Annotated in this window: 51 protein-coding genes and 3 pseudogenes (1 of these 54 running past the window's edge); 32 read left to right on the top strand and 22 right to left on the bottom strand. The window is 71.7% G+C overall.

Annotated features, from left to right (window positions below; translation table 11 throughout):
- The 3 genes from ABZ098_RS18390 to ABZ098_RS18380 form a co-directional block, all read right to left on the bottom strand.
- Positions 1–1,257 carry the 5' portion of a glycoside hydrolase N-terminal domain-containing protein gene (locus ABZ098_RS18390; RefSeq protein WP_356592234.1) on the bottom strand. 1,086 nt of this gene lie to the left of the window's left edge, so 1,257 of the gene's 2,343 nt are visible here — the first part of the coding sequence; it begins with the start codon at positions 1,255–1,257; the stop codon falls past the left edge of the window.
- 20 nt (positions 1,258–1,277) lie between these two features.
- Entirely contained in the window at positions 1,278–3,083 is a 1,806-nt protein-coding gene (locus tag ABZ098_RS18385) for a carbohydrate-binding protein (RefSeq protein WP_356592232.1), read from the bottom strand.
- A 161-nt stretch (positions 3,084–3,244) separates the two neighbouring features.
- Positions 3,245–4,423, bottom strand: a complete 1,179-nt coding sequence (locus ABZ098_RS18380) for an ROK family transcriptional regulator (protein WP_356592230.1) — start codon at positions 4,421–4,423, stop codon at positions 3,245–3,247.
- Positions 4,424–4,599: 176 nt separating this feature from the next.
- Here ABZ098_RS18380 and ABZ098_RS18375 point away from each other — a divergent pair, with 176 nt between their 5' ends.
- The 7 genes and pseudogenes from ABZ098_RS18375 to ABZ098_RS18345 all read left to right on the top strand — a co-directional run bounded on the left by ABZ098_RS18375 (position 4,600) and on the right by ABZ098_RS18345 (position 13,069).
- Positions 4,600–5,808, top strand: coding sequence for a serine hydrolase domain-containing protein (locus ABZ098_RS18375; RefSeq protein ID WP_356592228.1), 1,209 nt, complete (start codon positions 4,600–4,602; stop codon positions 5,806–5,808).
- Positions 5,809–5,876: 68 nt separating this feature from the next.
- On the top strand, positions 5,877–7,304 hold the full coding sequence (locus ABZ098_RS18370; RefSeq protein ID WP_356592226.1) for a CAP domain-containing protein: 1,428 nt from the start codon (positions 5,877–5,879) through the stop codon (positions 7,302–7,304).
- Positions 7,305–7,374: 70 nt separating this feature from the next.
- Positions 7,375–8,052, top strand: coding sequence for an AIM24 family protein (locus tag ABZ098_RS18365; RefSeq protein WP_356592224.1), 678 nt, complete (start codon positions 7,375–7,377; stop codon positions 8,050–8,052).
- A gap of 171 nt (positions 8,053–8,223) precedes the next feature.
- Positions 8,224–9,264 carry a tetratricopeptide repeat protein gene (locus ABZ098_RS18360; protein WP_356592222.1) on the top strand — a complete coding sequence of 347 codons (1,041 nt, stop codon included), beginning with the start codon at positions 8,224–8,226 and terminating at the stop codon, positions 9,262–9,264.
- Positions 9,261–10,234, top strand: a pseudogene (locus ABZ098_RS18355) (polyprenyl synthetase family protein). Before ABZ098_RS18360 ends, ABZ098_RS18355 begins: the two are co-directional and overlap by 4 nt.
- 73 nt (positions 10,235–10,307) lie before the next feature.
- Positions 10,308–11,276, top strand: coding sequence for a threonine/serine dehydratase (locus ABZ098_RS18350; protein WP_356592220.1), 969 nt, complete (start codon positions 10,308–10,310; stop codon positions 11,274–11,276).
- Positions 11,277–11,428: 152 nt separating this feature from the next.
- On the top strand, positions 11,429–13,069 hold the full coding sequence (locus ABZ098_RS18345) for a serine/threonine-protein kinase (protein ID WP_356592218.1): 1,641 nt from the start codon (positions 11,429–11,431) through the stop codon (positions 13,067–13,069).
- Here the strand turns inward: ABZ098_RS18345 and ABZ098_RS18340 are convergent.
- Positions 13,061–14,486, bottom strand: a pseudogene (locus ABZ098_RS18340) (serine hydrolase domain-containing protein). The gene ABZ098_RS18345 and the pseudogene ABZ098_RS18340 overlap by 9 nt on opposite strands.
- Positions 14,487–14,572: 86 nt before the next feature.
- On the opposite strand from ABZ098_RS18340, the gene ABZ098_RS18335 reads away from it, so the two are divergent.
- The 4 genes from ABZ098_RS18335 to ABZ098_RS18320 all read left to right on the top strand — a co-directional run bounded on the left by ABZ098_RS18335 (position 14,573) and on the right by ABZ098_RS18320 (position 17,983).
- Entirely contained in the window at positions 14,573–15,544 is a 972-nt protein-coding gene (locus tag ABZ098_RS18335) for an LLM class F420-dependent oxidoreductase (RefSeq protein WP_356592216.1), read from the top strand.
- Between the two features lie 94 nt (positions 15,545–15,638).
- Positions 15,639–16,694, top strand: coding sequence for a hypothetical protein (locus tag ABZ098_RS18330; RefSeq protein ID WP_356592214.1), 1,056 nt, complete (start codon positions 15,639–15,641; stop codon positions 16,692–16,694).
- Positions 16,695–16,755: 61 nt separating this feature from the next.
- Positions 16,756–17,193, top strand: coding sequence for an SsgA family sporulation/cell division regulator (locus tag ABZ098_RS18325; protein ID WP_356592212.1), 438 nt, complete (start codon positions 16,756–16,758; stop codon positions 17,191–17,193).
- A gap of 97 nt (positions 17,194–17,290) precedes the next feature.
- Complete coding sequence (locus tag ABZ098_RS18320; RefSeq protein ID WP_356592210.1) at positions 17,291–17,983, top strand: DUF2238 domain-containing protein; 693 nt, start codon at positions 17,291–17,293, stop codon at positions 17,981–17,983.
- Here ABZ098_RS18320 and ABZ098_RS18315 read toward each other — a convergent pair.
- Entirely contained in the window at positions 17,904–18,389 is a 486-nt protein-coding gene (locus ABZ098_RS18315; RefSeq protein WP_356592208.1) for a DUF6328 family protein, read from the bottom strand. The two genes, ABZ098_RS18320 and ABZ098_RS18315, sit on opposite strands and share 80 nt — an antisense overlap.
- An 83-nt stretch (positions 18,390–18,472) precedes the next feature.
- The gene (locus ABZ098_RS18310; protein ID WP_356592206.1) at positions 18,473–19,456 is read right to left on the bottom strand and encodes an aldo/keto reductase; all 984 of its coding nucleotides are present in this window, start codon (positions 19,454–19,456) and stop codon (positions 18,473–18,475) included.
- Positions 19,457–19,658: 202 nt separating this feature from the next.
- Here ABZ098_RS18310 and ABZ098_RS18305 point away from each other — a divergent pair, with 202 nt between their 5' ends.
- Entirely contained in the window at positions 19,659–21,305 is a 1,647-nt protein-coding gene (locus tag ABZ098_RS18305) for a cholesterol oxidase substrate-binding domain-containing protein (RefSeq protein ID WP_356592353.1), read from the top strand.
- On the opposite strand, the gene ABZ098_RS18300 is transcribed toward ABZ098_RS18305, so the two are convergent.
- The 3 genes from ABZ098_RS18300 to ABZ098_RS18290 form a co-directional block, all read right to left on the bottom strand.
- Complete coding sequence (locus ABZ098_RS18300; RefSeq protein WP_356592204.1) at positions 21,302–21,886, bottom strand: TetR family transcriptional regulator; 585 nt, start codon at positions 21,884–21,886, stop codon at positions 21,302–21,304. The genes ABZ098_RS18305 and ABZ098_RS18300 overlap by 4 nt on opposite strands.
- A 306-nt stretch (positions 21,887–22,192) precedes the next feature.
- Complete coding sequence (locus ABZ098_RS18295; RefSeq protein ID WP_356592202.1) at positions 22,193–23,671, bottom strand: MFS transporter; 1,479 nt, start codon at positions 23,669–23,671, stop codon at positions 22,193–22,195.
- 95 nt (positions 23,672–23,766) lie between these two features.
- Positions 23,767–24,984 (bottom strand): FAD-dependent monooxygenase, encoded by a 1,218-nt coding sequence (locus ABZ098_RS18290; RefSeq protein WP_356592200.1) that lies wholly within the window; start codon positions 24,982–24,984, stop codon positions 23,767–23,769.
- A 333-nt stretch (positions 24,985–25,317) separates the two neighbouring features.
- On the opposite strand from ABZ098_RS18290, the gene ABZ098_RS18285 reads away from it, so the two are divergent.
- The 3 genes from ABZ098_RS18285 to ABZ098_RS18275 all read left to right on the top strand — a co-directional run bounded on the left by ABZ098_RS18285 (position 25,318) and on the right by ABZ098_RS18275 (position 27,054).
- A complete protein-coding gene (locus tag ABZ098_RS18285) occupies positions 25,318–25,662 on the top strand; it encodes a tyrosinase cofactor (protein WP_356592198.1) in 345 nt (114 codons plus the stop codon).
- A gap of 32 nt (positions 25,663–25,694) precedes the next feature.
- Positions 25,695–26,519 carry a tyrosinase family protein gene (locus ABZ098_RS18280; RefSeq protein WP_356592196.1) on the top strand — a complete coding sequence of 275 codons (825 nt, stop codon included), beginning with the start codon at positions 25,695–25,697 and terminating at the stop codon, positions 26,517–26,519.
- A gap of 82 nt (positions 26,520–26,601) precedes the next feature.
- A complete protein-coding gene (locus ABZ098_RS18275; RefSeq protein ID WP_037718686.1) occupies positions 26,602–27,054 on the top strand; it encodes an SRPBCC family protein in 453 nt (150 codons plus the stop codon).
- Positions 27,055–27,070: 16 nt separating this feature from the next.
- On the opposite strand, the gene ABZ098_RS18270 is transcribed toward ABZ098_RS18275, so the two are convergent.
- Both ABZ098_RS18270 and ABZ098_RS18265 read right to left on the bottom strand, forming a co-directional pair.
- Entirely contained in the window at positions 27,071–27,772 is a 702-nt protein-coding gene (locus ABZ098_RS18270) for a ribonuclease H (protein ID WP_356592194.1), read from the bottom strand.
- A 153-nt stretch (positions 27,773–27,925) separates the two neighbouring features.
- On the bottom strand, positions 27,926–28,726 hold the full coding sequence (locus ABZ098_RS18265) for a VOC family protein (RefSeq protein ID WP_356592192.1): 801 nt from the start codon (positions 28,724–28,726) through the stop codon (positions 27,926–27,928).
- A gap of 82 nt (positions 28,727–28,808) precedes the next feature.
- On the opposite strand from ABZ098_RS18265, the pseudogene ABZ098_RS18260 reads away from it, so the two are divergent.
- The 5 genes and pseudogenes from ABZ098_RS18260 to ABZ098_RS18240 all read left to right on the top strand — a co-directional run.
- Positions 28,809–29,044: pseudogene (locus tag ABZ098_RS18260) on the top strand (hypothetical protein); the annotation flags it as partial.
- Positions 29,045–30,039: 995 nt separating this feature from the next.
- Positions 30,040–31,476: a family 2B encapsulin nanocompartment shell protein gene (locus ABZ098_RS18255; RefSeq protein ID WP_356592190.1), complete on the top strand. Its 1,437-nt coding sequence runs from the start codon at positions 30,040–30,042 to the stop codon at positions 31,474–31,476.
- Positions 31,473–32,522 carry a family 2 encapsulin nanocompartment cargo protein terpene cyclase gene (locus ABZ098_RS18250; protein WP_356592188.1) on the top strand — a complete coding sequence of 350 codons (1,050 nt, stop codon included), beginning with the start codon at positions 31,473–31,475 and terminating at the stop codon, positions 32,520–32,522. The genes ABZ098_RS18255 and ABZ098_RS18250 overlap by 4 nt, the downstream gene beginning before the upstream one ends.
- Positions 32,523–32,572: 50 nt before the next feature.
- Complete coding sequence (locus ABZ098_RS18245) at positions 32,573–33,451, top strand: geranyl diphosphate 2-C-methyltransferase (protein WP_356592186.1); 879 nt, start codon at positions 32,573–32,575, stop codon at positions 33,449–33,451.
- A 104-nt stretch (positions 33,452–33,555) separates the two neighbouring features.
- Positions 33,556–34,461, top strand: coding sequence for an SGNH/GDSL hydrolase family protein (locus ABZ098_RS18240; protein WP_356592185.1), 906 nt, complete (start codon positions 33,556–33,558; stop codon positions 34,459–34,461).
- A gap of 3 nt (positions 34,462–34,464) precedes the next feature.
- Here ABZ098_RS18240 and ABZ098_RS18235 read toward each other — a convergent pair whose 3' ends face one another.
- On the bottom strand, positions 34,465–34,947 hold the full coding sequence (locus ABZ098_RS18235) for a VOC family protein (protein WP_356592183.1): 483 nt from the start codon (positions 34,945–34,947) through the stop codon (positions 34,465–34,467).
- A 123-nt stretch (positions 34,948–35,070) separates the two neighbouring features.
- Here ABZ098_RS18235 and ABZ098_RS18230 point away from each other — a divergent pair, with 123 nt between their 5' ends.
- The 3 genes from ABZ098_RS18230 (at position 35,071) to ABZ098_RS18220 (ending at position 37,617) form a co-directional block, all read left to right on the top strand.
- Positions 35,071–36,267, top strand: coding sequence for an epoxide hydrolase family protein (locus ABZ098_RS18230; RefSeq protein WP_356592181.1), 1,197 nt, complete (start codon positions 35,071–35,073; stop codon positions 36,265–36,267).
- A gap of 122 nt (positions 36,268–36,389) precedes the next feature.
- Positions 36,390–37,013: an ATP-dependent Clp protease proteolytic subunit gene (locus ABZ098_RS18225; RefSeq protein ID WP_356592179.1), complete on the top strand. Its 624-nt coding sequence runs from the start codon at positions 36,390–36,392 to the stop codon at positions 37,011–37,013.
- 1 nt (position 37,014) lies between these two features.
- Positions 37,015–37,617: an ATP-dependent Clp protease proteolytic subunit gene (locus ABZ098_RS18220; protein WP_053849635.1), complete on the top strand. Its 603-nt coding sequence runs from the start codon at positions 37,015–37,017 to the stop codon at positions 37,615–37,617.
- 20 nt (positions 37,618–37,637) lie between these two features.
- Here ABZ098_RS18220 and ABZ098_RS18215 read toward each other — a convergent pair whose 3' ends face one another.
- Complete coding sequence (locus tag ABZ098_RS18215) at positions 37,638–38,063, bottom strand: helix-turn-helix transcriptional regulator (protein ID WP_356592177.1); 426 nt, start codon at positions 38,061–38,063, stop codon at positions 37,638–37,640.
- Positions 38,064–38,151: 88 nt separating this feature from the next.
- Between ABZ098_RS18215 and ABZ098_RS18210 the strand changes: the two genes are divergently transcribed.
- Positions 38,152–38,931: a class I SAM-dependent methyltransferase gene (locus tag ABZ098_RS18210; RefSeq protein WP_356592351.1), complete on the top strand. Its 780-nt coding sequence runs from the start codon at positions 38,152–38,154 to the stop codon at positions 38,929–38,931.
- Between the two features lie 218 nt (positions 38,932–39,149).
- Positions 39,150–40,046, top strand: coding sequence for an RNA polymerase sigma factor SigF (locus ABZ098_RS18205; RefSeq protein ID WP_356592175.1), 897 nt, complete (start codon positions 39,150–39,152; stop codon positions 40,044–40,046).
- Between the two features lie 103 nt (positions 40,047–40,149).
- On the opposite strand, the gene ABZ098_RS18200 is transcribed toward ABZ098_RS18205, so the two are convergent.
- Positions 40,150–40,608, bottom strand: coding sequence for an ATP-binding protein (locus ABZ098_RS18200; RefSeq protein WP_356592173.1), 459 nt, complete (start codon positions 40,606–40,608; stop codon positions 40,150–40,152).
- A gap of 87 nt (positions 40,609–40,695) precedes the next feature.
- On the bottom strand, positions 40,696–41,937 hold the full coding sequence (locus ABZ098_RS18195) for a DUF6777 domain-containing protein (protein ID WP_356592171.1): 1,242 nt from the start codon (positions 41,935–41,937) through the stop codon (positions 40,696–40,698).
- A gap of 169 nt (positions 41,938–42,106) precedes the next feature.
- On the opposite strand from ABZ098_RS18195, the gene ABZ098_RS18190 reads away from it, so the two are divergent.
- Positions 42,107–43,384, top strand: a complete 1,278-nt coding sequence (locus tag ABZ098_RS18190) for a streptophobe family protein (protein ID WP_356592169.1) — start codon at positions 42,107–42,109, stop codon at positions 43,382–43,384.
- Between the two features lie 59 nt (positions 43,385–43,443).
- On the opposite strand, the gene ABZ098_RS18185 is transcribed toward ABZ098_RS18190, so the two are convergent.
- The 4 genes from ABZ098_RS18185 to ABZ098_RS18170 form a co-directional block, all read right to left on the bottom strand.
- On the bottom strand, positions 43,444–44,421 hold the full coding sequence (locus ABZ098_RS18185; protein WP_356592167.1) for a serine/threonine-protein kinase: 978 nt from the start codon (positions 44,419–44,421) through the stop codon (positions 43,444–43,446).
- A complete protein-coding gene (locus tag ABZ098_RS18180) occupies positions 44,411–44,956 on the bottom strand; it encodes a hypothetical protein (RefSeq protein ID WP_356592165.1) in 546 nt (181 codons plus the stop codon). The genes ABZ098_RS18185 and ABZ098_RS18180 overlap by 11 nt, the downstream gene beginning before the upstream one ends.
- A gap of 7 nt (positions 44,957–44,963) precedes the next feature.
- Positions 44,964–47,297 carry an FHA domain-containing protein gene (locus ABZ098_RS18175; RefSeq protein WP_356592163.1) on the bottom strand — a complete coding sequence of 778 codons (2,334 nt, stop codon included), beginning with the start codon at positions 47,295–47,297 and terminating at the stop codon, positions 44,964–44,966.
- A gap of 520 nt (positions 47,298–47,817) precedes the next feature.
- The gene (locus ABZ098_RS18170; RefSeq protein ID WP_356592161.1) at positions 47,818–48,228 is read right to left on the bottom strand and encodes a hypothetical protein; all 411 of its coding nucleotides are present in this window, start codon (positions 48,226–48,228) and stop codon (positions 47,818–47,820) included.
- 331 nt (positions 48,229–48,559) lie between these two features.
- Here ABZ098_RS18170 and ABZ098_RS18165 point away from each other — a divergent pair, with 331 nt between their 5' ends.
- Together ABZ098_RS18165 and ABZ098_RS18160 are read left to right on the top strand one after the other, a co-directional pair.
- Positions 48,560–48,943, top strand: coding sequence for a nuclear transport factor 2 family protein (locus tag ABZ098_RS18165; protein ID WP_356592159.1), 384 nt, complete (start codon positions 48,560–48,562; stop codon positions 48,941–48,943).
- Between the two features lie 72 nt (positions 48,944–49,015).
- A complete protein-coding gene (locus ABZ098_RS18160; protein WP_356592157.1) occupies positions 49,016–49,300 on the top strand; it encodes a DUF1905 domain-containing protein in 285 nt (94 codons plus the stop codon).
- 100 nt (positions 49,301–49,400) lie between these two features.
- On the opposite strand, the gene mgrA is transcribed toward ABZ098_RS18160, so the two are convergent.
- A complete protein-coding gene (mgrA, locus tag ABZ098_RS18155) occupies positions 49,401–50,396 on the bottom strand; it encodes an L-glyceraldehyde 3-phosphate reductase (RefSeq protein WP_356592155.1) in 996 nt (331 codons plus the stop codon).
- 124 nt (positions 50,397–50,520) lie between these two features.
- Here mgrA and ABZ098_RS18150 point away from each other — a divergent pair, with 124 nt between their 5' ends.
- From ABZ098_RS18150 to ABZ098_RS18140, 3 genes are all read left to right on the top strand, one after another.
- Complete coding sequence (locus ABZ098_RS18150; RefSeq protein WP_356592153.1) at positions 50,521–51,438, top strand: LysR substrate-binding domain-containing protein; 918 nt, start codon at positions 50,521–50,523, stop codon at positions 51,436–51,438.
- A gap of 67 nt (positions 51,439–51,505) precedes the next feature.
- Entirely contained in the window at positions 51,506–53,005 is a 1,500-nt protein-coding gene (locus tag ABZ098_RS18145) for a carotenoid oxygenase family protein (RefSeq protein ID WP_356592151.1), read from the top strand.
- 132 nt (positions 53,006–53,137) lie between these two features.
- Positions 53,138–53,647 (top strand): DUF664 domain-containing protein, encoded by a 510-nt coding sequence (locus ABZ098_RS18140; RefSeq protein WP_356592149.1) that lies wholly within the window; start codon positions 53,138–53,140, stop codon positions 53,645–53,647.
- Here ABZ098_RS18140 and ABZ098_RS18135 read toward each other — a convergent pair.
- On the bottom strand, positions 53,635–54,708 hold the full coding sequence (locus ABZ098_RS18135) for an adenosine deaminase (protein ID WP_356592147.1): 1,074 nt from the start codon (positions 54,706–54,708) through the stop codon (positions 53,635–53,637). The genes ABZ098_RS18140 and ABZ098_RS18135 overlap by 13 nt on opposite strands.
- A 42-nt stretch (positions 54,709–54,750) precedes the next feature.
- A complete protein-coding gene (locus tag ABZ098_RS18130) occupies positions 54,751–55,143 on the bottom strand; it encodes a VOC family protein (RefSeq protein ID WP_356592145.1) in 393 nt (130 codons plus the stop codon).
- Positions 55,144–55,319: 176 nt separating this feature from the next.
- On the opposite strand from ABZ098_RS18130, the gene ABZ098_RS18125 reads away from it, so the two are divergent.
- Positions 55,320–56,027 (top strand): dienelactone hydrolase family protein, encoded by a 708-nt coding sequence (locus ABZ098_RS18125; RefSeq protein WP_356592143.1) that lies wholly within the window; start codon positions 55,320–55,322, stop codon positions 56,025–56,027.
- Positions 56,028–56,681 lie beyond the last annotated feature (654 nt).

Genomic DNA, 56,681 nt, shown 5'->3' with positions numbered 1-56,681 from the left:
GTTGCGGGGGTCGTCGAACAGTCTGCGGGTGAGGTCGGTCCAGGACGGGAGCTGGGCGACGCAGTAGTCCGTGAAGGCGTCGAAGCACGGGGACAGGCCGGCCCGGTCGGTCGCCCAGTAGTTCATCTGGATGTTGATGTCGGTGTGGTAGTCGCCCATCCAGTCGGGGTCGTTGCCGTCGAGCCACAGCCCCTGGAGGTTCAACGGCAGGCTGCCGCGTGAGGCCGCGATCGTCAGATAGCGGCCGAACTGGAGGTACTGGGCCTCCAGTTCGGGGTCGGGCGCCCTGTCCCTGGCGCGTGCGCGCAGGCGTTCCCAGGTGTCGAGGGAGCGCTGCTCGGCGGAGGAGGTGCCGAACGAGAGGTCCAGCTGTCCGAACAGGGCGTGGTGGTCGGCGGTGTGGGTGCGCAGCAGGGTGGTCGCCGAGTGCCGGGCGGCCGTACGGACCTTGGTGCGCGCCAGTTTCTGCGGGTCGAGGGAGGGGTCGCGGTAGTGGGCGGAGGCGTCGGGGGTGTAGTTGGTGCCGCCGCTCAGGACGACGGTGAGGTCCCGGCACCCGTTGAACGCGATGTGCGGGCCGTCGACGCCGACGCTGCCGCCGGAGCCGTACGCCGTGATCGCGGCCCCGTAGCGCAGCCCGTTGGGGAGGGTGGCCCCGAAGGAGACCGCGGGTTCCTCGCCGTGCGTGCCCTCCAGCGTGATCGTGCCGGTGTAGCGGCCTCCCCCGCTCTGGGTGAAGTGCAGGACGATGACGTCGTCGGGATGGCTGGCGAAGATCTCCCGTCGGTAGGTCACGCCGGAGCGGACGTACGACACCGTGTTCACGCCCCGGTCGAGGTCGAGGGTGCGGCGGTAGCCGGAGACGGCGGACAGGTCGTGGTCGGGGATGTCCACGGTGAGCCGGGCCAGCAGGGTGAAGGACCCGAAGTCCCCTCGCCCGTAGGGGAACTGGCCGTCGGCGTCGAGGGTGTCGTTGAGGCCGCCGGTCCACATCGTGGCGTCGGTGACGAGGAGGAGTTCACGGCCGGGGTCGTTGCTCACGAGGGCGCCGAGGCGACCGTTGCCGACGGGGAGGCCCTGCTCGATCATCGAGTGCTCGTCGGCGGGGGCCCGCCACCAGGGCCGGTGGCGGGGGTCGGATTCGAGGGCGGGTGGGTCCGCGGGCCTCTGGGGGACGGCGGTCGCCGTGAACGTGGGCAGGGCGGTGAGCGCGGCGGTCAGCGCGAGGACACCGCGTCTGGAGGGGGCGGGGGTCATGGCGGCTCCTGGTGGCTCGGTCAGGACTTCGGTACGTCGATCCGGTCGATGTCCGGCGCGTAGCCGGTGCCGCTGTCGAAGGTGATCGTGTTGGCGCCGGCCTTGAGCGTCACGGGCACGTAGACGCTGGCCACGGTTCCCCAGTCGCCGGTGGCGGGGAGCTTGTGGCGGGTGGCGCCGCCGCCGTTCGCGGAGATGTCCACCGAGCGGGCGTCACCGCTGATGTAGGAGATCTTGATCTGGTAGGTGCCGGCCTTGCCGACCATCACGTCGTTGAAGGTCAGCTTGCCGCCGAGGTACAAGTTGCCGACCTTCTTTCCGTTCGAGCAGGCGGAGCAGTCGGCGACGGAGGCGTTGCCGCCGAGGGTGTTGGCGGACGACTCGGCCTCGTAGCTGGTGAGGGCGACCGCGGTGCCGCGCGGGGTGACGGTGAACAGGCGGGAGCCGTGAGCGGGCAGGGCCTCGGTGATCTTGTTCTTGTGGGTGCCGAGGTTCTCGTGGTTCCACAGGTCGCGGACGGACGCCTTGCCGGTGAAGCCGAGGGTGGTCCAGTCGGCGGTGACGGCGGCGGGGGCGTCGGCGAGGTTGAACAGGGCGACGGTGTAGGTGCCGTCGGTGTTCTTCGCGGCCCAGACCTGCTGCGGGTCGGAGGGGGTGACCGGCTGGGCGGGTGGGTTGGGGCCCTGGTCGATGGCGATGACCTCGCGGTTGGTCAGCAGGGAGAGGCCGTAGGAGTCGAGGCGGGTGAGGTCGTCGCCGGTGTAGAGGGGGGACTTGGCGATGGCCCACAGGGTGGCGTAGCTCTGCCGTTCGGCCTTGGTGAGGCCGTCCATCTGTCCGTTGCCGACGTCGAGGGAGTCGAGGTCGTTCCAGCCACCGGGTCCGGCGTGCCGGGTCCAGGCCGCGGTGTCGTCCCAGCGGTCGTCGACGGAGTTCTCCCAGCTCACGAGGGTGTTGCAATAGCACTCGACGTCGGTGTCGATGCGCCAGCCCTGCGAGTACTTCTTCCAGTCGGCGGCGTGCCCGATGTCGAGGGACCAGGAGAGTTCGAGGTGGATCGGGCGGCCGGTGTCCGCTATCGCCTGGTGCCAGGCGGCCACGTCGGCAACGTTGTCGTACTGGTCGCCGCTCTTGCCGGAGCCGGGTCCGACACCGTCGAGCTTGAGGAAGTCGTAGCCCCAGTCGGCGATCAACTGGGCCTGGGACTCGATGTACTTGCTGGTGCACGGCTTGGAGAAGTCGAGCTTGTAGGCGCTGTCCCAGCCGTTGGTGGTGCGCAGGTCGTCGTAGACGATGTCGGCCGTGGTGCAGCCCTCGGCGTTCCAGACCGGTGTCTTCCCGTCGCCGTAGGCCCCCTTCTCCAGGCCGGCCGGGAGGTAGATGCCGGCCTTGAGGCCCTTGGCGTGGATGCGGTCGGCGACGGCCTTCATGCCGTGCGGGAAGCGGCCCGGGTCGGGCTTCTGGCGGCCGTACTGGTCGAACCCGGACTTCCAGGTCTTGTCCATCCACCAGCCGGCGTCGATGTTGACGTACTCGTAGCCGTACTTCTTCAGCTTGGCGGCCAGGGCGTCGGTCTGCTTGAGGACGTTGGCCTCGGTGAGGTAGCTGTAGTCGCCGTCCGGGTTGAGCCCGGGGTACTTGGAGGACTGCATGCTCCAACTGGACCAGCCCATGTAGGGCTTGGCGGCGAGAGCGGGGGCGTCGGCGGGCACGGGCGCCTCGGCGGTGGGGGCGTCGGCGGCGTGGGCCGTGGGGACGGCGGCGGCGGTGAGGGCGAGCACCAGCAGGGCTCTGGCGGGCAGGGCGAAGTACGAGGATGACCGCATGGGTCGTACCTCCAATGGGGGTGCGGAGTTCTTGTCTGCTCGGCGGGGTTGGGTTGTTGTCGGCTCGACGCGGGTTCTACCTGGCTCGGCGCCGGTTGTTGGCGACTGGACGCGGGTTCTACGCGGCTCGGCGCGAGTTGTTGGCGGCTGGACGTGGACTCTTATCGGCTCGTGTCCGGGCCGATGAAGGACTGGATGGCGGTGGCGGCGGCTCCGCGGGCCCACTCGTCGAACGGCAGCGGGTGGGTGCGGACGTCGCACTGGGCGGCGGAGCCGAAGGCGGCCGCCGCGAAGGCGTCACGGATCTGCTCGGCGAACAGGTCGTAGGCGGCCAGTCCCTCGCCGGAGATGATCACGCGTTCGGGGCCGAGGAGGTTGGCGACGGTGGCGATACCCCGGCCGATCGCCTCACCCGCGCGCGCGTACACGTCCCGGGCCCCGGGGACGCCTTCCCGGGCCAGGGCCAACGCGGCCGCCGCGTCGGGGAGTTCGGCGCCGGTGGCCTGGCGGACCTGGCGGACGATCGCGGCCTCCCCCGCGATCGCCTCCACGCAGCCGCGGTTGCCGCAGTGACAGAGCGGGCCGGAGGGATCGACGGTCACATGGCCGATCTCCCCGGCCACTCCGTGCGCCCCGGCGACCACCCGGCCGTGCACCACCAGGCCGCAGCCGATGCCGGCGCCCACGGTGACCACGGCGAAGTCGGACAGGCCCACCCCGGCGCCGAACCACTGCTCGGCGACCGTCAGGGCCCGTACGTCGTTGTCGACGGTGACCGGCAACCCCGTGGTCATGGCGGCGAGTTCGGCGAGCGGGACGTCACGCCACTCCAGGAACGGCGAGTAGCGAACCGTGCCCTCGCCCCGGTCGACGTCACCCGAGACCGCGATGCCGAGGCCCTGGACCGAGGCCGTGGCGTCGTCCGCCTCGGTGAGGAGCTGTTGGACGAGTTCCGCGACACCCGCGAGCACCGTCCTGGGGTCGCGGGCGGGCAGTGGCAGGTGCCGGGCGACGCGGATGCGGCAGCACAGGTCGGTGAGGACTCCGATGATCTCGTCGCCGGTGACCTTGACGCCGATGAACAGGGCCCGTGCGCCGTCGACCCGCACGAGGTTCGCGGGCCGGCCGAGCGCCGGGCGGGCCTCCTCGTCCACGCCTTCCACCAGGTAACCGGCCTCGATGAGGGGCCGGACCGCCTTGGTGACGGCGGCCGGGGACAGGCCCACCCGCCGGGCCACCTCCAGGCGCGGCAGGGGGCCCTGGGACAGGACGGTGGTGAACACCTGTGAGGCGGCGGGTGTGTTGGCGGGGAACGTCTCGACCGGAGGGGTGGGGCGCATGGCCGGGAACTTAGATTGATTCTTTTCCTTCGTCAATAAAAGAAGCAGGATCGGCTGTGCGTTCCTCAAGAGACTCCTGTGCCGACCGGGGCGGCCAATCATCACTTTTCGTGCTCTTCATGGCGATACTCTCCGCATTCGTACCGGAACTGACGAAGTGACAGGAGATCAGCCGGATGACATCAGCACGAGTGGTGGTCGGGGCGGTGGCCGGGGCGGTCCTGCTGCCCCTTCTCGCGGTCCCCGCCCACGCCGACTCGCCCACCGCGCCCGCGGTGGATCTCGCAGGTCTGCGCGGCGTGTTGCGTTCCGCGCAGGCGCAGGGCGCGCCGGGGTCCATGGCCCGGATCGACGACGGCGGCAGGGTGTACCGGGCGGCGGTCGGCGTCGCGGACCGCGGGAGCGAGCGGGCGATGAACGACGCCGACCGGTTCCGCATCGGCAGCGTGACCAAGACCTTCACCGCCGTCGTCCTGCTCCAACTGGTCGACGAGAAGAAGCTCCAGCTCGACGCGCCGGTCAACCGGTATCTGCCCGGACTGCTCCCCGACGACCGGATCACGGTGCGGCACGTCCTGGGCCACCGCAGCGGCCTGTACGACTACACGAACGACATGTTCGCCCAGACGGTCCCGGGGTTCGAGGCGGTCCGCAAGAAGGTCTTCACGCCCCAGGAACTGGTGAAGCGCTCGCTCGCCCGGCCGCGCACGAACGCGCCGGGCGCGGTGTACGCGTACTCGAACACCAACTTCGTCGTCGCCGGGATGCTCATCGAGAAGCTGACCGGGAACCCGGTGCGGACCGAGTACGAGAACCGGATCATCGGGCCGCTGGAGCTGCGCGACACGTTCTACGTGCACCCGGGCATGAAGATCCCCGGCCCGCACGTCCGCGGCTATCTCACCCCGGACCAGGCGGGCGCCCCGCTCGTCGACGCGACCGAGCAGACCGTGTCCTGGGCGCAGAGCGCGGGCGCGCTCATCTCCAGCACCCGGGACCTGACCACCTTCCTGTCCGCCCTGCTCGGCGGCCGGCTCACCTCGGCCGCGCAACTGGCCCAGATGGAGCGCTGGATGCCCTCGTCGGGCAGCGGCCAGGCGTACGGCCTCGGACTGCGCCGCCGCGATCTGTCCTGCGGGGTCTCGGTGTACGGCCACACCGGTGCCGTACAGGGCTTCTACACGTACGCGTTCGCCTCGAAGGACGGCATGCGCGCGCTCGCCGCGGTCGCCAACACGTCCAACAACGGCACGGTCCTCAACACGATGCTGCGCACCCTGGACTCCGCGTTCTGCGGCAAGGCGACCAAGGCGACCAAGCCTCCGCGCGGCAAGGCTCCGGTGGAGCGGCACGAGGACATGGCGCCGGCGCTCACGCTGGACTGAGCACGGGCCGGGAACCCCTGTGCCCCGGTGCGCGTTCTCCCGGCGAACGACGACATCAGGGCGGCACGATGAGCGAGTTGGTCCCCGGGGGCAATCTGCCCCTCCCCGCAGGGACCGTCACCGTGCGGGTGCCCGGCCCCTTCGACGTGTCCGCCCTGGTCACGGACGACGGCGGCAAGGTCCGGGGCGACGCGGACTTCGTGTTCTACAACCAGCCCTCCGCCCCCGGCGCCCGCCTGGCAGGCGACACGCTGACCGTCGATCCCCGGCGACTGCGCCCGGGCGCCACCAGGATCACGGTCGTCGTCAGCCCGGCCGACCCCGGCACTCCCCTGGCCCGACTGCCCGCCCCCGTCCTCCAGGTCACGGATGCGGGCGGGCGTCCGCTGGCCCGGTTCACGCCACCGCGGCCACGACAGGAGAGCGTGCTGCTGCTCGCGGAGATCTACCGGCGCGGCGACCGTTGGAAACTGCGGGCGCTCGGGCAGGGGTACGCGGACGGACTGGCGGGGCTGGCGCGGGACTTCGGGGTGGACGTCGTGGACGACACGCCGACGGCCGCGGCGCCACGCCCGTCGCTCACGGCACCGGGTCCCACGGCACCTCCCGCCGCCAGGACACTCACGGCACCGGGCGCCGCTCCTCTCCCGTTCCGGCCCCCACCGGCCCCCTCCGCGGCCACGTCCGCACCGACGCTCCCCTCGCCCGCCCCGTCCTCCGACGCGGCCGCCTTCCTCGCTCTCGTCAACGCGGCCCGTGGCACGGCTGGTTCACCCCCGGTCGCACTCGACCCCCGGCTCACCGAAGCCGCCCGCGCCCACGCCTCGGCCATGGCCTCCGCGGGCCGGCTCGGTGTCGAGGGCGCGGACGGCGTCTCCGTCTTCCAGCGGCTCACCGCCACCGGCTACGCGTACCTCACCGTCGGCGAACACCTCGTCTCCGGCCCCCGCAACCCCACCGAGCTCGTCGAGTACTGCCTGCGCGCCGAGCAGCCCCGGCGGACCCTGTACGAGCCGGCCTTCTCCCACGTCGGCCTGTCCCACGCCACCAAAGGCCGCTCCGGCGACACGTACTGGACGGCGCTGTGGGCCAGACCGCTCACGCCCGACGCCCTGGCCCGGGCCGCCCAGGAGGTCGTCGACCTCACCAACCGCGAACGCGCCCGGGCCGGTCTGCCGGCGCTCGCCGTCGATCCGCTCCTGGCCCGTGCCGCGCAGGCGTACAGCACCGACATGGCGGCCCGGGCCTTCTACTCCCACACCTCGCCGGAGGGCACCCAGCCCTGGGACCGGGCCGCCGCCGCGGGCTCGACCCGCCGCTCGATCGGGGAGAACATCGCGTGCGGCCAGCGCTCCCCCGCCGAGGTCGTCGAGGGCTGGATGAACAGCCCCGGTCACCGCGCCAACATCCTCAGGCCCGGCTTCACCCACATCGGAATCGGGTTCGCGGGCGGCGGCCCCGCGGGCACGTACTGGACCCAGCTCTTCGGGGCCTGAGTCGGGCCGCGGGGACGGGAGTCGGGCCGCGATCTTGGCGGAGGGGATCCCTCCGGGCCAGGATGCCCCCATGAAGGGTGACCTGTTTTCCAGTGAGCACATGGTGCAGCCGGCCACGGCGCCGGGCATGACGGTCGAGAACTCCAAGTGCATCAGGTACACGGTGCACGGCGAGATGCTCGCCCGCCAGGGGGCGATGGTCGCCTACCGCGGCAATCTCCAGTTCGAGCGCAAGGGGCAGGGCGTCGGCGGCATGCTCAAGCGGGCCGTCACCGGCGAGGGCCTGCCGCTGATGGCGGTGCGGGGCCAGGGCGAGGCCTGGTTCGCGCACGAGGCCCAGAACTGCTTCATCGTCGACGTCGAACCGGGCGACGAGTTCACGGTCAACGGCCGCAACGTCCTGTGCTTCGACGCCTCGCTGGCCTACCGGATCTCGACCGTCAAGGGCGCCGGCATCGCAGGCGGCGGTCTGTTCAACAGTGTCTTCACGGGGCACGGCAGGCTCGGTCTCGTCTGCGAGGGCAACCCGCTGGTGATCCCGGTCTCGCCGGAGTTCCCGGTGTACGTCGACACGGACGCGGTCGTCGGCTGGACCGCGGGCCTCAACACCTCGCTGCACCGTTCCCAGTCCATCGGGTCGATGCTGCGCGGCGGTTCCGGTGAGGCGGTGCAGCTCATGCTGCAGGGCTCCGGATACGTCGTCGTACGGCCGAGCGAGGTGACCCCGCAGAAGGCACAGCAGCACTGACGCGCCCCGCGGTGATCTACGCCTCACAGGCAACCCGTCCGGCTCCGTCCACGTCTTGACCGGCAACGGACGACGCCCCGGCCCACGGGCCGGGGCTCATTTTCAAGACACTATGCACGCCATGTATACACAGCATGTAGAGATCGGGTGTATACGGACGGAAAGGCATACATGTACGGCAAGGCATTCGCCCCGGAGTACCAGGGCGCCCTCACTGCCCTCTCCGTGAACTCCTCGCTCGAGGACGTACTGGCCGCCGGCACCGAGCAATTGCGAGCGGCCGAGCGGGCCGGACGGCACGGGGAGGCGGCACGCTCGGGACTCGCGGTGGCCGAGGCCCAGCGCAGGCTCGGCCGGGTCGCCGACGCCGACCGGACCTGGAAGGCGAGCTACCGGGCCGCCCGCCGGGCCGGGGACAGCGCGGGCATGGCCTGGGCCCTGTGGAGCGGCGGCACACTGGCCCGGCAGCGGGGTGGATTCGCCCTGGCCCGGCGGCTGTTGGGGCTCGCGGCCGAGCTGGGCGAGCGTGGCGGGGACGTCGTCGTGCGCGGCTACTCGCTGGCGGGTCTCGCCGAGACCGGCCGCATCCAGGGCGACTACGAGGCCGTCGGCCGGCTGCACGAGCAGTTGCTGGCCGAGGCCCGGCGGCGCGGCGAGGCACGGCACACGGTGTGGGCGCTGTCCGGCATCGCGCAGATGCACCGCAACACCGGTTCCTACGACACCGCGTTCGCCATGTTCGAGGAGGCGGCCCGGATCGCCGCCGACGCCGACGACCGGCGCGGCCACGCCTGGGCGTTGCGCGGACTCGCCGACCTCGCCTCCGTCCGCGACGGCGACACCGAGCGCGCCCTCGCCCTGCTGTCCGAGGCGGAGTCGACCTGCCGGGAGATGAACCTGTCCAGCGCGCTGGCCTACAACCACAAGATGCGCGGCAACGTCCTCTACCGCGCCGGGCGTTATCCGGAGGCTCGCGACCTGTACGGGCAGGCGCTCGCCGAGTTCCGCGCCATGAGCGAACCGCGCGGAGAGGCTCTCGCCCGGCTGGGGCTCGCCAAGGCACTGGCCCGGCTGGGCCGCGACCGGGCCGAGACGGCGGCCGAACTGGACGACCTGGCCCGCGTGTTGGAGCGGACCGGGCTGCGCCATGCGCGGGAGATGGTCACCCGGGCCCAGGAGGAGTTCGGCGTGCGGACGGAGGCCGCTCTGTGACGACGGTCGCCGTTCCAGAAGTCCTCACCCGTTGCCGCGAGTTGGTGCGCCCGGCACTCCAGGAGGCCGTCGGCCGACTCCACCCCTGGGTGGGCGAGATGGCCGCCTACGCCTTCGGCTGGTGCGAGGTGGGCGGCGCCCCGGCCGTGGCGTCCGGCGGCAAGGGGGTGCGGCAGGCGCTCGCCGTGCTGGGAGCCGAGGCGGCCGGCGCGCCCGGGCGGGCCGGGGTGCCCGCGGCGGTCGCGGTGGAGCTGGTGCACGTCTTCTCGCTGCTCCACGACGACATCATGGACGGCGACCCGTCCCGCCGCGGCCGCCCCACGGTGTGGAAGGCGTACGGCACCGGGCCGGCCGTTCTCGCGGGCGACGCCCTGTTCGCCCTCGCCGTCGAGACCCTGGCCGACGCGGGCCCGGCGCCGTGCGTCTGCTGTCCGCGGCCCTGTCCGACCTGGTGCGGGGGCAGGCGGACGACCTCCTGTTCGCGACCCGCCCCTGGACGGGACCGGAACGGGTACGGCCGCACGAGTACCGGGGCATGGCCGAGCACAAGACCGGCGCGCTGCTGGGCTGCGCGGCGGCCCTGGGCGCCCTGCTCGGCGGGGCGCCCCCGGACACGGTGGCCGCGCTGGATCGGGCGGGACGACATCTGGGGGTCGCGTTCCAGATCGTCGACGACGTCCTGGGCGTCTGGGGCGATCCGCTGGTCACGGGCAAGCCCGTGCACGGCGATCTGCGGGAGCGCAAGAAGACGTTCCCGGTGCTCGCCGCGCTCGACTCGGCGACTCCCGCGGCGGCGCGCCTGGCGCGGCTCCTGGAGTCGGACGGGGGGCCTGGGGAGATCGCGGCCCTGGTCGAGGAGTGCGGCGGCAGATCGGCCGCCCTCGCCGAGGCCCGCCGTCACCTCGCGTGCGCGGAGACGGCGTACGAGCTGCGGCCCTTGCTGGACTACCTCCTGCGGCGTGATCTCTGATACCGGGTTGACCCGCGCCGCGCACCGGGGACAGGGTTCGAGAAGAGCTCTCCCTTCCGGAAGGAACACCGCCTTGATCGGGATCACGGACATCGAGCGGCAGGCCGGGCTGATCGCCGGACACGTCGTACGCACCCCGACCCTGGCCAGTCCCGGTCTGTCCGCGCTGCTCGGTGCTCCCGTCACCGTCAAGCTCGAACTGCTCCAGCGCACCGGCTCGTTCAAGGCGCGCGGGGCGACGGCCAAGCTGCTGTCGCTGACCGAGGCGGAGCGGGCGGCCGGGGTCGTGGCGGTCAGCGGCGGCAACCACGGGATCGCCCTCGCCCACATGGCGGCGGCCCTCGACGTCAAGGCGACGGTGGTCATGCCGCGCTCGGCGCCCGCCCGGTCCGTGGAGATCGTCGAGGCGGCCGGGGCCTCGCTGCGGCTGACGGACGACATGGACGGTGCCTTCTCGCTCGTGAACCGGCTGCGGGACGAGGGGCTGACCCTGGTCCACCCCTTCGACGACCCGGTGGTGATCGCCGGTCAGGGGACGGTGGGCCTGGAGTTCGCCGACGACGCGGACGAGCTCACCGACGTCCTCGTCAGCGTCGGGGGCGGCGGCCTGATCGCGGGGGTCGCGGCGGCACTGCGGGCGCGCCGCCCGGGTGTCAGGGTCTGGGGCGTGGAGACCGAGGGAGCCGAGGCCATGTCCCGGGCGCTCGCCGCGGGCGGGCCGGTGCCGGTCGCCCTGTCCTCCGTGGTGTCCACGCTGAGCGCCCCGTCCGTCTCGCAGCTCACGTACGACCGCGTGGCGGCTCTGGTCACCGAGGTCCTCGTGGTCCCGGACCGGGAGGCGGTACGGGGCTGCCTCGACCTCGCCGACCACGCCAAGGTCTGGGGCGAGCCCGCGGCCGGATGCCTTCTGCCCGCCGCCCGGACGGTGCTGGAGCGGGTCGGCGACGACTGCCGGCTGGGCCTGGTGGTGTGCGGTGGCAACGCCACCACCGCCGACGTCATGGACCAGACCGCGCGGTTCGGGCTGCGGGGGCTGCGGTGAGAGAGGTGACCGACTCCGCCCGCTCTACTGACTCGTGAGTCAGAAACCGAGTGACCGGAAAGCGGATTCCCTCGGTTGGCGTTTTGATTGAACGCACCCCGCCGCGCCCGCCGTACCTCTGTGAAAGGTGAGAGCCAGGGGTTCAGCGAGGGATGACCATGGTCAAGGCGCACGTCTCCACACACGAGTTGGTCGCCGGACGGTACCGGCCCCTGGATGTCCTGCACCGGGAGACCAACCGGACGTGCTGGTACGGCGAGGACGTCTCGACCGAACGCCCCTGCCTGCTCACCGGGATCGGGCTGCCGGCCGGCACGGACGAGGAGACCTCGCAGCGCACCGCCGCGGGAGTCGTCCGGATGTCCAAGACCATGCGGTTGATCTCCCCCGGGCGGATCGCCGCGGTCGTGGACGCGGTGGCGCAGGAGGGCACCCTGTGGACCGTCACCGAGCCGGTCGACGGCATCCCGCTGGGCGAACTCCTCGGCCGGCAGGGGACGTTCAACTACGTGCGGGCTGCGCGTATCGGCCTGGAACTGCTGGAGGTGCTGGAGGCGGCGCACGGCGAGGGCATCACCCACGGCGAACTCAGCCCGGGGCAGGTGTTCGTGCACCACCGGGGCTCCGTCGTCGTGACCGGCTTCGGACTGGCCGGCGCGACCCTCGCCCCCAGGCTCGCGGCGCCCTCGTACGCCTCCCCCGAACAGGCCCGTGACGAGCGCATCGGGCCGGCCGCCGACCTGTGGGCGCTCGGCGCGATCCTCTACACGCTGGTCGAGGGACGACCGCCGTTCCGGGACCGCGACCGTCCCGCGGCCACCCTGAAGGGGGTCGACCGGCTGCCGCTGCGGGCCCCGGTGCGGGCCGGACCGCTCACCCCGGTCGTGCAGGGCCTGCTGCGCAAGAACTCCCAGGAACGGCTGAGCCGCACGGCCGTGCGCAACGCGCTCCTCCGGGTCCTCGACGAGGACCCCACCGCGGCCCCGCCGGAGGAGCCCAGGCCCCGGCTGAGTGCCCTGCCCGGTGTGCCCACGGGCCGCGGCAACCGGCTCCTCGTCGCGGGGACCGCCCTGGCGGTCGTCACGGTGGCCGCCGTCGTCCTGACCGTCACCAAGGCGCTGCCCGGCGGCGACAGCGGAACGACCGGTGAGGCGCCCGCCCCCTCCGCGACGGCCTCCGCCTCGGCGCCCGCCCCCGAACCTCCGGTCCCCTCCCCGTCGGTCACCGCCTCCGGGAACCGCACCGAGGAGAACTCCGCCCCGCCTGCCACGCCGACTCCCCCGCCCACGCCGAGCGCGACGGCCACCCCCACCGCCGGGACGGGGCTGCCGCCCGGATACCGCGCGTACCGCTCCCCCGAGGGCTTCTCCGTCGTCCTCCCCAAGGGCTGGAAGCCGGTGGCCACCTCACGCCAGGAGGACCTGGCCTACCGGGTCACCTTCGGCGCCCCCGGCGACCCGCGCACGCTCGCCGTCACCTACAGCAAGGCCGTCGGTTCGGACGCCGTGGCCGTGTGGCGCGACGACGTGGAACCGGAACTGAAGGACCACCCTGGTTACGAGCGCCTCGGTGACATCCGCGCGACGACCTACCAGGGCCGTGAGGCCGCCGACATGCAGTGGGTCGAGGACGTCGACGGCACCCGGGTGCGCACCCTCGGCCGCGGCTTCCTCATCGGCGGGGGCCGCGGCTACTCGCTGCGCTGGACGACCCCGGCGGACGACTGGAACGACGACGCGAACCGGGAGGCGCTGGACACCTTCTTCAGCACCCTCCGCGTGCCCTCAGACTGAGCGCGGTGCCCGCATCCGCCGCAGCGGACCGCCGTGCAGGGGCTGGGTACGCCAGCGCGCGGTGAACGTCCGGTCCGTGAGCGAGCACGTCACCAGCAGGTGGTGCGGGGTCTCCAGGAACGCGATGTCGACGACCAGGGTGTCCGCGTCGGTCCAGCCGCCGCTCACCGCGACGGGCACGGGCTCGTCGACGACCGTCCAGCCGCCCTCCCCCGCTCCGAGCCCCAGTTCCAGCCGGTCGCCGTCGTCGACGAGGGTCATCCGGCCGCCCGGGTCCACCTCGATCGCGGTCAGGGTCGGCTGGTCGGCGCACCTACCGCCGTGCGGCGCGAAGGCGGTGGCCCAGTCCCCCGCCCGGTCGGCGGGGGCGGGCTTGCCCGCGGCGGGCGGCAGGGCGAGCCGGGTCAGCCGGTCGGCCAGGTCCGCGTCCGCCGCCTCGCCGCCGGGCAGCGGGCCGGCGCCGAAGGCGGGCAGCAGATGCTCCCAGACCAGGTCCAGGACCCGCTGCATGTCCTCGGTGTCCGAGGTGATCGCGAGCACCGCGTCCTGCTCGGGCAGCACCAGGCAGAACTGCCCGTACGCCCCGTCCCCGCGGTAGCCGTGCCGGGCGATCCAGAACTGGAAGCCGTAGCCCTGCTGCCAGTCCGACCAGCCGCCCACCGCTGGCGCCTCGTGCGCGATCTGGACCCTCGTCGCCTCGGCCACCCACGACTCGGGCAGCAGCCGCTCGCCCTCCCATACCCCGCCCCGCAGGTACAGCAGGCCGAGCCGGGCGATCGCGTCGGTCGTGGTGTGCAGCCCGCTGAAGCCGAGCTCGCGGCCCCTCCGGTCGGCGATCCAGGCCACCTCGCCGATGCCGAGCGGGTCGAACAGCCGGGGCCGCAGGTACTCGGTGAGCTTCTGGCCCGTGACTCGCTGGACGATCGCGGCGAGGGTGTAGGTGGCGGGCTGGTTGTAGGCGAAGACGGTGCCCGGGTCCCGGTCCGGCGGAACCTGCAGGAAGCCCCGGACGAGCTCGTCCCGGTCCTGTGCGCGCCCGGTCCAGCGTCTCCTCCGCATGACCACTGGCCATCGACGCCACGTGCCGTACGAGCATGGCGCGGCTGCGCGGGTCGGTGATGTCGGCCTCGAACTCCGGGAAGTACGAGATCACCGGGTCGTCCAGCCGGATCAGTCCCTCGGCGACGGCGAACCCGGCGGCCGTGGCCGTGAAGCTCTTGCTGAGCGAGTAGAGCAGCTGGGGCCGGTCCGGGGCGTACGGCGCCCACCAGCCGGAGGCCACGACCTGGCCGTGGCGCAGCAGCATCAGGCTGTGCGGTTCGAGGTGCGGTTCGGCTTCGAGGGCGTCGAGGAAGGCCTGTACGCCGACCGCGTCGACGCCCTGGGCGGCGGGGGTGCTCGTGGGCAGGGAACTCATACCCGCATCCTCCCCCGTACCCCGTTCTTGATCGAGAGTGCCTCGGAAGCCCGTTTTCCCCTCCGGTCACCGGGGACTCGACCTCCATGGTGCAAATCGGATACACGATGATGACCGAGCAGGCCGGCCCCCGTGAGCTGGTGGGCCATGTGGTGCGGGCCGAGGAGGTGGGCTACGACTTCTCGGTGACCTCGGACCACTACTTCCCGTGGCTGCGGTCGCAGGGGCACTCGCCGTACGCGTGGAGCGTGCTCGGGGCCGCCGCCCAGGCGACCTCGCGCATTCCGCTGATGACGTACGTGACGTGTCCTTCCTTCCGCTACCACCCGGCGGTGGTGGCGCAGAAGGCGGCGACCATGCAGTTGCTCTCGGAGGGCCGGTTCCGGCTGGGCCTCGGCTCGGGCGAGAACCTCAACGAGCACGTGGTGGGCGGCGGCTGGCCGTCGGCCGACGTCCGGCAGGAGATGCTGGAAGAGGCCGTGGAGATCATTCGCGCACTGTTCGGGGGCGGTCATGTGAACCACCGCGGGACCCACTTCGACGTGGAGTCGGCCCGGCTGTGGGACCTGCCGGACGAGCCGCCGCAGATCGGTCTGGCCGTCTCCGGCGAGCAGTCGTGCGCCCTGGCGGGCCGCCTCGCCGACCTCGTCATCGCCACGGAGCCCAAGGCGGGCCTGCTCGACGCCTTCGACCGCAACGGGGGCGAGGGCAAGCCGCGGGTGGGTCAGCTGCCCGTCTGCTACGACCCCGACCGGGACACCGCGATCAAGCGGGCGCACTCCCAGTTCCGTTGGTTCGGCAACGGCTGGAAGGTCAACTCCGAACTCCCGCACCCGGATTCCTTCGAGTCGGCGACCCAGTTCGTCACGCCCGACGACGTCGCGGCGTCCATCCCGTGCGGTGACGACCCCGACGCCTTCGTCGAGGCGGTACGGCCGTACGCGGAGGCGGGTTTCACCGAGATCGCCCTGGTGCAGATCGGCGGCGACTCGCAGCCGGAGTTCCTGGACTGGTCGGAGAAGACCCTGCTCCCCGCGCTGCGCGACGCGTTCGCCTGAGCGGGCCGGGCTGCCGGGGCGGTCCCCGGGGGTGCAATAGGCTTCCGACCCGCACACCGTGCGGTCCGAACGAGCCTGCCCAGGAGAAACACCCGTGACCCTAGCGATCGACCCGTCCGACACCTCCGCGGAGACCTCGGTCGAGACGTCCGGCGCGCCCTTGTCCGACCTCGTGGCGCGGGACGCCCGCGAGTTCGGGGTCTACGCGCGGACCGGCGGATGGGCCTTCGGCCTGATGGTGGCGCGCAGCGTGCGGCCCGGCGGCCAGAGCGCGGACGAGACGCCCAAGGTGTCCGCGAAGGAGTTCGCCGAGCTCGCCGGCTGCTCGCCCGAGCGCGTGATGCGCTACTACAAGGCCTGGGACCGGGCCGCCGACGACGGCTTGGTCCCGCACTTCGAGGCGCTGGCGCCGGGCCAGGAGGTGGAGCTGCCGGACTCGGACGTGTGGCTCAGCTACTACGTCTCCCGCAACAGCGCCACCTCCGAGCGCGGCACCGCCATCGCCGAGGCCGCGGAGGCGGAGGGCATCCGGCCGACGAAGGCGCTCGAGGTCGCCGAGAACCCGACCGCGCTGCGTGCCGCGATCCTCGCCGACCCTTCCACGGCCCGGGCCGCGCGCAGCGCGCTGCTCGACCGGATCAAGGAGGACCCGGAGCTCCAGGCCTCGCTGGCCCGGGACGTGGTGCGCACGGACGACCTGAAGAAGGCCGTGGCCACCGAGAGCAGGGCGGCCGACCGGATCGGGTACGTCCGCCAGATCGCCGAGTCCGGGCAGGTCAAGACGCCGGCCGGCCAGACCATCGACGCGCCCGTGGACCTGCGCCAGGAGGCCGAGCGGCACCTGTCCCTCCTGGAGGAGCTGGAGGAGGACGAGGACACCGGCGAGTGGGCGGCCGAGGCGTTCGACACCATGAAGTCCCTGGTCGCCGAGGCCGTGGAGGCCGATCCCGAACTGCGGGTCCAGGAGCGGCGGACGAAGTTCTACAACAGCCTCCAGAAGGCCACCAAGGTGTTCGAGGAGCTGACCTTCGACGACGCCCAGGACTTCTACGAGGACGACATGGTCCAGCAGCTGGAGGAACTCCAGCAGGCCATCGCCTCGTGTATCACGGCTCTGCGCGGCGCGAAGGCGAATCACCCGGACGGCTGAGCATCTTGGCCGTGGAAGGGGTACTAGAGGGCTCTACGTCGTTCTTCCCGGAGGCCTCCAGGTGAACCCCTTCGTCCACAGGACCGCGCACAAGACTCTCGTCGTGCAACTGCAGGCGGGCGGCACGGGCCGGTGCCCCGTGCTCGCCCACCTGGGGTACGACCCGGCGGACCCGTTCGCCGTCACCGCGGTGTTCAGCCATGACGGCCGGGTGCTGGCGCGCTGGCGGCTGGACCGGGAGATGCTCGCCGAGGGCCTGCGCGGCCCGGTCGGGATCGGGGACGTGCGGCTCAGCCCCGTCTCGACCGGCCACTGGGAGGAACTGCGCATGGAGTTCTTCGGCGACGCCCGCTCCGACGGGGTCCGCCAGCACGCCGTGGTCTTCGCGTGGGCCCCGGCGCTCGCGTCGTTCCTGCGCGAGACCCGCGAGATCGTGCCGCCGGGCCAGGAGGAGGTCAGAGTGGACGACTTCCTGGCCTCGGTCATCGCGGGCGGCTGAGACAGGGGCCGGCGCGCACGCGGCCTGAGTAGCCGTACTCATGCCGCCGCCGTCCCCCTGCTCCGACGATGGGGGCTCCTACGACGAGGAGCGCCCCATGACCGCTGTGCGACGGCCCCTGCCGGTCCTGCTCGCCTGGGCGGTGGTCGCCGCGCTGGCCCTGTCCGCCTGGGGCCCGCGCGACCGCACCACCTGGTTCCTGGAGACCGTGTGGGTCCTGGTCGGGCTGCCGCTGATCGTGCTGACGTGGCGCCGCTTCCCGCTGACCGACCTGCTGTGCTGTCTGCTGGCGGTCCACGCGCTCGTGCTGATCGTGGGCGGCCACTACACCTACGCGCAGGTGCCGCTGGGCGACTGGGTGCGGGACACGTTCGGCCTCGACCGCAATCCGTACGACCGTTTCGGCCACCTCATGCAGGGCTTCGTGCCGGCGGTCCTGGTACGCGAGCTGCTCAGCCGTACCTCACCGCTGCGGGGCAGCCGCTGGCTGGCGCCGCTGACGGTGTGCGCGTGTCTGGCCTTCAGCGCCGTCTTCGAGATGCTGGAGTGGGCGGCCGCGGTGACCGGCGGTCAGGCCGCGGACGCCTTCCTGGCCACGCAGGGCGATGTGTGGGACACGCAGTGGGACATGTTCTGCGCGCTGATCGGGGCCACGGTGTCCGTGTTCGCGCTGGGCCGCCCGCACGACCGGCAGCTCGACAGGCTTCGCGTCACCTCGTCGTGTAGCGGCGCCGGGTCCACAGGGGCACGCCGAACCAGCACGTCAGGTACCAGGCCACGACTGCCGTGACGAGCCAGGGCACCCAGGCGTCGTGGGTCGCCACCCGCAGGATCAGCAGCAGGGCGCATGTCATCGTGGTCAGCAGGAGGACCAGCCCGACGAAGGTCAGCCGGGAGGCGATCCGCACGGCCTGGGGTTTGATGCGGCGCCCCGAGACCAGGCGGTGCAGGGAGACCGGCCCTATGAGGGCTCCGGTGGCGCAGGAGCCCAGGACGACGGTCACGATGTAGATGATCTGGTCGGTATGGGCCAGGTCGTCGTACTTCGGGGTGAACACCACGGTGAGCAGGAAGCCGAAGAGGATCTGCACGCCTGTCTGCGCGACCCGTATTTCCTGGATGAGTTCGCCCCACATGCGGTCCGCGCGCTCTTCCTCGGTCTCGTCGCGGCCCGTCCGTCTCACCGTATCCACCATGCGGTCCGTGTATCCGGTGCCTGATCGTTCAAACAGCGCGGCTCCGGGAGCGGCGAGGGGCCGGTTCCCGGAGCCGATCGGGGTCACCAGCGGTTCTCCACCTGGTCCTTGACGCGACGGTCGTAGAGGTCACGGACGGCCGTGAGGGTGTCCTCGGACAGCGGCGGGAGCTTGGCGGCGGCGGCGTTGGCGCGGGCCTGCTCGGGGGTGCGGGCGCCGGGGATGACGGTGGTGACGCCGGGCTGCTCGATGATCCAGCGCAGGGCGAGCTGGGCCGGGGTGTAGCCCTCGGGCGCCAGGGCGGTGAACTCGGCGGCGGCCTCGACACCGGTGGTGTAGTCGACGCCGGAGAAGGTCTCGCCGACGTCGAAGGCCTCGCCGTGCCGGTTGTAGGCACGGTGGTCGTTCTCCGGGAAGACCGTGTCCTTGGTGTACTTGCCGGACAACAGGCCCGAGGCCAGCGGGACGCGGGCGATGATGCCGACGCCGGCCTCCCGCGCGGCGGGCAGCACCTCGCGCAGCGGCTTCATACGGAAGGCGTTGAGGATGATCTGCACGCTCGCCACACCGGGCCGGGCGATCGCGGTCAGCGCCTCCTCGCAGGTCTCGACGCTGACGCCGTAGTGGGCGATGCGCTCCTCCTCGACCAGGGTGTCGAGGGCGTCGAACACCTCGTCCGTGGAGTAGACGGGTGTCGGCGGGCAGTGCAGCTGGACCAGGTCGATGCGGTCGACGCCGAGGTTGCGGCGGGAACGGTCGTTCCAGGCGCGGAAGTTGTCGAGGACGTAGTTCTCGGGGATCTGGTCGACGCGGCGGCCCATCTTCGTCGCGACCAGCACGTGCAGGTCGGGCCTGCCGCTGAGGAACGCGGCGATGGTCTGCTCGCTGCGTCCGTCGCCGTACACGTCCGCGGTGTCGAAGAAGGTGACGCCCGACTCGGCGGCCGCCTCCAGTACCGAGAGGGCTTCCTTGTCGTCGACGTCTCCCCAGTCGGCTCCCAGTTGCCAGGTGCCGAGTCCGATGACGGATGCGTGCTGCTGCGACCTGCCGAATGTGCGCTCTTCCATGGCGTCAGTCTGTCATCTGTCGCCGACCTGCGCGGAACGAGTCGCTCCGGGGCGGGACCTGTGAAATGTTCACTCGCACGGGTGACACGCCGCTACGTGGGGCATGCACGTGTCAACGTCCGCCTAGCGTGACCTCGTGACTGATCGTTCCGTGAGCAACCACCCGCAGGACAACGCGTCCTGGACCCGTCGCGGCTTCCTCATGAGCGCCGCCGCCCTCGCCGCCGTACCGATTCTGCTGCCTGCCGACGCGGCGGCCGCGGCCGCGGAGCTGCCCGATTTCCCGGCGGGCGTGGCCCTGCACCGCTCGGCGTACCGGAACTGGGTCGGCGAGATCACCGCCGACGGACTGTGGGCCTGTGCGCCCACCGGCCCGGACCAGGTGGTCGAGGTCGTCAACTGGGCCTGGCGGCACGGCTGGCGGGTCCGCGCACGGGGCTCCTCGCACGGCTGGTCGCCCCTCACCATCACCGAGGGCACCGCGTCCGACGCGCCCGTCCTCCTCGTCGACACCGCCTCCCACCTCACCGGCCTGTCCCTGGACTCCGCCTCCGCGGTGCGGGCCGGCACCGGTGTGACGCTGGAGGCGCTGCTCACCTATCTGGAGGAGCACGGGCTCGGGGTCACCGCCGCGCCCGCGCCCGGCGACCTCACCCTGGGCGGCGCGCTGGCGATCGACGCGCACGGCACCGCCGTCCCGGCCGCCGGGGAGAAGCGGCTGCCGGGACAGACGTACGGCTCGCTGAGCAATCGCGTCCTGTCGCTGACGGCGGTGGTGTGGGACGAGGACAGCGGGGCGTACGCGCTGCGTACCTTCACCCGGGCCGAGGCCGACAGCGCGGCCCTGCTCGCCCACCTCGGGCGGGCCTTCGTCACCGAGGTCGTGCTGCGGGTGGGTGCCGACAGCAATCTGCGGTGTGTGAGCCGGGTCGACATCCCGGCGGCCGAGCTCTTCGCGGCGCCCGGCGGGGACGGGCGGACCTTCGCGAGCTTCCTGGAGGAGGCCGGGCGGGTCGAGGCGATCTGGTTCGCCTACACGGAGTTCCCGTGGCTGAAGGTGTGGAGCGTGGCGCCGACCAAGCCGCTGACCTCGCGGCGCGTGACCTCGCCGTACAACTACCCCTTCTCCGACAACGTGCCGACCGTGGTGGCGGACCTGGCCGGGCGGATGGTGTCGGACGCGGCCTGGTACCTGGCTCCGGTGCTCGGGAACGCGCAGCTCGACGTGGCGACCGTGGGGCTCACCGCGACGCTGTCGGCGGACATCTGGGGGCGGTCCAAGAACACGCTGCTGTACATCAGGCCGACCACGCTGCGGGTGACCGCGAACGGGTACGCGGTCCTGACGAGCCGGGACCAAGTGCAGCGTGTCGTCTCGGAGTTCACCGACTTCTACCGGGAGCGGCTGGCCGCGTACACCGCTCAGGGGAAGTTCCCGGTCAACGGGACGGTGGAGATCAGGGTGACCGGCCTCGACGACCCGGCCGAGGTCGAGGTGGCCGGCGCGCGGGCCCCGCTGCTGTCGGCGCTGCGGGCGGATCCGGCTCGTCCCGAGTGGGACACGGCGGTGTGGCTGGACATCCTGACGCTGCCGGGGACACCGTACGCGGAGGCCTTCCTGCGGGAGATCGAGCAGTTCCTGTTCGACGGCTGGGAGGGGACGCGCGTCGAGTGGTCCAAGGGCTGGGCCTACACCGACGATGCCGCGTGGGCGGACGAGGAGGTGCTGGGGACGACGATTCCCGGGTCGTTCGGTGAGGCGGTGTGGGGGCAGGCGGCGGGCGTGCTGGACCGGCTCGATCCGCACGGCGTGTTCGGCAACGCCTTCCTGGACCGGCTGTTCCGCTAGGGCGTCAAGTGGGCCTGCACCGTGGGGGCGTAGCGGTCCATCAGGTCCTCCACGGGGGTCGCCCTCAGCTCGGTGCCCCGGGCGATGCCGTACATCACGCCCAGACCCAGGAGGGTGCCCACCGCCAGTTCGGCGCGCAGGCCGGCGTCGGGGCCCGGCAGGCGCCCCGCGAGGCGTTCGACCACCTGGGCGCGGAAGTTGACGCGCAGGATGTCGCCGTGTTCGCCCTGGACGGGGGCGAAGGCGATCCGGAGCAGGGGGTCGGCGCCGCGTTCGATCTGGCCGGTGAGGACGTGGCGGACCATGTGGCGGCCCAGTTCGTCCAGGGGGGCGTCGAGCAGGGCCGTCGCGTCGGACTCGAAGGACATGACGCGGGCGAGGAGGGCGTCCTTGTTGCCGAAGTACTTCACGATCAACGGCGGGCTGACGCCCGCGCGTTCGGCGACCGCCTTGAGGGTGATGTCGGCGTGCGGGGTGCGGACCAGGAAGTAGCGGGCCGCCCTGAGGATGGCGGCCTTGGTCGCCTCGGCGTCGCGGCGGGCGGGTGCGGCGGTGGGGGGCGTTGTGCTCACGGCACTCATGCTCCCTCCATCGCCCCGTCCCGCGCGCCCCGGGTGCGGCCCGTGTCCCGGCAGGGCCGGTCAGAGGCAAAGTCACCCAGGACAGCCGACGCCGGCCCCCGACACAGGCGAACCCGGCAACCCGACAGCGGACCCATCGCGCTCACGACACTCACGCGCCCTTCACCGCCACGTCCCGAACGCCCCGGCTGCGCCCTCTCCCCCGGCAGGGCCCCTCAGGGCCGACATCGCCCCGCACAGCCGACGCCGGCCCCCGAGACAGGCGAACCCGACAGCCCGACAGCGGACCCATCGCGCTCACGACACTCACGCGCCCTTCACCGCCTCATCTCGCGCGCCCCGGGTGCGGCCCTCGGCCGGGCCGGACCCCTCGGGCGGGGCGTCGCCGGGGATCGTCAGGGCCGCCGCGCAGGCCGCGAGGGCGACCGCGCCGGCCATGGCGAAGGCCAGCAGGTAGCCGTGCAGGGTGGGCACGGGCGCGCCGCCGACCAGGCTGGTGTGGTGGACCAGCACGGCCGCGACGGCCGCGCTGGAGGTGGCCTGGCCGATGGTGCGCATGAGGACGTTGACGCCGTTGGCGGAGGCGGTCTGGTCGGCCGGGACGGCGCGCAGGATCAAGGTGGGCAGGGCCGAGTAGGCGAGGGTCGTGCCGGTGGACACCACGGTCGCGCCCACGACGATCATCCACAGGTCACGGCTGTCCGCGATGCGTACCGCGTAGCCGCACGCGATGACCGCCGCGCCGAGGGCGAGCGTGATGCGCGGGCCGCGGGAGGCGGAGATCCGGGCCGAGAGCGGTGAGAACAGCAGCATGGTGACGCCGCCGGGCAGCAGGCACAGGCCGGTGGCCACGATCGACAGGCCGAGTCCGTAGCCGGTGGCCTTCGGCGCCTGGACGAGTTGGGCCGTGACCAGGGAGTTGGCGTAGAACGCGAAGCCGGTGAGCAGGGCGGCCACGTGGGACAGGCCCACCCGCGGCCGGGTGACGAGACGCAGGTCGACCAGGGGCTGCTCGGTGCGCAGTTGGCGCCACCACCACAGGGCGAGGACGGCGACGGACAGCAGGAACAGGCCGAGGACGCGGGGGCTGCTCCAGCCCCACTGCCCGCCCTGGGAGACCCCGAGCAGCAGGCTGACCAGACCGACGGCCAGCCCCAGGGCGCCCAGGACGTCGAAGCGGCCCGGCTGCCGCACCGGCGACTCGCGGACCGCCCACGACACGGCCGCGACACCGAGGGCGCCGAGGGCGCTGGTCATCCAGAACATGGTGTGCCAGTCGGCGTACTGGACGACCATGGCGGCCAGCGGCAGGCCGAGCGCGGCGCCGATGCCGACCGTGGAACTCATCATCGCGACCGCGGAACCTCGGCGCTCGGGCGGCAGTTCGTCGCGCAGGATGCTGATCGACAGCGGCACCACGGAGGCGGCGGCACCCTGCAGGGCGCGGGCCGCGATGAGCACGGTGATGTCGGACGACAGGGCGCACATCACCGAGCCGACCGTCATCAGCCCCAGGGACGCGGTCAGGACCTTGCGCTTGCCGTACATGTCGCCGGCGCGGCCGAGCACCGGGGTGAGGACGGCTCCGGACAGCAGGGTCGCCGTGACCATCCAGGAGACGGCGCCCGCCGAGGAGTGCGTCAGCCGGGGCAGGTCCGGCAGCAGGGGGACGACCACGGTCTGCATGACGGCCATGAGCGTGCCGCACATCGCCAGCACCGGCACGGTGAGCCGGGATCTCAGGCCGGCTCCTCGGGGCGGGGATATCGGGCCCTGCTGGTCCATTCGGCGCTCCGGATGCGAAAGGGGACACGGCGGGTGAATGACAATTCACTTTAGCGGTGAATCGCCATTCACCCAACCTTTTCCGGGTGCGACGGCTACCTTCGTGAGGCCAGCTCCCGCGCGTGCACCCCGCGCGCGACCTTCGGTCCGAGCCAGCGCTTGAACCTGCGCAGCGCCTCCAGCCGCCCGGCCGCCCGGTCGATCCGGTAGTAGAGCTGGGGCGGGACATGGGGCAGCAGCGGCGAGTGGCGCTGGCCGAGCAGGGCGAACATCTGCTCCGGCGGCAGGTCGATGTAGCGGGGCAGGTTCTCGTACCACTGGGCGCTGTAGCGGGCCGCGCTCTGCACGGAGAGCAGCTCCGACGTGCGCTGCCGCTCGTAGTGGGCGAGCGCGCGCGGGAGTTCGCCGTGCGCGTGCAGGGCGTCGGCCAGGGCGATGGCGTCCTCCAGGGCGAGGGTGGTGCCGGCGCCGATGGAGTAGTGGGTGGTGTGGGCCGCGTCGCCGAGGAGGACGAGGTTGTCGCGGTGCCAGGTGCGGTTGGTGAGGGTGCGGAAGTTCAGCCACTGGGCGCTGCCCGAACCGGCGGAGCGGCCCATCAGCGGGTGGCCGTCGAGGATGTCGGCGAACAGCTTCTCCAGAATGGCGAGTCCGTCGGCCTCGTCGGCGCGGTCGAGGCCGAGGCCGGTCCAGGTCCCCGGTGCGCACTCGACGACGACGGTGCTGCGCTCGGGGCTGAAGGCGTAGCCGTAGCACCAGATCCAGCCGTGGTCGGTCTCGACGAAGGCGAAGGTGAAGGAGTCGAAGACCTTGCTGGTGCCGAGCCAGATGTAGTGGTTGCGGCCCTCCGCGGTCTCGGCTCCGAAGTGGTCGGCGTGCGCGGTGCGCAGGGCGCTGCGGACGCCGTCGCCGGCCACGACGAGGTCGGCCGCGGGGAGGTTCCCGGGGGTGATCTCGTGCTCGAACTCCAGCCGGACGCCCAGGGAGCGGGCCCGAGCGGCGAGGATCTCCAGCAGGCGGTGGCGGCCGATGCCGAAGCCCTCGTCACTGGGGCGCCGGGTGACCAGCTCGCGCACCCGGGCCTCGCCCTGGTTCCAGGTGACCGAGGCCTCCTCGATCGCGCGGGCCGACTCGGGGTCGTGCGCGTGGAGTTTGTCGAGCAGTCCGCGCCAGTAGGTGACGCCCCAGCCGTAGGTCGAGCCCTCCGGGTCGCGCTCGTGGACCGTGATGTCGTGGGACGGGTCCTGCCGTTTCAGCAGGATCGAGAGATACAGGCCGGCGGGCCCGCCGCCGACGCAGGCGACCTTCACACGCACCCCTAGGAATTACCCAAAGCGGTCAATTGGCAACGCAGAGTAGCAGCCGGGAGTGGCGGGGCCCTGCTCCGCTTCGCGCCACTTTTCACACGTGAGCAGGGCCACTACCAGCGGGTTCACCCGCAAAGGATCATTGGATCGACCGCCCGCGAGAGAAGGAATTCCTCCGTCCGGGTTCCCGAAAGCCCTCTCTACAGCAAGATCATCTTTGTTCAACGCTGTACGACATGTAGGGAATTGTCTGGATCGCGGCCAACCGGTCAGGAGCGATTTCTCCCGCTCTCGGCAGGGCCGATAGGCATGCGGAGTCCGTCAACACAGGAGGTACACCGCATGCCGGAACTCACCCGCCGCACCGCGCTCACCGCGACGGCCGCCCTCGCCGCCGGGGCGGTCGCCGCTTCGCGCGCGTCCGCCGAGGAGCCCCACCACGGGGCACCGGCTTCCTTCGACGAGGTCTACAAGGGCCGCCGCATACAGGGCCGGTCCACCGGGGGCCACCACGGCGGCTACCGGGTGACGGTCGACGGCGCGGAGCTGCACATGATGCGCAACGCCGACGGCACCTGGATCAGCGTCGTCAGCCACTACGACCCGGTGCCCACCCCGCGCGCCGCCGCGCGGGCTGCCGTCGACGAGCTCCAGGGCGCGCGGCTGATGCCGTTCCCCGCCAACTGACCGACCCGCACGCCCCTTTGGAGCATCCGCACATGACCGTCCGCAAGAACCAGGCCACCCTGACCGCCGACGAGAAGCGACGGTTCGTCGCCGCCGTCCTGGAGCTGAAGCGCAGCGGCCGCTACGACACGTTCGTCACCACGCACAACGGCTTCATCATGTCCGACACCGACAACGGCGAGCGCGTCGGTCACCGTTCGCCCTCCTTCCTGCCCTGGCACCGCAGATTCCTGCTCGACTTCGAGCGCGCGCTCCAGTCGGTGGACTCCTCGGTGGCACTCCCCTACTGGGACTGGAGCACCGACCGCTCCCCGCGCGCCTCCCTGTGGGGCCCCGACTTCCTCGGCGGCACCGGGCGCAGCCGGGACGGGCGGGTGATGGACGGCCCGTTCGCCGCGGACAGCGGCAACTGGCCGATCACCGTGCGGGTCGACGGCCGTACGTATCTCAGACGCGCGCTCGGCGCCGGAGTGCGGGAGTTGCCGACCCGGGCCGAGGTGGAGTCGGTGCTGTCCATGGCCACGTACGACATGGCCCCCTGGAACAGCGCCTCGGACGGCTTCCGCAACCATCTGGAGGGGTGGCGCGGGGTCAATCTGCACAACCGGGTCCACGTCTGGGTGGGCGGGCAGATGGCGACCGGGGTCTCCCCCAACGATCCGGTGTTCTGGCTCCACCACGCCTTCGTGGACAAACTGTGGGCGGAGTGGCAGCGGCGGCACCCGGACTCCCGGTACGCGCCGGCCGCCGGAACACCCGACGTCGTCGATCTCGACGAGACCATGAGGCCGTGGAACGACGTACGGCCCGCGGACCTGCTGGACCACACCCGCCACTACACCTTCGACACCGCGTAGGAGTCGTCTTGCGGCGGTTTGCCCTCCGGATGACGCGGTACCCGCGCCCCACACACCGAGAAGACGAAGGAGGGATTCACCCGTGTCGCAGGTCGAGGAATCCATCGAGGTCGGCGTGCCGGTGCACACCGCCTACAACCAGTGGACGCAGTTCGAGACGTTCCCCGAGTTCATGAGCGGGGTCGAGCGCATCGAACAGCGCACCGACACGCTCACGCACTGGGTGACCAACGTCAACGGGGTGCACAGGGAGTTCGACGCGGAGATCACCGAGCAGATCCCGGACGAGCGGGTCGCGTGGACCACGATCGCCGGCGAGGCCAAGCAGGCCGGTGCGGTGACCTTCCACCGGCTCGACGAGAGCCACACCAAGGTGATGCTCCAGATGGACTTCCATCCGGACAGCATCACCGAGAAGGTCGGCGACAAGCTCGGCTTCGTGAAGCGGCAGACCAAGGGCGACCTGGAGCGCTTCAAGACGTTCATCGAGGAGCGCGGTCAGGAGACCGGCGAGTGGCGCGGGGCGGTCATCTGACCGTCGTGCTCCGGCGCTAGCCGGCCGCTTCCGTACGGCACTCCGGGTGCCCCCAGCCCTGGGCGTTCTTGGCGATGGGCTCGCCCGCCGCGTAGGAACGCCCGCACAGACACCGGCCGGGGAACTTGGCCTTGATCGTACGAGAAGACGAAGAACCACCGCTCCGCTTGGGCGACTTGGCCCGGGCGGGGCGGTCCGTCTTTTTCGGGGTGTCCGGCGACGGCGGCGGCTGCGGGGAGCCCAGTTCGCTGCTCGCGGGCTCCTGGACGATCGCCGCCTGGCTGGCCGCGCGGTCGGCGAAGTCGTTGAGCGGATCGCCGTCGACCTGGTGGGCGGGGACGTAACGGAACTCGACCGTGCGCCCGTCGAGCAGTTCGTCGATCCGCACGACGAGGTCCTGGTTGGCGACCGGCTTGCCCGCGGAGGTCTTCCAGCCGTTGCGCTTCCAGCCCGGCAGCCAGGTCGTGACGGCCTTCATGGCGTACTGGGAGTCCATCCGGATCTCCAGCGGCACGCTCGGGTCGGTCGCGGCGAGCAGGCGCTCCAGCGCGGTGAGTTCGGCGACGTTGTTGGTGGCCTTGCCGAGCGGGCCGGCCTCCCAGCGCTCGGGCGTCTCCGACTCGTCGGCGATGACCCAGGCCCAGGCCGCAGGTCCCGGATTCCCCTTCGAAGCCCCGTCGCACGCGGCCACCAGTCGTTCACGCATGCGCTCGATCATGCCATGAGCGGAGGACTCCCTTTCCCCCCTCCTCGGGGACCGCGGCCACGATCAGCGACTCGTGTGGGATGGCCGGCCCGGACGCCTACGCGGCCATCTGGGCCACGGCGGCCGAGGCGTCCGCGAGGCGTCCGCGTCCGGCGATCGCACCGGCTAGGGCACGTCGGAGATCTGCGGCATCTCACCTTGGGTCGTCGTGGTGTCGATGACCGAGAAACTCGCGCCCTGCGGGTCGCTGAGGGCCGCGAACCGGCCGAACGGCGAGTCCATCGGCCCGAACCGCAGGACGGCGCCGAGCTTGGTGGCGCGGGCCACGGCGTCGTCGCAGTCGGGCACCGTGAAGTAGACGTTGATGTACGCCGGTACCTCGGGCGGGAAGTCGTCGGTCATCTTCATCCGGCCGAGGACGGTGTTGTCACTGAGGTTGAACATGCGGAAGTCGATGGCGTCGTCCTGCATCTGCTGGACGCTGTAGCCGAAGACGGCGGGGAAGAACGCGTCGGACTTCCCGGTGTCGCGGGTGTAGATCTCGGCCCAGCAGTACGCGCCGGGCTGCTGGGGCGGCGCCTCGAAGCCCTCGTGGGTGCCGCTCTGCCACACGCCGAAGACGACGCCGCTCGGGTCGCGGCCCAGGCACATCGTGCCGAAGTCGCCGACCTGCATCGGTTCCATGAGCACGTCGCCGCCGTGGTCACGGATCTTGCCTGCGGTGGCGGCCGCGTCCGGCGACGCGAGGTACAGGCACCACTGCGACTGGCCCTCCTGCCCCGGCATCGGCGGCACGACGGCGGCCACGGCCTTGCCGTCCGCGTAGGCCTGCGTGTAGTTGCCGTACTCCGACGACGACTCGCCGAAGGTCCAGCCGAGGACGTCGCCGTAGAAGCTCTTGGCTCCCTCGACGTCGCTGAACATCGCATCGACCCAACAGGGGGTCCCCTCAGGTTGTACGGCCATGATCGCGGCCTTTCCCGAATCGGTGGTCGGTCCGTCTCCACACGCTAGTCACGGGTACGCCCGACCGCGCGCCGAACGGATGATTCATCTCCGGACCGGACAGAAGGGGCGATCTTCGAGTGGGCTCGGGCATCCACACGTGCCGTCCCGGACATGCCGGCCCCGGGCTGGACTCAGATCCACCGTGACCTGTGCGTCGGGGTGGTCCGCGAGGACCTGGCGGTCTACGTGCGCGAGAGCCGCGACGGCCACACCTTCCATCTCATCGTCGAGGAGGACCTGCCCCGCGGGATCGTCGGCTGGGCGCTGCCGCACGGAAGGGGGCCGGTCGCGGTGTGTGGCCTCCGGCTCGTCAGGCGGCAGGCCCCGGAGCCGGGCGACCGCGACCTGCCCGTGCTCGTACGCGCGTGCGAAGTCTGACCGCCGACCTGCACGTCACGGAGGGTGATCTGCCGGCGCGGCGGCCAGGCGTGAATCCGGGCACGAGGCCGTCGGCGCGGTGAACCAGGTCCGGAGCGGCGGTGCACGGCTTCGCGACCGGTGAACGCGTGGGAGTGGCCCGGCTGCGGTGGGCCGACGGGGCGTGCGCGCACTCGGAGCATGTACGGGCCACCGGACAGTGCGGTCCTGTCCTCGCCGCCGATCGATCCGGTGGACCGGGGCGGGGCTGCCGGCCTTCGCCGGATCCCGGCCACGGAGGGATGTCGGCCTTCGCCGGGATCCCGCTCGGTGGCGTGTCTCCGCTGCGCCACGGAGAGGTGCCGGCCTTCGCCAGGAGCCCGCTCGGCGGCGTGTCTCCGCTGCGCCACGGAGAGGTGCCGGCCTTCGCCAGGATCCCCCTCGCGGCGTGTCTCCGCTGCGCCACGGAGGTGCCAGCCTTCGACAGGATCCCCCTCGCGGCCTGTCTCCGCTGCGCCACGGAGGTGCCGGCCTTCGCCAGGATCCCCCTCGCGGCCTGTCTCCGCTGCGCCACGGGAGCGACCTCTTCCACGAGGCGCCCGTGCGGACGGGCGGGAGTTCCCGGCCCTGGCCGCCCCGCACGGTGGGGGCGCGAGCACACGCGCGAATCCGACGTCAGAGGCCGACCGGGCGCTGCGGGACCTCAGGCGGGGCACCTCGGCAGGGCGGCCGTACTGGTGGACGACCTGACCTGAGGAGCGCGGGAGCACTCATGGGGCGCCGACTGCCCCACCGGCGAGGTTTACACCTTCCCGGCCGCGAAGCCGCCCCCTTCACGCCCTGATCCGTCGGCCGCCCCGGCTGTTTGGCTGGTCCACGCGCCTGGCCATCCCGCTCACCTCCCAGGAGGGAATGTGTCCACACCGGACAGCGCCACCGGCCCCGCCGTCGACGAACCCGACCCCCCGTCCGAACCCCAGCTCACCAGCCTCAGCACCACGGCGGCCCGCCAGCTCGCCACCACCACCAAGTCCGAACCCCAGATGCAGGCCATCAGCTCCCGCTGGCTGCTGCGCATGCTGCCGTGGGTGGACGTGAAGGGCGGCACCTACCGGGTCAACCGGCGCCTCCAGCTCCGGGTCGGCCGGGGCCGGGTGCACTTCGAGCAGAACGGCGCCGACGACATCAGGGTCATCCCCCAGACGCTCACCGAACTCCCCGCCCTGCGCGGCTATCCCGACATCGAGGTGCTCAAGGAGGTCGCGAGCCGCTTCCGGGTCCGGGAGATCCGGGCCGGCCAGGTCCTGGTCGAGGCCGGACAGCCGGTCACGGAGGCCTACCTCGTGGTGCACGGCCGCTTCACCCGCTTCGCCGAGGGCAAGTACGGCGAGGAGGAGATCGTCGGTGTCGTCACCGACGGCGACCAGATGGGCGACGAGGCAATCGGTCGGCCCGACCCGCTGTGGCTGCACTCGGTCCGGGCGGAGACCGCCGGCACCGTGCTGGCCCTGCCCTGGTCCGTGGTCACGGAGTTCACCGAACGGGTGCCGTCCCTCGCCGAACACCTGGAGGCCTACGCGCGGCGGCAGAGCCTGCCGATGAACCGCAAGGGCGAGGCCGACGTCCCCGTCCAGGCGGGCCATGTCGGGGAGCCGACGATCGGCGGCGGGTACGTCGACTACGAACTCACCCCGCGCGAGTACGAGTTGTCCCTGACCCAGACCGTGCTGCGGGTCCACACCCGGGTCGCGGACCTCTACAACCACCCGATGGACCAGACCGAGCAGCAACTGCGCCTGACCATCGAGGAGATCCGGGAACGCCAGGAGTGGGAGCTGGTCAACAACCGGCAGTTCGGGCTGCTGCACAACGCCGACCACGGCCAGCGCATCAGCACCTTCACCGGCCCGCCGACCCCCGACGACATGGACGAGCTCCTCGCCATGCGCCGCAAGACCAAGCTGTTCCTCGCCCACCCCAAGGCCATCGCGGCGTTCTTCCGGCAGTGCAACCGGCGCGGGCTGGTGCCGGGCACGGCGAGCGTCGAGGGACACGAGATCCCCGCCTGGCGGGGCGTGCCCATCTTCCCCTGCAACAAGATCCCGGTCAGCGGGCAGCACACCAGCAGCATCATCGCGCTGCGCACCGGAGAGGGCGACCAGGGCGCCATCGGGCTCTACCAGACCGGCATCCCCGAGGAGTACCAACCGGGCCTGAACGTGCGGTTCATGGGGATCGACGCCAACTCGATCATCCGCTACCTCGTCACCGCCTACTACTCGATGGCCATCCTGGTCCCCGACGCGGTCGGGATCCTGGAGAACGCCCAGATCGGCCGGACGCCCGAGTGACCGCGACGAACACCCGGCCGCTGCCGGGCCCGCCCGACATCGCGAGCAGTCTGCGCACCCCCCGGCGCGGCGGGGCGATCCCCGGCCTCAGGCACCGGCAGGTCGCACCCGCCGACCCGGCCAAGGCCGCGGAGATCGACCGCAGGCTGGAGGCCTGGGCCCGGCGCCTCGACCTGTTCCCCGAAGCGTGGAAGGGGGACTTCTCGGGCTTCCAGTTCGGCCGGGCCGTGGTGCTCCAGCACCCGCAGGCCGCAGACCTCGAACGGCTCACGGTCGCCGGGGAGTTGCTGCTCGCGGAGAACGTCGTCGACTCCTGCTACTGCGAGGAGGACGAGGGCCGCGGCGGAGCGCGCCGGGGCCTGGGCGGCCGGCTCGTCATCGCCCAGTCCGCGATCGACCCGTACCACGGCATCCCCGAGCTGGAGGAGGAGTGGCGCGAGGGCGTACGCGCCGACGGCCCCCTGCGCTCCTACCACTTCGCCCTGGAGGACTACTCCGCGCTCGCCACCCCGAGCCAGACCGACCGCTTCGTCCACGACATCGCCCGGCTGCACCTGGGCTACCTCGCCGAGGCCGCCTGGGCGGAGACCCGGTACATGCCGCGGGTCTGGGAGTACCTGGTGATGCGGCAGTTCAACAACTTCCGGCCCTGTCTGTCGATCGTGGACGCCGTCGACGGCTACGAACTGCCCGAGGCGCTCTACGCCCGGCCCGAGATCCAGCGGGTCACGGCACTCGCCTGCAACGCCACCACGATCGTCAACGACCTCTACTCCTTCACCAAGGAGCTGGCGAGCGACCCCACCCACCTCAACCTGCCGCAGGTCGTCGCCGCCAACGACCGGTGCGGGCTGAAGGCCGCCTACCTGAAGTCCGTCGAGATCCACAACCGGATCATGGCGGCCTTCGACGAGGAGTCGGCCCTGCTCTCCGCCGGCTCGCCCCTCGTGGAGCGCTACACCAGGAGCCTGTCCGACTGGGTCGCCGGGAACCACGAGTGGCACGCCACCAACAGCCACCGCTACCACCTGCCCAACTACTGGTAACCCACGCACAGATGACGGACCGTCATACGCACCAGCACGAGGAGTCACCGTTGACCACCGCCCCCCACGCCGGCCCCAGGGCAGCCCAGGTGCCGACCCAGTCGACGTACCAGAACCGTGTCGCGGACTACTGGAACGCCGAGGAGAACCCGGTCAACCTCGAACTCGGCAAGCTCGACGACCTCTACCACCACCACTACGGCCTCGGAGCCGCCGGCCGCTCGGTCCTCGACGAGCCGGATCCGCTGCGGCGGCGCGAGCGGATCACCGCCGAACTGCACCGCCTCGAACACGCCCAGGCGGAGCTCCTCGCCGCCCGGCTCGGCCCGCTCGGCCCCGAGGACCGGGTCTTCGACGCCGGGTGCGGGCGCGGCGGCGGCAGTGTCGTGGCGCATCTCAGCTACGGCTGCCACGCCGACGGCGTCACCATCTCCGAGAAGCAGGCGGAGTTCGCGAACGCCCAGGCCCGCAAGCGGGGCATCGACGACCGGGTGCGCTACCACCACCGCAACATGCTCGACACCGGGCTCCCCTCGGGCGCGTACGCGGCCTCCTGGAACAACGAGTCGACCATGTACGTCGAGCTGGACCTGCTGTTCGCCGAGCATGCCCGGCTGCTGCGCCGCGGCGGACGGTATGTGGTGATCACCGGCTGCTACAACGACACCTACGGACGGGCCTCCCGCGAGGTCTCGCTCATCAACGCCCACTACATCTGCGACATCCATCCTCGTTCGGCGTACTTCCGGGCGCTGGCCCGCAACCGGCTGGTGCCGGTGCACGTGGAGGACCTCACCGAGGCGGCCCTGCCCTATTGGGAGCTGCGCAAGGAGGCCGACCACCTGGCGACCGGAATCGAGGAGACCTTCCTGACCGCCTACCGGAACGGCAGCTTCCAGTACCTGCTGATCGCCGCCGACCGGGTGTGAGGGGGCATCGGAGGGCGACTGAACCGTGCCGCGCGTCTTCCCCCCTGGGCCCGGCTGTGCTTGCCTGGGGAACCGTTTTTCGGCGACCGGGGCGGGAGTCGCGCATGCGGAAACCGTGGATCGTGGGGTTACTGACCGCGGTGCTGCTGCTCGGTGCCTGCGGTGACCCGTCGGACGGGCCGGAGCCGGCGCCACCGACCCCGGACGTCTCCCGTGCCACCACGCATCAGCGCGCCCAGTCCTCCCCGAGCCCCTCCGCCGCCGTCGTAGCCCCGCGGGTGCTGTATCTCGGCGACTCGCTCGCGATGGAGGCCCAGCAGGTCCTCGGGCAGGAGCTGCGCCGGCAGCTGCGGGCGACGTACCGGAGCGCGCCGTACTCGGGGACCACGCTGTGCGACTACCTGGAGGGCACCGGGAAGAAGTCGCTGGTACCCGACCGGGACAAGGCGGCCGCGCTGGTCCGGGCGCTGCACCCGGACTTCGTGGTGATGCAGTTCTGGGGCAACGCGTGGGGCTACACCTGGTGCATGGACGGGATCAGCCATGCCGCCTCGCCGCAGAAGTACTTCAGCAGGTACCGGACGGACCTGAAGAGGCTGACCGATCAGATCGCCACGGCGGGCGGTGAGCACCGGCCCCGGATCGTATGGGTGTCGCAGGGCCCGGACCCGATCACCCCCGACCGGGTCCGGCGCGTGAACGAGCTGTACGCGGAGCAGGCGGCCGCCTCGGGAGACCTCGTCGCCGACGCGGGCGCGACGGTGGCACCCGCCGGGTCCCGGTACTCGTGGGTGCAGTACCTGCCGTGCACCTCCTACGAGCACGAGCATCCCGACTACTGCACCCAGCCGGACCGCGACCGTACCGCCCTGCACCTCGACAAGGACTACCTGCACTTCTGCCTGGCGCCCACGACGTCCACGCCCAGGCCCTGCCCGGCCCGCTCCCCCGGCATCCTGCGGATCGCCCGGGAGATCACGCGGGTGATCGGCCGGACGCCCTCCGGCTGACGCTCACTCGCCCGCGTACGCCTTCTCCAGGGCGGCCACGTCGAACTTGCTCATCGCCATGAACGCCTTGGTGACGCGGGCCGCCTTCTCCGGGTCCGGGTCGCCCACCATGTCGGCGAGTTGCTCCGGCACGACCTGCCACGACAGCCCGTAACGGTCCTTGAGCCAGCCGCAGGGGCCGGGCTCGCCGCCGTTCTCGGTGAGCTTGGTCCAGTAGTAGTCGATCTCCTCCTGGTCCGCGCAGAAGATCTGGAAGGAGACGGCTTCGGTGAACTTGAACTGCGGTCCGCCGTTGAGAGCGACGAAGTTCTGCCCGTTGGCGGTGAAGTCCACGGTCAGGACGGTCCCGGCGGGCTGCATCGCGCCCTCGGGATAGTGGGTGACCCTCCCGATGGTGGAGTCCTTGAAGACCGAGACGTAGAAGTGCGCGGCTTCCTCGGCCTGGCCGTCGAACCAGAGACACGTGGTGAAGGGCCTGCTCGCCATGGTTTCCTCCTGAGGCGTCGTAGTGCGGTCGTCTCTGAGGACCGATCCTCGGCACGGAACTCATCGGTCGGGCGGCCGATTAATCCACGTGGCTTATACACCGGTGCGGCCTAGCATCCCCGAATGACGTCAAGCGACAGCATCACGCCCTTCCGCCTCGACATTCCGCAGAGCGACCTCGACGACCTCCACGACCGGCTCGACCGCACCCGCTGGCCCGACGACCTCTCGGCCACGGGCTGGGCGTACGGCGTGCCGGCCGCCTATCTGCGCGAGCTGGCACACCACTGGCGGCACTCCTACGACTGGCGCGCGGCCGAGGCGCGCCTGAACGAGTGGCCGCAGTTCACGACCGTCATCGACGGCACGACCGTGCACTTCGCCCACGTCCGCTCCCCCGAGCCGGACGCCACTGCCCTCGTCATCACGCACGGCTGGCCGGGCTCGATCGTCGAATTCCTCGACGTGGTGGGCCCGTTGACCGACCCGGCGGCCCACGGCGGCGACCCGGCCGACGCGTTCCACGTCGTCGTACCGAGCATCCCCGGTTTCGGGCTGTCCGGGCCGCCGGCGGACACCGGCTGGGAGGCGGGCCGGATCGCCGACGCGTGGGCCGAGCTGATGACACGGCTCGGCTACGAGCGGTTCGGCGCGCAGGGCGGTGACTGGGGCTCGGCGATCTCCCGGGAGCTGGGCCGCGCCCATCCCGAGCGGGTCATCGGCGTCCACCTCAATCTGCTGCCCGGAGCGCAGGCCACCCGTGAACCGACCGAGGAGGAGCTCGCCGCGCTCGAACCCGGGGAAGGGGAGCGCGCCCTGGAGTCGTGGCGGCGGTGGAGCGCCTGGTCGGCCGAGGGCACCGGGTACGCCGTCCTGCACTCCACCCGGCCGCAGACCCTCGCCTACGCGCTCGCCGACTCGCCGGTCGGCCAACTCGCCTGGATCGTCGAGAAGTTCCAGGAGTGGACCGACTCCGCGGAGCTGCCCGAGGAGGCCGTGGACCGGGACCGGCTGCTGACCAACGTGATGCTGTACTGGCTGACCGGGACCGCCGGTTCGGCCGCCCGGATCTACTACGAGCGGGCGCACGCCACGGGCGGGAGGGCGGCCCGGCCCACCGAACCGTCCACCGCACCGACCGCCCTCGCCGTGTTCCCGGCCGAGATCCAGGTCCCGCTGCGGCACAAGGCGGAACGCACCGAGAACCTCGTGCGCTGGACCGAGTTCGAGCGTGGCGGCCACTTCGCGGCGATGGAGGAGCCGGATCTGCTGGTGGGCGATGTGCGGGCGTTCTTCCGGCAGTTGCGCGAGAAGGGCTGAGCACACTCCGGGGCCGGCGCTCTGCCGGTGGCGAATCTGCCACCGGCAGAGAAACCGCTTCGGGGCGTCGTCCGAGGTCAACAGTGGAGCCGACGGCATCCCTACGACCACGAGGACCGCCCATGACATCCATCCGCGCCGAGGAGGGCGACACCCCTCCCACCCGCTTCGACGACCAACTGGCCGCCCAGCTCCTCGCCCAGCGCATCGTGCTGCTGGGCACCCAGGTCGACGAGGTCTCCGCGAACCGGGTCTGCTCACAGCTGCTGGTCCTGTCCGGGGAGGACCCGCGCACCGACATCAGCCTGTACATCAACAGTCCGGGCGGCTCCGTGTACGCGGGCCTCGCCATCTACGACACGATGCGGCTGATCCCCAACGACGTGTCCACGCTCGCCATGGGGTTCGCGGCCAGCATGGGCCAGTTCCTGCTCTGCGCGGGCACGCCCGGCAAGCGGTACGCCCTGCCGAACGCGCGGATCATGATGCACCAGGGCTCCGCGGGCATCGGCGGGACCACCGCCGACATCCTGATCCAGGCGGAGAACCTGGACCACAGCAAGCAGACCATGGAGCGGCTCCTCGCCGAGAACACCGGCCAGACGCCGGAGACCATCGCGCGGGACGGCGACCGCGACCGCTGGTTCACGGCCGAGCAGGCCAGGGAGTACGGCATGGTGGACCGGGTCGTGGAGTCCCTCGCGGACGTCCGCCCGGCCGCCTCGAAGCGACGGATGGGGCTGTGACATGGCGAACTACACGATTCCCTACGTCACCGAGCGCACCGCGCACGGCGAGCGGTCCTCCGACGTGTTCAGCCGCCTGCTGTCCGAGCGGATCATCTTCCTCGGCACCGAGATCGACGACGGGGTGGCCAACGTCGTGATCGCGCAGCTCCTGCACCTGGAGTCGGCGGCGCCGGAGAACGAGATCTCGATCTACATCAACTCCCCCGGCGGATCGTTCACCTCGCTCATGGCGATCTACGACACGATGACCTATGTGCAGGCGCCGATCTCGACGCTGTGCGTGGGGCAGGCGGCGTCCACTGCGGCCGTCCTGCTGGCCGGCGGGGATCCCGGGCGGCGGCTCGTGCTGGAACACGCGCGGGTGCTGCTCGGCCAGCCCGCCTCCGGCGGCAGCCGCGGCGCGATCTCCGATCTGGCCCTCCAGGCCAAGGAGATGGTCCGCATCCGCTCCCAGGTGGAGGAGGTGCTGGCCCGCCACACCCACCACGACATCGCGACCCTGCGCGCGGACATGGACCGCGACAAGGTGTTCACCGCGCAGGAGGCCGTGGAGTACGGCCTGGCCGACGAGGTGGTGAGCCGGCGCCTCGTGCGAGTCTGAGGCACCGGCTCTCTCCGGGGTCAGGCGGCCAGGCACATCCCGTTGTACGGCGATCCCGGCACCGCGCGGCGACTGCGGGCGGAGTGCCGGGTGAGCTCGGTCTGGGCCAGGGAGAGCAGATCCCCGAGGCCGAGGCCCAGGGCCTGGGCGGCGGCCGCGAGGACCTCCGAGGAGGCCTCCTTGCGGCCGCGCTCCACCTCGGAGAGGTAGGGCATCGAGATCCGGGCCGCGTCGGCGACGTCCTTGAGCGTGCGCTCCTGGGCGAGGCGCTCGCGACGCAGGACGTCTCCGACGAGGTCACGCCACAGGGGCTCCCTGGTCTCCCGGGCGGGGTCCCTCGGCGGTGCGGTGGCGGGGCGTTCGGACACTGGGCGGACGGACCCCGGGCGCGCGGACTGCGGGCGCAGGGGGATCACGCGGGCTTGGTTCGGCGCTTCGTTGCTCACCGGATCAGCCTAAATTCCGTGGCCGCCTTGGGAAGGGTCCGGCATTCTGCCCTGGGTGGAATCGACGACGGGAAGGGCGCGAGTGCCGGTGCTGCGCGACACGTTCAACGAGGTGGCGGAGCTGTACGACAAGGCGCGCCCGGGCTATCCGCCCGCTCTGGTCGGGGAGTTGGCCCGCGTGACGGGCCTCGGCCCCGACAGCCGTGTCCTGGAGGTGGGCCCCGGTACCGGTCAACTCACCCGCGCCCTGGCCCGGTTCGGCTGTCACGTCACCGCGGTGGAGCTGGGTGACGCGATGGCCGCGGTGGCCCGGCGGCGACTGGGCGGATTCCCGCGGGTCGATGTGCGGACCGCCGAGTTCGAGCGCTGGCCGCTGCCGGAGGAACCCTTCGACCTGGTCGCCTGCGCCACCGCCTTCCACTGGATCGACCCGGCCGTCCGCGTGGAGAAGGCCGCGGACGCGCTCCGGGCCGGAGGACACTTCGCTGTCGTGGTCACCCACCACGTGGCGGGCGGCACGACCGACTTCTTCGCCCGGGCACAGGAGTGCTACGAACGCTGGGATCCGGCCACGCCTCCCGGGCTGCGGCTCCGGCCCTCCTCCGAGATCCCCTCGGACACGGAGGAGTTCGAGGGCTGCCCCCGCCTCGCCGACGTCACGGTGACCCGCTTCGAACAGGACATCACCCACACCGCCGACCAGTACATCGACGTACTCCTCACCTACTCGGGACACCGAGCCCTCGACAGCACCCGCCGTGAAGGCCTGCTGGCCTGTCTCCGGGACCTGATCGAGACACGCCACGACGGCCGGGTCACCAAGCGCTACCTCCACGAACTGATCGTCGCGACCCGGGTCGCCCCCTGAGGACCGTCGATTTCTCGCCACCGCAGCACTTGGTGGGCATGCCTCGTCACTCCCCGGGTACGCGCAGGGCGAGGATGCTGCGGGCGGTGGATTCGGCCGGTGGCCCGGGGAGGCATATGTTGTCGCGTTCCGGGTACACGGCAGGCCACACCTGCAGGACCCGAGACAACCCAGGCCGAAGAGGCAGACGTCGAGCCGTGACTTTCGTGGGAGAGGTAATGCATACCGCCGTCACCGCCGTGAACCGTTCGGAGGCACAGGTCACCGAGCACGCCAGCGGGACCAGGACGGGTGAGACACCCCTGCCGGGAGTCGAGGAACCGCGCTCCGTCGCCCCGCGGGACGCACGGGAGCTGTCCCGCCAGTTCTTCAAGCGCCTCACCGAGCTCGAAGAAGGCACGCACGAGTACCAGTACGCACGCAACACCCTTATTGAGATGAACATGTCGCTCGTGCGCTTCGCGGCCGGAAGGTTCCGCGGCCGCGGCGACGACATGGAGGACATCGTCCAGACCGGCATGATCGGCCTGATCAAGGCGATCGACCGGTTCGAGATCTCCCGCGAGGTCGAGTTCACGTCGTTCGCGCTGCCCTACATCGTCGGCGAGATCAAGCGCTTCTTCCGCGACACCACCTGGGCCGTGCACGTCCCGCGGCGCCTCCAGGAGCTGCGCGTCGAGCTGGCCAAGGCCCGTGAGGAACTGGGCAGCCGACTCGACCGCGACCCGACGGTGGCCGAGCTCGCCACCCTGATGAACATCTCCGAGAAGGAGGTGGTCGAGGCGCAGATCGCCTCGAACGGCTACAACTCCTCGTCCCTGGACGCCGCCCTGACCGGCGACGGCCCCGAGGGCGGCGAAGCGGTGCTCGCCGACTTCATCGGCGTGGAGGAGGACGGGCTGCGACTCGTCGAGGACTTCCAGTCACTCGCCCCGCTGATGGCGGAGCTCAGCGACCGCGACCGGGAGATCATCCACATGCGGTTCGTGGAGGAGGCCACCCAGTCGGAGATCGGTGAGCGGCTCGGCTGCTCGCAGATGCATGTGTCCCGGCTGATCAAGCGGATCATCACGCGGCTGCGCGAGGGCATGCTGGGCGAGCTGGGCTGCGCCTGACACACACACGAACAGCGAGAAAAGCGGGTGCCGTCCAAGGACGGCACCCGCTGCATGACCCGGTCGGCTCAATCGGCGCGATCGAAGCCGCCGAGGCGCGCGCTCACTCCTTGCCGTCGAAGCCCAGCACGGCCCTTACCCGCTTGCCCACCGGTACGCGTTCCGCCGCCACCTCACGCGCCAGGACGTGCACGATCTCCAGACCGTGCCGGCCGACGCGCTCCGGATCCCGCGGGAACCTGCGGGGCATGGCCACGCTGCTGTCGTAGACGGTGACGGCGACCTCGACGTCGGTGCCCTCCAGCTCAAGGATGTACGGCCCGTTGCTGTGCCGGTCGGCGTTGGTGACCAGTTCGCTCACCACGAGGAGCACCTCCTCCTCGGTACGGTCGCCGATGGCGGCACACCACTCGGTCCTGAGCCTGCCCATGAAGTCCGCGGCGAACGACCGCGCCTCGGCGATGCTTCCCGGCTCACCGGTGTAGTGCGCCGCCCGCCGCAGGGGTTCCACGGGCACGTCGAAACCAGTCGGTATCACTGCCCCGTCCAGGTGATCGATCATGCGTTTCTCTCTCGGAAGCCGGACTGGCCGGACGCTGCTGCACCAGTGCTCGTACCCCGAGCCGCGCGCCGCAGTCCAGGTGACGCGTCACACCGCCCAGTGCACCGCGGCACCGGACAGGGGCGCGGACTGCGTCGTCCCCTCCGAGCTGTCGGGGGCGAGGGGCGGCTGCGGGGTCGAGGAGCTGGGCGTAACGGGCTCACCTGGGGAATCACTGCTGGGCGGCGGCTGCGAGGGCGGGCTCGTGGCCGGTGAGGACGGGGCGACCAGGGCCGGCGGGCACGGACGCGACGATCCGGAAGGGTGTCCGCTCGGTGCTCCGCTCGACGTGGAGACGCAGGGTTCCGGGGAGCCCGGGGACGTCGGCGCGCTCGGTGTCGTCGGCGGTACCACGTTCACCGGCGGGGAGGGCCGGGCCGGCGGGTGGGTCTTGTGGTCCTTGCCGCCGGTGTCGCCGCGGTGCCGGGCGATCCAGTCGTGGCGGTCGGGGTCGTAGATCACGAAGACGTTGATGACCGTCGTCGAGGGCGCGACCACGACCACGTTCGACGGCCGGTACGACGCCCAGGTGTCGCCAGTGGGCTTCGGCGTGCTCTGCTGGGCGACCGGCGGGGTCAGCGGGTTGCCGCAGGCGCAGCGGGTGCGGGGCACTCCGCGGTCGTCGACGAGCACGGCGGTGCCGGCCTGGAGGACGGCCTGGTAGCTGGTGGCGGCGCCGTCACGGTAGCCGTGGTTGGTGACGCGGGTGTCCATGCGCAACTGGACGGGTGTGAGCGAGCGCAGGAAGGCGGGGACCCCGGACGGCCGGACACCGGCGACGGAGGCGAACACGCTGTTCTTCGCGGGGTCCGCCCCAAGGGCCTTGACCTGCCTCTCGACGTCGCAGCTGGAGGCGTTGCGGGTGCCGCCGTAGAGACCGGGGGCGGCGCCGTCCACGCCGCGTACGGCGTTCGCGGGCTCGGAGGAGCCGGTCGGGGAGGCGGAGACCGGCGGCACGGTGCTGTCCTTCGCGGTCGACTCGGTGAAGGGCTCGGGGCCCGTCTTGCCGGCGGCCTGGAGGAAGACCTCGCCGTTGCCGCCGGTCGGTGCGGAGCCGCCTCCGGAGCGGGTGAACACGACCGCGAGGGCCACGGCGACGACGACCGCGGTGGCGATGATCGCGACCCGGGGCGCCGACCTCCACCAGGGGCGGCGGGGTTCGGGCGCGGATGCTCCGCCGCTGCTGCCCGGGGGCTGCGAGGGCGGGCCCGTAGGCGGCTGCGAGGGGCCCGACAGCGGGCCGGAGGGCGGCCCGGTGGGCCTGCCCGAGGAGGGCGGTTCGACGCTCACGAGCTCTTCTTCCCGACGCGGGACTCCTGCGGCGCGATCCGATTGCCCCGATTCAGCCGCATTTTTCCGCGACATACCCATTGTTTGCTCTGATCCGGTACTGCCCGCAAGCGGACGCGGACGGACCTCCCGGCAGGCGAGCCGCCTCCACGCTGCTTAGCGTGGCAGGGTGCATCCGCAACCCCCCTACGACCAGGCGGTCGTCGCGCGCCACGGCTGGGTTCAGGCCCTGATCACGGTCCTGGTCACACTGATCGCCATGGGGGTGGTGGCCGCGCTGGGGCTGTGGGCGGCGGGAGCGGCCGGCCTCCCGGACAACGCGTTCCCCCGGGTGGTCGCGGCGAGCGTCGTCACGGCCGTCGGCGGCACGGTCGAGCTGGCGGGAGGCGCGGGCGGCCTCGCCGGCAGCAGGGCGGGGCTCACCGTGATCCCTCTCTCCGTCACCCTGACCGGTGCGCTGGTGCTCGGCGCGGGCTTCCTGAGGCCGCTGCGCCACCGGGCCGTCGCCGGTGGCCGGGAACTCGCCGGATGGGCCGCCCGGATCGCCGTCCTGTGGCTGCTCGCGCTCCTGGCCGTGGCCTACGCGGCCCGTCAGACGTTCAAGGTCTCCCTCGGGGACGACACGCTGAACGACCTGGGCGATGTCTTCGGTGTCTCCCCCGAGGTCGGCTTCACCACGGACGTGCCCCGGACCCTCCTGTTCGGTCTGCTGTGGATGGCCGGGGTCCTGGTGCTGGCCCTGCTGGTCTCACCCCGGGCTCCCCTGCCGGGGCGGCTGCTGCGCCTCCAGGAGTCGGTGCGGCCCCCGGCACACGCCATGGTCGTGCTCCTCCTCGCCCACGTCGTCCTCGGCACCCTCGTCGCCCTGGTCGTCGCCGTGACCCGCGGCCACGCGCCGGAGACACTCGCCGTGATCCTGCTGGGCATGCCGAACCTGGTCTGGCTCACCCTGACCGTCGGCCTCGGCGCCACCTGGAACGGCCGGGTGGACGGCCCCTTCGGACTGCCCATGCCGCACCTCCTGGACGAGGTCCTGCGCTCCTCGGACACGGCCACCCTGAACCTGGGCACACTCGCCGAGCACGACGGCCGGATCTGGTGGCTGGTGGTCGTGGAAGCGGTCCTGCTGCTCTCGGTGGCGTTCCTGACGGCGGCCCGCTCCCCCGCCCGCGTCCACGCCTGGCAGCATGCCGTGCACCTGGCGGTCGCCCTCGCCCTGACGGTCCTCATGATCTGCCTCATGGGCCGGATCTCCGCCCACTACGGCCTGTCGGTCCTCGGCATCGGCGACCTCGGCGGCGGCCTGGGCGGCAAGCTCTTCCTCACACCGCAACTGTGGTCCGCGGTCGGCCTCGGCGCCCTGTGGGGCCTGGTCGCCGGTTTCCTGGGCGCGCTGCTGGCACAGCCGGTGCGACGCAAAGGGGAGATCGAACCGCGTCAGGCGTGACGCGGGCGTGAGATCGACTCGGGAACGGCCAGGCGAGAGGCGGTGTCTTGTCTGACCGACTACCGCGCCCGCACCACCGGCTGAGCCCACTGGGGCGGGGGCTTCGGCCGGGTTTCCGGTGGCTCCACGGTCCGCAGGGCGACCTGCGTCGGCGGGTGGCCGCCGGTCGCCGTCGAGCGGAGGGCCGCGACGAAGTCGAGGCAGGAGTCGTGGCGGTCGTCGGGGGTCTTGGCGAGGGCCTTGGCGAACACCGCGTCGAGCTGTGGGGGCAGGCCCGGGCGGGACGCGGACAGTGCGGGCGGGGCGTCGTACTGGTGGGCCCACAGCAGGGCCATGTCGTCGTCGCGGCGGAAGGGCGGGTGGCCCGTGAGGGACTCGTAGACCACGCAGGCGAAGCCGTAGACGTCGCAGCGGCCGTCGACCGGGCGGCCGGAGATCTGCTCGGGGGCCACGTAGTCGAGGGTGCCGACGAACTGGCCGACCGTCGTGAACCCGGTCAGCGACAGGGACTTCTTCGTGAGGCCGAAGTCGGTGAGGTAGACGTGCTCGGGATGGTCGCTGTCGGTGCCCCGGGAGACCAGGATGTTGCCGGGCTTCACGTCCCGGTGGACCAGGCCGTGCTCATGGGCCGCGTCGAGCGCGGAGGCGACCTGGGCGGCGATCCGCAGCGCGGTCGCGAGCGGCAACGGCCCCTGGCGGTCCAGGAGATGACGCAGGTCGCTGCCGGCGACGTACCGCATGGCGATGTACAGCACGCCGTCCGTCTCGCCCGCCTCGAAGACGGGGACGATGTGCGGGTGGTCGATCGCGGCGGCCACCCGGGACTCGTGGCTGAAGCGCTTGCGGAAGGTGTCGTTGCGGGCGAGCTCCGGGGCCAGCAGCTTCAGCGCCACCGTGCGGTCCAGGCGCAGGTCACGGGCCCGGTAGACGACGGCCATGCCGCCCCGCCCGATCTCCTGCTCGATGCGGTAGCTCGCGACCTGCCGGCCGACCAGTTCGGAGGGGCCCCCGGAGAAGAGGCTGGTCTCACGGCCCATCGGGGGTCACCACCTGGGTGGGGGCGTGCCCGGGGCTGTCGGCGGCCGCGCGGGGCGCGTCGTCGGTGGCGTACGTGCTGAGCCGGGTCCCGTCCGCGTAGACCCAGCGCCCGTGCTGGGCGTCGTACAGCCACACGTCCTCGCCGTCGACGACCACCCCGATCCGCAGTCCGCGGGTGCGGCCGCGGAAGGACTCCCCGTCGAGGCCGCCGCGGGCCAGCTCCTCGACGGCGGCCCGGTAGCGGGCGAGGGTCTCGTCGGCGCGGGCCAGCAGGGGGCGCGGGTCGGCGGCGCGGGTGAGCGGGCTCTCGGGGGCGGGCGGGTCCCGGGGTACGGCTACCAGGTGGCGGCCGTCGACCCAGGCCGACCAGCCGTTGGCGCACAGGACGTACGCCCAGTCGCCGCGCCGCTCGACGAGCTGGACGGGCAGCAGGGGGTCCAGGGGAACGGTGGGGCGGGCGGGGTCTGGGGCTTCCCACGCGGGCATGCCGAACCCGGGGACGACATGGGTGGGCCGGAAGCCGGGGGTCGTCATCGGCGGCCTACTTCCGCATGACCGCGGGTTCGTGGCGGCGCAGCAGCCGGGAGACGAGGAAGCCGAAGAACACCGAGAGGACGAGGAGCATGCCGATGTTCAACAGCCACACGCCCGCCGAGTGCTTGAAGAGGGGGTCGCCGGTGAGGTCGCCGGGCACGATCCGGGCGAGGCCGATGGTGCCGGCCATCGCGCCGAGCGCCCAACGCGAGGGCACCAGCCAGGAGAGCTGTTCCAGTCCGGGGACGCCGTCGAGCTTGAGCAGGGCGCCGCAGAAGACGACCTGGACGATGGCGAGCAGCACGAGCAGCGGCATCGTCACCTCCTCCTTGCGCACCAGCGCGGACACCAGCAGACCGAGCATCATCGCCGTGAACGCCAGCAGGGCGACCGCGAGGGTGATCTCGGCAAGGGGAGGCATCACCACGCCCTCGCCGCCGGGCGCGTTGAGGTCGACGCCCAGGAGGGCGACCAGGGTCAGGACCACCGCCTGCACGACGGTGATCGTGCCCAGCACGACGACCTTGGACATCAGGTACGCCGATCTGGACAGGCCCACGGCCCGTTCCCGCTGGTAGATGACCCGCTCCTTCACCAGCTCGCGCACGGCGTTCGCCGCGCCGGTGAGCACGCCACCCACGCACAGGATGAGCAGGGCGTTCATCGCGGTTTCCTGGGTGAGCCGGCTGCCCGCGAGGGCCCGGGCCATGGCGCCCATGACGAACGGGAGCGCGATCATGATGGCGAGGAAGGTGCGGTCGGCGCCGAGGGCGGCGGTGTAGCGGCGGATCAGGGTGCCGAGCTGGGCGCCGCGGCTGCGGGGGCGGGGCGGGGGCGCGATGATGACCGGTTCGGAGCGGGGCGTCCGGGGCTGTGCGGTGGCCTCGGTGACGTACTGGTGCTGGAAGGCCGAGGAGCGGAAGTCGCCCGCCCAGTCGCGGTCCTGATCGCGTTCGAAGGCTTCGAACGCCTCGGGCCACTGGGTGAAGCCGAAATAGGCGAGGGCGTCCTCGGGCGGGCCGTAGTAGGCGATCCGGCCGCCGGGGGCGAGGACCAGCAGGCGGTCGCAGACGTCGAGGCTCAGGACGCTGTGGGTGACGACGATGACCGTGCGGCCGTCGTCGGCGAGGCCGCGCAGCATGTGCATCACCGAGCGGTCCATGCCGGGGTCCAGGCCGGAGGTCGGTTCGTCCAGGAAGAGCAGCGACGGCTTGGTGAGCAGTTCCAGGGCCACGCTGACCCGCTTGCGCTGTCCGCCGGAGAGGCTGTGCACGGGCTGCCGGGCGCGCTGTTCCAGGCCGAGCTCGCGGATGACCTCGTCGACCCGTTCACGGCGTTCGGCCTTCGCGGTGTCCTGCGGGAAGCGCAGCTCGGCGGCGTAGGACAGGGCGCTGCGGACGGTCAGCTGGGCGTGCAGGATGTCGTCCTGCGGGACCAGGCCGATGCGCTGGCGCAGTTCGGCGTAGTCGCGGTAGAGGTCGCGGCCGTCGTACAGGACGGTGCCGTGGTCGGCGGGGCGCTGGCCGGTGAGGGCGTTGAGGAGCGTGGACTTGCCGGCGCCGCTCGGGCCGACGACCGCGAGCAGGCACTTCTCCCCCACCGGGAAGGACACATGGTCGAGCAGCGTCTTGCGGCCGTGGTCGACGGCGACCGTGAGGTCCTGGACGTCGAGGGAGACCTCGCCGGTGTCGACGTACTCCTGGAGCGTGTCGCCGACGAGGCTGAACGCCGAGTGGCCTATGCCGACGATGTCGCCGGGGCCGATGGGGGCGCTCGTGACGGGCCGGCCGTTGAGGTAGGTGCCGTTGTGGCTGCCGAGGTCGGCGATCTCGTAGGTGCCGTCGGGCAGGGCCCGCAGTTCGGCGTGGTGGCGGGAGACGACCAGGTCGTCCACGACGAGGTCGTTGTCGTCGGCGCGGCCGATACGGACCGTGCGGGTGGGCAGCGGTCGGACCGCGGTGGGCTGGCGGAAGGTGCCGGTGAGACCCGGCATCGAGACCGCCGACGGGCGCTCTGGGGCGGGGATGCCCAGCAGGACCGCGCAGGGGCCGTCGGAGGGGCTGCCGAAGTGGATGACGCTGCCGGGGCCGACGTCCCACTCGTGGACGCGGCGGCCGTCGGCGTAGGTGCCGTTGGTGCTGTTCTCGTCCTCGATGGTCCAGTGGCCGGCCTCGGGTCGCAGCACCGCGTGGTGCCAGGAGACCCGGGCGTCGTCGATGACGATGTCGCTCAACGGGTCGCGTCCGACGTGGTAGTCGTGGCCCGGGCTCATCACCGTGGAGCCGCTGTCGGTCTCCAGGACGAGCTCGGGCGCCGTTGGTGCGAACGGCCGCTCCGCCATGCCTGAATTCTACCGATTCACCCCTTTGGCTGCCCGGCGAGGAGGATCGAGTGAGGGGAGTGACGGGACCAGGGCCCGGCTCGGGACGCGAAAGCGAGGAGCGGGCGGCGGGGATCCGGGCACGGGCGTGGAGAGCGCCGGCAGGGCTGAGGGTGCGGGGAGGGACGGGCGGCGGCAGAGCTCAGGGCGCAGAAGTGACGAGCGGCGGCGAGGCTCGGGCCCACGGGAGCGAGGAGCGGCCTCGCGGCCCAGGTCACGGGAGTTGACAGCGGCGGCTCGGCTTGGGCCATGGGCGTGGAAAGCGGAGGTGCGGCTCGGGTCGCGTGGGGTGAAGCATGGCGGCGCAGCTCGGACCACCGGAGCAAGAAACGACGACGAAGCTCAGGCAACGAAAGCGAGGAGCAGCCGCGCGGCCCAGAGCACGGGAGAACGACAGGGAGCTCAGGGCGCGGGAGTGACGAGCTGCGGCACGGGAGTTGAGAGCGGCGGCGGAGCTCACGGCACGGGAGTTGAGAGCCGCTCAGGCCACGGGCGTGAAGAGCGGCGAGGTCATCCGGTGCATTCTCACGGCGTCCACGGACTCGGCGAGCAGTTCGTACTCCGTGGTGTCGTCGCTCGCGGCGATCCGGACCAGCCGTCCGGCCGCCAACTCGTCGGCGACGAGCTCCTGTTGGTACAGGTCGGCACACCAGGCCCGCATCACGGCGGGCACGTCGAGCACGGTGTCGGCGACGGGGGCGAGGGCGCCCGCCGGGAAGTACTCGGCCTCGGGCTGGGGGTCTAATCGGTCGGCGATCCACGAGGCCCGGTCGCGCAACCACCACAGGGCGAGGGCCAGGGTGGGCGCGCGGTACGTGCCGAGGGGGACGCCGATGCGCCGCCCGTCGCAGGTGCCGTACCCCGTGACATGGCACAGGAATTCGTCGTGCACGATCCACTCCCCCGCTTGCTCCGTTCGCCTGCCGGCAGGGCCTCGCTTTCCGTGCGGCTCAGGTGCGGTACGCGCTCCTGCTGCTGTCCGTGACGGGTACTTCGCTCGATGTGAAGGACCTGTCAGTCGAGTATGTTCACTACTGAAACACTGTCACCACGTCTTTTTGGCCAGTCTCCTGGCATATTCACCCATCCTCCTGGCTGAAATCTGACGGGTACACGTTCAAACACCATGACCCCCGAAGTAATCGACGGTTCCGGGCGTCCCGGGCAGGGTTGCCTCATCAGGTCCCACCAGCACAGACGACCTCGATGGAGGCTGATTTCCCGTGTCCGCGAACACAGACCGTTACGAGAATGCCGTCGCCCGCTACTTCGAAGCCTGGAACGCGCGTGAGCCGGAGGCGCGGGCCAAGGCCGTGGCGGCCGCCTGGGCGGTGGGCGGCGGCTACACCGACCCCCTCGCCGACGTGGTGGGCCACGACAAGATCACCGCGGTGATCGCGGCGGCCCACGATCAGTTCCCGGGTTTCGCCTTCCGGTTGACCGGCCCCGTCGACGGACACCACGACACCGCGCGCTTCTCCTGGGAGCTGGTGAGCGAGGCCGACGGCTCGGCGCCCGTCGCCGGATCCGATGTCGTCACGCTGGCCGGCGACGGCCGGATCAGGTCCGTGCACGGGTTCCTGGACCGGGTGCCCGCAGGGGCGTGAGGGGCGGCCGCGATGAGTTCTCCCTTTGCCGGTGGTCTGCTGTGGAGGAAGCCGTCGGCGAGGGAGAACATCATGGCCACGACCGGAAGAGTGGACGCGGAATTCACCGCGGTCCTCAGCACGAACCCCGGGAAGGGCGGCTGGACCTGCGTCCGCTGGCCCTCCTCCGTGGAGTTCTTCGGCACCCGGGGTCTCGTCAAGGTCCGCGGGACTATCGACGGGCACCCCTTCCAGAGTTCCTTCATGGCCCTCGGGGACGGCACCCACATGCTGCCCGTGAAGGCCGAGGTGCGGAAGGCGATCGGCAAGGGGGCGGGCGACACGGTGACCGTGCGCATCGAGGAGAGGATCGGCTGACCGAATGATCGGCTGATCGGGGCAGAACGGGGACCGGGCACCTGCCCTGAGGCCGGTGCCCGGTGCCTGCGACTGCGCGCGGCTGTGACGGCCGCGTGGGTCAGCCCTTGACGATCGCGTCGATCCTCGCCAGCTCCTCCGCGTCGAAGTCCAGGTTGGCGATCGTGCCCACGCTGTCCTCGATCTGCTTCGGGCTGCTCGCGCCGACCAGGGCCGAGGTGACGCGGCCGCCGCGCAGGACCCAGGCCAGGGCCAGCTGGGCCAGGGTCTGGCCGCGGCCCTTGGCGATGTCGTTGAGCGCGCGGAGCTGCTGGACCAGGTCCTCGGTGACCGCGTCCGAGTTCAGGAAGGGGCTGTCGCTCGCCGCGCGGGAGTCCTCGGGGATTCCGTCGAGGTAGCGGCCGGTGAGCAGACCCTGCTCCAGCGGGGAGAAGACGATCGAGCCGACCTGGAGCTCGTCCAGGGCGTCCAGCAGGCCGCCGTCCTCGGGGCGGCGGTCCAGCATCGAGTAGCGCGGCTGGTGGATGAGGAGCGGGGTGCCGAGCTCGCCGAGGATGCGGGCGGCCTCGCGGGTCTGCTCGGCCGAGTAGTTGGAGATGCCGACGTACAGGGCCTTGCCCTGCTGGACCGCGGAGTGCAGGGCCCCCATCGTCTCTTCGAGGGGGGTGTCCGGGTCGGGGCGGTGCGAGTAGAAGATGTCGACGTAGTCCAGGCCCATCCGGGTCAGGCTCTGGTCCAGCGAGGACAGCAGGTACTTGCGGGAGCCCCACTCGCCGTACGGGCCGGGCCACATCAGATAGCCGGCCTTGGTGGAGATGATCAGCTCGTCGCGGTAGGCCGCGAGGTCGGTCTTGAGGGCCTCGCCGAAGGCGGACTCGGCGGCGCCGGGCGGCGGCCCGTAGTTGTTGGCGAGGTCGAAGTGGGTGACGCCGAGGTCGAAGGCGCGGCGCAGGATGGCCCGCTGCGTCTCCACGGTGCGGTCCGCCGGGCCGAAGTTGTGCCACAGGCCGAGCGAGATCGCGGGAAGCTTCAGGCCGCTGCGTCCGGTGCGCCGGTAGGGCATCTCCGCGTAGCGGTCGGGGTGTGCGGTGTACAACGCGACTCCAGAGGGGTTGGCACGGTGGAACCGAAGTCTTGAATCCGTGTCCACTCTTTCGCGACCTGGGGGCATTGGTCCAACAGAAGAATCCGATGGAATTAAGCGGCTAGGCTTCTCAATCATGGAACTGCGCCATCTCCAGCACTTCGTGGCGGTCGCCGAGGACCAGCACTTCACCCGGGCGGCCGAGCGCCTCCTGGTGTCCCAGTCCGGGCTGTCCGCGTCCATCCGGGCGCTGGAGCGGGAGCTCCAGACGCCGCTGTTCGTGCGGACCACCCGCCGGGTGACGCTCACCCCGGCCGGGCGGGCCCTGCTCGGCGAGGCCGAGCGGATCCTCGCACAGGTGCGTTCCGCCCACGAGGCGGTGGCCGCGGTGCAGGGGGTGCTGCGCGGGATGCTCGCGCTGGGCTCCGAGCAGTGCATCGCCGGGGTGCATGTGGCGGGGCTGCTGGCCGCGTTCCGGCGGCAGCACCCGGACGTGGAGATCTGTCTGCGCCAGGCGGGCTCGGGGGCGCTCGCCGAGGAGGTCGCCGCCGGGCGCCTGGACCTCGCGTTCGCGGTGCGGGGGACGCGGGAGGACAGCGATCAGCTGCGGGCCGTACCGCTGACCGGCGAGCCGATGACCGTGCTGTGCCACCCCAGTCACCCGCTCGCGGCGGCCGGCGCGCCCGTGACCCCGGAGGACCTGGGCGGCGAGGTCTTCGTCGACTTCCACCCGGACTGGGGGCCGCGCCGCACCACCGACGCCGTCTTCGCCGCGGCGGGCGTGCGCCGTACGGTCGCGCTGGAGGTCAACGACGTGCACACCCTGCTCGACCTGGTGGACGAGAACCTCGGCGTGGCCGTCGTCCCACGCCACTTCCGGCACAAGCGGGAGTCGCTGACCGCGCTCCCGGTCAAGGGAACCGGCGAGACCGTGTACGAGACGGTCGCGCTGCTTCCGCCCTCGCAGGCCACGAGCCCGGCGGCCCGGGCGCTGATGTCCCTGCTGGAAACAGGGGGCTTGAGTACACCCCAGGACGGGGTCCAGCCCTCGTGACCTGATCCGTCCCGCAGACCAGACTCATGACCGTTCCCGAGAACAACTACGGTCAGGAGTAAGGAAGATGACGGACCCCACACGACGGAACGTACTGCGCGGCGCGGCGGCCATCACGGCGGCCGGCGCGCTCGCCGGCACCGGAGCGGGTGCGCTGCCCGCCGCCGCGGCCACCGGCACGGCGCGCCGCTTCCCGTTCCTGGAAGGCGCCTTCGAGCCGGTCACCGAGGAGTTGACCGCCTTCGACCTGCCGGTCACCGGGCGCATCCCGCGCGAGCTGAACGGCCGCTATCTGCGCAACGGCCCCAACGTCCTGGGCCTGGAGGACCCGCGCGCCCACCACTGGATGCTCGGCGACGGCATGGTGCACGGCGTCCGGCTGCGCGAGGGCCGTGCCGAGTGGTACCGCAACCGCTGGGTGCGCTCCTCCCAGGTGGCGAAGAAGCTGGGCGAGCCCTATCCGCGTCCGGTGCCGCCGGACGACTTCCCGTGCAACACCCACGTGATCCCCTACCGCGGGCGAATCCTCGCGCTCCAGGAGAGCGGACCGCTGCCGTACGAGCTCGACGAGGAGCTGAACACCGTCGGCACGTACGACTTCCGGGGCACTCTGGAGGGCGCGTTCACCGCGCACACCAAGTTCGACGTCCACGCCGGTGAGCTGCACGCGATCGCCTACTACCCGACCTGGGACCACGTCCGGCACCTGGTCGTGGACCCGAGCGGCCGCGTCTCGCGCAGCACGCGGATCCCGGTGGCGGACGCGCCGATGATCCACGACTTCGCGCTCACCGAGCAGTACGTGATCATCCTCGACATGCCCGTCACCTTCGACCCGGCGGGCGCCGAGCGCGGCGACATCGTGCCGTACGTCTGGAACGACCGGCACCCGGCGCGGATCGGTGTGCTGCCGCGCAAGGGCGGTGCGGTCCGCTGGTTCGAGGTCGACCCGGTGTACTACTCGCACACCCTCAACGCGTACGAGGAGGGCCACAACCTGGTCATCGACACGACCAACTTCGACGCGCCCTTCCTCGTGGCGGGCAACGGCTCGGGAGGCCCGTACACGACGGGCACCCCGCGCCTGGACCGCTGGACGGTCGACCTGCGGAAGGGGCGGGTGCGGGTGCGGACCCTCGACGACCGTCCTCAGGAGTTCCCGCGGGTCAACGAGGCGCTGGTGTCCCGAAGGCACCGCTACGGCTACTCGGCGGCGTCCGCGGAGATGGCGGTGGCCTATCAGGCGGTCGACGGCAACCCGCCGCCCGACCGGGCGTTCAGCAACGCGCTCATCAAGCACGACCTGCTGCGCGGCACCTCACAGGTGCACCGGCTGCCCCGGGGGGCGGCGGCGAGCGAGGCGGTGTTCGTGCCGTCCGATCCCTGTGACGACAGGGCCGCCGAGGACGACGGGTACGCGATCGCGTACGTGCACAACCCCGAGCGCAACGCCTCCGACCTGGTGATTCTCGCGGCCCAGGACTTCACGGGCGAGCCGGTGGCCCGGATCCATCTGCCGGGACGGGTGCCCCTGGGCTTCCACGGGAGCTGGATTCCCGACGCATGACGCCGGAACCGGATTCCGACGCGTGACGCGGGAGCCGGATTCCGACGCATGACGCGGGAGCCGGATTCCGACGCATGACGCGGGAGCCGGATTCCGACGCATGACGCGGTGCTATGCGCGATGGTGGATGTCATGCATGCAAAGGACATCCTCATCGACGGTTTCGGCCGCATCCAGGAAGAAGTCCACGCCGCCGTCGAGGGCCTGGGCCCGGACGACCTCAACCACCGTCCCGGCCCCGACGCCAACTCCGTGGCCTGGCTGGTCTGGCATCTCACCCGAGTCCAGGACGACCACGTCGCCGGCGCCCTCGGCCTCGACCAGGTGTGGCTGACGCAGGACTGGGAGAAACGGTTCGGCCTCGACCTGAAGCCGCGGGACATCGGCTACGGCCACACCTCCGCGCAGGTCGCCAAGGTGCGGGTCGACTCAGCGGACCTGCTGACCGGTTACTACGACGCCGTGCACACCCAGAGCCTCCAAGCCCTGCGCGGGCTGAGCGCCGGGGACCTGGAACGGGTCGTGGACGAGAACTGGGATCCGCCGGTCACCCTGGGGGTTCGGCTGGTCAGCGTCCTGTCCGACGATCTCCAGCACGTCGGACAGGCCGCCTATCTGCGGGGGCTGCTTCAGAGCGCGTAGCCCGGCAGGACGACGTCCTCGATGAGGGCCCTGCGCTCGTCGAACGGGATGAAGGCGCTCTTGAGCGCGTTCACCGTGACCGTGCGCAGGTCCTCGACCGTCCAGCCCGCCTGCTCGACCAGCAGGGACATCTCCCGGGTCATCGTCGTCCCCGACACCAGCCGGTTGTCGGTGTTGAGGGTGACCCGGAAGCCCAGGTCCTTCAACGCCGTGATCGGGTGCTCGGCGATCGAGGTGGCCGCGCCGGTCTGGAGGTTGGACGTCGGGCACATCTCCAGGGCGATACGGCGGTCCCGGACCCAGCCCGCGAGCCGGCCGAGCTTGCCGCCCGCGAGGTCGGGGATGTCCTCGGTGATCCGCACACCGTGCCCGAGCCGCTGGGCCCCGCACACCTGTACGGCCTGGTGGATGCTGGGCAGGCCGTGGGCCTCACCGGCGTGGATGGTGAAGGGCACGTTCTCGCGGCGCAGGTGCTCGAAGGCGGCGAGGTGGTCGGCGGCCGGGAAGCCGTCCTCGGCGCCCGCGATGTCGAAGCCGACGACACCGGCGTCCCGGAAGGCCACGGCCAGGTCGGCGGCCTCGCGCACCCGGTCGAACATCCGCATCCCGCACAGCAGGGTGCCGACCCGCACCGGGGTGCCCGCGGCGGCGGCCTTCGCCATACCGGCGGCCAGGCCCTCCTGGACGGTCTCGACGACCTCGGCCATGGCCAGGCCGCCCTTGGTGTTCAGCTCGGGGGCGTAGCGCACCTCGCCGTACACGACCCCGTCGGCGGCCAGGTCGAGGACGTACTCCTCGGCCGTGCGCAGCAGGCCCTCGCGGGTCTGCATGACGGCGAGGGTGTGTTCGAAGGTGGCTATGTAGCGCACCAGGTCGCCGGAGTTGGCGGCCTCGAAGTACCAGGCGGCGAGCTCGTCCGGGTCGGTGGTGGGCAGGGTGTGACCGACCTCCGCCGCGAGCTCCACCACGGTGGCGGGGCGCAGGCCGCCGTCGAGGTGGTCGTGCAGGACGGCCTTCGGGAGGCGGCGGATCAGGTCGGCGTCTACGCGCGTAGCGGTCATGGCGGGGTCTTTCTTCGAACGTCCAGCGGGGTGGCGGGAAGGTCAGGCGGTGGGCTGGAGGAGGTCCCAGCGGTTTCCGTACAGGTCCTGGAAGACGGCGACCGAGCCGTAGGGCTCGTGGCGCGGCTCCTCCAGGAAGGTCACGCCCGCGGCGAGCATGCGGGCGTGGTCGCGGGCGAAGTCGTCGGTGTGCAGGAAGAAGCCGACGCGGCCGCCGGCCTGGTCGCCCACCCGGCTCCGCTGGGCCTCGTCCTTGGCGCGGGCGAGCAGCAGGTCGGTGCCGCCTTCGCGGTCGTCCGGCCGTACGACGACCCAACGGGAACCGTCGGGGCGGGCGGTGTCCTCGACGAGCCGGAAGCCGAGGGCCTCGGTGTAGAAGCGGATCGCCTCGTCGTAGTCGTCGACGACGAGGGTGACCAGGGCGACGCGTCTCATCGGAACCTCTCGGGACGGGTGGTTGACGGGAGAGGTTATACGTAAAACCTGAGCGACGCCAGTCCTGTCCCGGGGGCTCGTGCGAGCGCGCGGTGGGGCGCGTGGCAGGCTGGTGATCACCGCCGGGGTCACGGCTCCGGCGCCCCCTTCACCGGACCGCACAGGAGTCGAGCACCATGGCCGAACTGCCGAAGTCGACCGGAGCACCCGCCCACCAGAACGTCACGTTCCCGAGCGGCGGCACCACCGCGCACGGCTATCTCGCGCTGCCGCCGTCCGGGAGCGGGCCGGGGGTCATCGTGATCCAGGAGTGGTGGGGCCTGACCGACCACATCGCCGACGTCGCCGACCGGCTGGCGGCGGAGGGTTTCGTCGCGCTCGCCCCCGACCTGTACGGCGGCAATGTCGCCCACGACAGCGACGAGGCCCTGCGGATGATGCAGGAGCTGCCGGTCTCGCGGGGCGTGGAGCTGCTGTCCGGCGCGGTCGACCACCTGCTGTCACTGGACGAGGTCACCTCGGACACCGTCGGCGCGGTCGGCTTCTGCATGGGCGGCGGATTCGTCGTGTACCTGGCGGCGGCCGACTCCCGGGTGAGCGCAGCGGTGCCGTTCTACGGCGTGATCCAGGGCGAGCTGCCCGACTTCTCGGGCCTGAAGGCGGAGATCCTCGGCCACTACGGCGAACTCGACCGGACCATCCCGGCGGAAAGCCTCGACGCCCTGCGGGAGGCCGTCCGCGAGCAGTCCGGGATCACCCCGGACCTGCGCCGCTACCCGGCGAACCACGCCTTCTTCAACGACGGCGGCCCGACGTACGACCCCGAGTCCGCCACCCTCGCCTGGGAACGCACGGTGCCCTTCCTGCACGAGCGGCTGGGGTAGGGCCCGGGCCCCGCAGCCGGCGGTGCGCGTGGTCCGGCGCGTTCGGTCACGCGGGCTGTGCTGACGCCGTTGGGTGGCGGGCGAGGGGGCCGGTGGTGTCGCCCTGTGCGCCGGACTTCGGGAAGTTCCCGACCCGGGGTCGTGGGCGCGGCTCGCCACGTCCAGCCGCCGTGGCGGCAGTGCCGACCCCCGCCGGCCGCTGTGCGACGGGCGGTGCCAATTCGGCGGGCCGCCCGGTGACGGGGGCCTCTGGAGGCGCGTCGAGCCCCGCCACGGCGACACGGGCCACCGGGGTCCCGGGACTTGGCGGCACGCCAATTCGCGGTCACCCGCGTACGTACCGAGCACGTCCAACCACGTGGGCGCGGGGGCCGAGCCGTCGGCCGTTGGGGCCGCCCCGAGGCGACGACATGGCCGGGGGCCAGAAGCACGTCGGGCCCCGCGACGAGCGGACGGACCACTGGACGGGCCCCGGGGATCGGCGGCACGCCAATTCACGGCCACTGGCGCGCGTACCGGAACGTCCAAGTGGGCCCACCGGCCCCGCGTGAGGACATGGCTGGGGGCATCCAGAGGCACGCGGGCCCCGCAACGAGCGAACGGGCCCCCGAAGATGTGCGGCACGCCCGTGCGGCCACCGGCACGCGAACCGGC

The organism is Streptomyces sp. NPDC006335, assembly GCF_040612795.1.
Lineage (GTDB): Bacteria > Actinomycetota > Actinomycetes > Streptomycetales > Streptomycetaceae > Streptomyces.
The sequence above is the reverse complement of the archived record's forward strand: the minus strand, read 5'-3'. Positions and strand labels throughout refer to the sequence as shown.

Coding starts and splice junctions, on each gene's coding strand:
- ABZ098_RS18385 (WP_356592232.1), bottom strand. CDS start 3,083: ATGCGGTCATCCTCGTACTTCGCCCTGCCCGCCAGAGCCCTGCTGGTG.
- ABZ098_RS18380 (WP_356592230.1), bottom strand. CDS start 4,423: ATGCGCCCCACCCCTCCGGTCGAGACGTTCCCCGCCAACACACCCGCC.
- ABZ098_RS18375 (WP_356592228.1), top strand. CDS start 4,600: ATGACATCAGCACGAGTGGTGGTCGGGGCGGTGGCCGGGGCGGTCCTG.
- ABZ098_RS18370 (WP_356592226.1), top strand. CDS start 5,877: ATGAGCGAGTTGGTCCCCGGGGGCAATCTGCCCCTCCCCGCAGGGACC.
- ABZ098_RS18365 (WP_356592224.1), top strand. CDS start 7,375: ATGAAGGGTGACCTGTTTTCCAGTGAGCACATGGTGCAGCCGGCCACG.
- ABZ098_RS18360 (WP_356592222.1), top strand. CDS start 8,224: ATGTACGGCAAGGCATTCGCCCCGGAGTACCAGGGCGCCCTCACTGCC.
- ABZ098_RS18345 (WP_356592218.1), top strand. CDS start 11,429: ATGACCATGGTCAAGGCGCACGTCTCCACACACGAGTTGGTCGCCGGA.
- ABZ098_RS18335 (WP_356592216.1), top strand. CDS start 14,573: ATGGTGCAAATCGGATACACGATGATGACCGAGCAGGCCGGCCCCCGT.
- ABZ098_RS18320 (WP_356592210.1), top strand. CDS start 17,291: ATGACCGCTGTGCGACGGCCCCTGCCGGTCCTGCTCGCCTGGGCGGTG.
- ABZ098_RS18315 (WP_356592208.1), bottom strand. CDS start 18,389: ATGGTGGATACGGTGAGACGGACGGGCCGCGACGAGACCGAGGAAGAG.
- ABZ098_RS18310 (WP_356592206.1), bottom strand. CDS start 19,456: ATGGAAGAGCGCACATTCGGCAGGTCGCAGCAGCACGCATCCGTCATC.
- ABZ098_RS18305 (WP_356592353.1), top strand. CDS start 19,659: ATGAGCGCCGCCGCCCTCGCCGCCGTACCGATTCTGCTGCCTGCCGAC.
- ABZ098_RS18300 (WP_356592204.1), bottom strand. CDS start 21,886: ATGAGTGCCGTGAGCACAACGCCCCCCACCGCCGCACCCGCCCGCCGC.
- ABZ098_RS18295 (WP_356592202.1), bottom strand. CDS start 23,671: ATGGACCAGCAGGGCCCGATATCCCCGCCCCGAGGAGCCGGCCTGAGA.
- ABZ098_RS18285 (WP_356592198.1), top strand. CDS start 25,318: ATGCCGGAACTCACCCGCCGCACCGCGCTCACCGCGACGGCCGCCCTC.
- ABZ098_RS18280 (WP_356592196.1), top strand. CDS start 25,695: ATGACCGTCCGCAAGAACCAGGCCACCCTGACCGCCGACGAGAAGCGA.
- ABZ098_RS18270 (WP_356592194.1), bottom strand. CDS start 27,772: ATGATCGAGCGCATGCGTGAACGACTGGTGGCCGCGTGCGACGGGGCT.
- ABZ098_RS18265 (WP_356592192.1), bottom strand. CDS start 28,726: ATGGCCGTACAACCTGAGGGGACCCCCTGTTGGGTCGATGCGATGTTC.
- ABZ098_RS18240 (WP_356592185.1), top strand. CDS start 33,556: ATGCGGAAACCGTGGATCGTGGGGTTACTGACCGCGGTGCTGCTGCTC.
- ABZ098_RS18235 (WP_356592183.1), bottom strand. CDS start 34,947: ATGGCGAGCAGGCCCTTCACCACGTGTCTCTGGTTCGACGGCCAGGCC.
- ABZ098_RS18230 (WP_356592181.1), top strand. CDS start 35,071: ATGACGTCAAGCGACAGCATCACGCCCTTCCGCCTCGACATTCCGCAG.
- ABZ098_RS18225 (WP_356592179.1), top strand. CDS start 36,390: ATGACATCCATCCGCGCCGAGGAGGGCGACACCCCTCCCACCCGCTTC.
- ABZ098_RS18220 (WP_053849635.1), top strand. CDS start 37,015: ATGGCGAACTACACGATTCCCTACGTCACCGAGCGCACCGCGCACGGC.
- ABZ098_RS18205 (WP_356592175.1), top strand. CDS start 39,150: ATGCATACCGCCGTCACCGCCGTGAACCGTTCGGAGGCACAGGTCACC.
- ABZ098_RS18200 (WP_356592173.1), bottom strand. CDS start 40,608: ATGATCGATCACCTGGACGGGGCAGTGATACCGACTGGTTTCGACGTG.
- ABZ098_RS18185 (WP_356592167.1), bottom strand. CDS start 44,421: ATGGGCCGTGAGACCAGCCTCTTCTCCGGGGGCCCCTCCGAACTGGTC.
- ABZ098_RS18180 (WP_356592165.1), bottom strand. CDS start 44,956: ATGACGACCCCCGGCTTCCGGCCCACCCATGTCGTCCCCGGGTTCGGC.
- ABZ098_RS18175 (WP_356592163.1), bottom strand. CDS start 47,297: ATGGCGGAGCGGCCGTTCGCACCAACGGCGCCCGAGCTCGTCCTGGAG.
- ABZ098_RS18160 (WP_356592157.1), top strand. CDS start 49,016: ATGGCCACGACCGGAAGAGTGGACGCGGAATTCACCGCGGTCCTCAGC.
- ABZ098_RS18150 (WP_356592153.1), top strand. CDS start 50,521: ATGGAACTGCGCCATCTCCAGCACTTCGTGGCGGTCGCCGAGGACCAG.
- ABZ098_RS18145 (WP_356592151.1), top strand. CDS start 51,506: ATGACGGACCCCACACGACGGAACGTACTGCGCGGCGCGGCGGCCATC.
- ABZ098_RS18140 (WP_356592149.1), top strand. CDS start 53,138: ATGCATGCAAAGGACATCCTCATCGACGGTTTCGGCCGCATCCAGGAA.
- ABZ098_RS18135 (WP_356592147.1), bottom strand. CDS start 54,708: ATGACCGCTACGCGCGTAGACGCCGACCTGATCCGCCGCCTCCCGAAG.
- ABZ098_RS18130 (WP_356592145.1), bottom strand. CDS start 55,143: ATGAGACGCGTCGCCCTGGTCACCCTCGTCGTCGACGACTACGACGAG.
- ABZ098_RS18125 (WP_356592143.1), top strand. CDS start 55,320: ATGGCCGAACTGCCGAAGTCGACCGGAGCACCCGCCCACCAGAACGTC.